The following is a 51,931-nucleotide window of genomic DNA, read 5'->3' on the forward strand; positions in this document are numbered from 1 at the left end:
GAAGCTAAAAAAACTGTAAAAACAGAAGAAGGTGCCTTTTTAGACACCTTCTTTAAAGCCACCCCGCAAAGCAGGGAGACAATACGTTACAGAATCACCGGTAGGTGTTCATCGTAGTAAGTTTGAAGAACTACGCTTCGCCTTTAGGGCCACCAAAATTAAGTGGCAAAGTAGCATCATTCGTATTTATCGTCCCGTTACTCGCTTCAAAGCGGGTCACATTATCCTGCAAAGCACCTAACAATCTTTTTGCATGCTCTGGTGTCAACACGATACGTGATTTGACCTTTGCTTTCGGAATACCGGGCATGATGCGAATAAAATCCAGAACGAATTCTGAGTTGGAATGGGTAATGATGGCTAAATTGCTATATATCCCCTCTGCGATTTCCTCACTAAGCTCTATGCTTAATTCATTATTATCCGCTTCTTCTTTTGTATTATTTTTTAAATCCATAAAATTAACATCCATTGCGATTATCTATTTACTCTTCTTAATTATTAAATATATCAAAATTTGAACCTGCGAACGATTTTAGATTGTAAAACTTCTAAAATCTTGTCCCGCTTCGATTTTTAGAACGGTTTCGTAGATCAAGCGGATTACATTATCGACATCTTCCTTATGTATCATTTCTACCGTGGTATGCATATAGCGCAGTGGTAGGGATATCAACGCAGAAGGGACACCACCATTGGAGTAGGCAAAAGCGTCGGTATCTGTGCCTGTCCAGCGCGACGAAGCCTGGCGTTGGAATGGGATATCTTTTTCTCTCGCTACATCGATTAACAACCTGTTTAGATTAATTTGTACTGCCGGCGCATAGGATAAAACAGGACCTTTTCCACAGGCCAAATCGCCCTGCGTAATTTTGTTGATCATTGGTGTTTGCGTGTCGTGCGTTACATCGGTCACGATGGCCACATTCGGCTTGATGTAGTGTGCAATCATTTCCGCACCCCGTAGGCCGATCTCTTCCTGCACTGAATTTACAATATAAAGTCCGAAAGGAAGTTTCTTTTTGTTTTCTTTTAGCAAGCGGGCCACTTCCGCAATCATAAAGCCTCCAGCTCGGTTGTCTAACGCACGCCCCACGTAATAACGATCATTCAAAACCATAAATTCATCCTCGTAGGTAACCACGCATCCAACGTGAATTCCCATCTCTTCCACTTCTTCTTTAGAGGTCGCTCCACAATCTAGAAAGATGTTTTTAAGATTAGGTGTTTCTTCTTTCTCGCCAGAGCGTGTGTGTATAGCTGGCCATCCAAACACGGCCTTGACGAGGCCATTATCCGTATGGATGTTTACTCGTTTGGATGGGGCGATTTGATGGTCAGATCCACCGTTCCTAATCACATAAATTAGTCCATCTTTCGTGATGTAGTTGACAAACCAAGATATCTCATCAGCATGTGCTTCTATAACGACTTTGTAGGGAGCATCAGGATTTATGATCCCCATTGCTGTGCCATAGTTATCGATGTATGTTTTGTCGACAAAGGGTTTTAAATAATCGAGCCACATCCGCTGTCCCTCCCATTCAAAGCCCGTCGGGGAAGGGTTGTTTATATATTTTTCAAAAAAACTTAACGATTCCTTAGTCACAATAGGTGTATGGGTACCTGCTTCCTTCTCTTTTTTTTCTGCCATAATTCATTTTATTGTTTCGCACATAGTTCATTGTGCCGCTTTGTCAAATTTAAAAATTTCCAGCACCTTTTGGTAAGAAATTCGTTGTACTATGGATTTTATCTAGGATAACCTTATATTTACCGACACAATTTATGACTATGCACGCAATATTAAATGTTATCCATTGGAATATCGACCCAGTGATTTTTGAGGTGGGCTCGTTCGGTCTGCGCTATTATGCATTATGCTTTCTTGCTGCATTTGTTGTGTCCTACGTGCTCATGCTTAAGATTTTTACACGGGAAGGAAAATCACAGGAATTGCTGGATCAACTTAGTATCTATATTTTCTTAGGCACACTTATCGGCGCGCGCTTGGGACATTGTCTTTTTTACGAGTTTGATTATTATATTCAACATCCGCTGGAAATGATTCTACCATTCCGTATGAATAATGGAAGTTTCGAACTGACGGGATTTCAAGGTTTAGCCAGTCATGGAGGTGCTATCGGGATCTTAACAGCACTGTTCTTGTTTTCTAGAAAAACCAAGACAAATTTTATATGGATAGCAGATCGTTTAGTTCTGGTTGTACCGCTTGCAGGCGCTTTCGTACGTATTGGAAATTTCTTCAATTCGGAAATTGTAGGGTTGCCATCTACCTTGCCGTGGGCGGTGGTCTTTGAGAAAAATGATCTTGTTCCGCGTCACCCAGCTCAATTGTATGAGGCAATCGCTTATATCATCATCTTTTTGATCTTATGGTCGATGTATCAGAAAAATGCGAAACCAAAGCCTGGCTATCTATTTGGCATCTTCCTCGTGCTACTCTTTGGAGCACGTTTCTTCCTGGAATTTTTTAAAGAAAACCAAGAGGCATTTGAAGAAGGGATGAAATTCAACATGGGACAACTTTTAAGTATACCCTTCATGATCGGCGGGTTATATCTTATCTTCCGAAAACCCAAAGACAGTAGTAAATAAAAAGTCTTTTATCTGGCCCATCTAAAAAGATGGGCTCTTTTTTTAAGTTATGCAACGTCAACACACTTCCAATAGAACGGTCATCTTACTCATCTTGGGTCTTTTATCTGCAGTAGGCCCGTTCTCCATAGACATGTATCTTCCTGCTTTTCAAACGATAGCAAATGATTTCAATATTCCAGTAGATAAGGTACAACTATCTCTAACAAGCTTTTTTATCGGCATCGCCTTTGGGCAGTTGATCTACGGTCCTCTCCTCGACAAATATGGACGAAAAAAGCCGTTGCTGGTAGGCTTACTTATTTATATCGTCGCTACACTTCTATGTATCATGACGCGTGATATAGAACACCTGATTGCGCTCAGGTTCTTACAAGCGCTGGGCAGCTGCGCGGGCATGGTTGCATCTCGCGCGATGATTCAAGACTACTACGAGCCTCGCGAAGCTGCGCGCGTCTTTAGCCTGCTCATGCTGGTTATCGCCATATCGCCCATTTTGGCTCCTAGTGCTGGCGCTTTGTTGTTAAATCATTTGGATTGGCATTATATCTTTGTTTCGCTACTTGCGATCGGCATCATCATCCTTGTAGCTACATACTTCTACCTTCCAGAGTCCTACAAGGGTTCGGCAGATTTTTCGCTTCGCCCGAAAGCGATTGTAGGAAAATTTTGGGAGGTGTTGACAAACAAAACATTCCTGATTTATTGCTTGGTCGGCTCCATTGCGTCGTCGGGTCTGTATGCCTATCTCGCGGGCTCATCATTTGTGATGCAGCAACATTACGGTTTGTCGCAAACGCAATACGGACTAGCTTTTGCATTTGTTGCATCGGCCATGATTTTTGCCACACAGGTAAACCGTGCGCTTCTGAAAAAGTGCAGTAGCCCGCAAATAAGCAAAATAGCAAACATTTGGCAGTCGCTCATCGCGCTACTTATGTTTGCCGGTTTACTAACAGACACATTGAATTTTCCGATCTTGCTGGGTTTGATTTTTTGCTACTTATTAGGCCATGGTTTTATTTTTCCAAACACCTCAGCTATGGCTTTATCACCATTTAAAGCCTTGGCAGGTAGCGCCTCAGCCTTGCTGGGTTGTGTCCAAATGGCTATCGGGGCTTTAACATCAGGCTTGGTAAGCTTTTTCCATAATGGAACGATCTTTCCTATGGTCATCGTAATGGGCGTGGCAGCGCTATTATCGCTTTTTATACATTTTTTTGGAGGCAAATCAGCCGATACGGCGGCATTTTGATGCGAAAAGCTGGATTGAGCGGCAATCGCTCGGAATTCGCTAAACGAAACTGTGAATAGCCAACTTGTAGCTATTCAACCCAAAGCCGCATATCACGCCTACGCAATTTTTAGCTAAATAAGAATGGTGTCTAAAGGTTTCCCGTTGGTGTACATTGGAAATATGCACTTCAACGACTGGTGTTTTTATTCCGGCAATAGCGTCTCCTATCGCAACAGAGGTATGTGTAAATGCACCAGCATTTAAGATCACCCCATCATACGAAAAGCCTACCTCATGCAGCTTATCAATGATAGCCCCCTCGTGGTTACTTTGATAATAGTGAAGTTCGAGCTCCTGGAAATCGCCTTTCAACCCTTCGAAATACGAAATAAAATCCTGGTTACCATAAATACTAGTTTCGCGGACACCAAGCAGATTGAGGTTTGGTCCATTTATGATTATGATTTTTTTCATCCTCTTGAATTGTTCTTTATTTTATGGGTGGAAAGCTGATGTAGCTTTAAACATCTTGCCCGATAAAGATAGTAATATCCGCTATATATCGCCATAGAAATTACGGAAAGATGAGCGCAGTCCGAGGCTAATCACGCCTGATTTTTGTGTGCTCGCATCTTTTACGTAGTTGTAACGTTGCGTATAACCTAATTCAAAACGAAGATTATATTTTGGATTCAATACATAGGCCGCCCTCGCATCTACAAAGTAAAGATCGTTTCGTACCCCCTGCCCGATGGAATTGCCAAAAAAGTCAGGTATATTATTGTAAGACTGAAAAATATCCCCGCCCATGTTGATTCCACTTTCTGGATCCGTGCCGTAACGACTGTAAACGCCTTGCAGCGAGAAGTCAAAGCGATTCCAAGAATAGTTCACTATACCCACTATCTCTTTGAAATTCGCACCACGCGGGTGCGCTAGTGGTTCACCGTGGTTACTATAGTTTGATATAGATGTAAAGTGTTGATAGGTGTATGGCCTGACTACATTATATTCTAATAAATAATTCAGGTTTTTAACTTTAAAAGCATCATAGCCGCGAATACCTATCTGCGTACCCCATTTATTGTGTGCATATCCCCTGCCGCCAAAAAACTCGCTCGCGGTAAATTCACCTAGCAAAAACTGTCCATAAGCAGTCAGCGTATTAAATACTTTGTATTTCGCATTTAATCCCAAAAACATTTTATCGGGTGACGTGCTATTGTTGGACTCGATAGGGCGGATAAACATAATCGGATTGATGTAGTTAAAATCGAATCCGCGGTAGCCCGCCTGGTTTCTGTTTGCCCAAACGACAGCTTGAAAAAAGCCGATGGAAAGGCGGTTTGTAGCGTTGTAATCCAAATACTGGAATGCTGCCCATTTTTTTCCATCGCCAAATTGGTTTCCCGTGTTTAGCGAATCTAACCGTGGGTTGCTAGGATCATTCATATATGCCCAAATCGACGTATATTGCACATTCCCGATCTTACCCGTAAACCTAACCTGGGCATAGTTCGAAGAGAAATCTGATAAAAGCAACGAGCGGTAGCCATCTCCAATATGGTTTTTATCGTATGCTACCGTTGCCTCGAAATAATCGTTGAAGGCGTAGGTCAGATTCACGGTACCGTAAAGCCATTCTTTTTGGTTACCGCTTCGATGATGCACCGTACCCTGCCCTGGAACGACTTGGTTCACATCCATGTATTCCGATAGATAGTTTGGGAATACGCCGCGGTTTGCAAATATATTGGCAAACAAGGTCAACTTATCCTTGTGCTGCCAGCCCAATTGCAGACCCAATGTGCTTAACGAGGTTGTGCGCCTGTCATCTGCAATCAAATCCTTTCCAATAACAAAATCAGGCAAAAAGTCCATAAATAATTGGTCATCCCCCTTGTCAATATCAACGAGATGCTCGTTAAAGATTTTGCGTAACAGAAGATTCTCAGACTGGACTGGATAGAGCGACTGCAAGGAATCAAATTTTAATAGCAACTCATCTTTAAATAATAAAGGTTTCGATGCTGTATGCAATCTGGTATTTGGGGAGTATAGTAGTTCGTTATATTTCTGATAATGTTGATAGGAGTAGGTTTGGTTCTTCACCTGTCCTTTCACTGGCTGGAATGTAAAAAGACCGAGTCCAACGAAAAGAACTAAAATGTAGATTTGATTCATATAAGTCTTGCGTAAATTGCGATTGTATATAACAATTATTATTCCTAAAATACCGGAAGACAAAAGTAGGCATATTTTTCGACCAGAAGGCGAGCCAAATGAGCAAACGCATGACGGTGCTAAAACGTTTATGTTGTCTTACTTTTCCATTTTATTTGCTATATTGGGCACTGATAACCAAAAAACAAGAATCGCTATAACATGAAACGTAGAACCTTTCTAAAAACTGCGGGAGCCCTAGGTGCCGGTGCAATGGCTAGCAAATTTTCATTTGCAGCTCCCTATAATACTTTTCCAACCGTTAGGGTTACCGCTGACAAACGTCATTTTTCCAGTAAAATTATAGAAGCCACCATTGCGGAGTTCCAAAAGAAAGTAAAAAATCCTGAACTTGGATGGCTTTTTAATAACTGCTTTCCGAATACGCTAGATACCACAGTATACGACGAGTCTACAGCAAACAAAAAATTGACTTATGTCATCACGGGCGATATTGACGCGATGTGGTTAAGAGATAGTAGCGCACAGGTTTGGCCATATCTCCAATTTATGAAAAAGGACCGCAAGCTGCAGGATCTTATATTGGGTTTGATCAATAAGCAGGCACAATGCGTCAATATCGATCCTTATGCCAATGCTTTTTATAACGACCCAGCAAAGAAAGGCGAATGGTTTAGCGACCATACCGATATGAAACCGGGTATACATGAGCGCAAATGGGAAATTGATTCTTTATGCTACCCTATACGACTGGCCTACCACTATTGGAAGGAAACAAATGATGCTACACCTTTTGATGCAGAATGGGTGAAGGCACAAGAGAATACGTATAAGACGTTTGTCGAACAACAGCGTAAAGAAAGCGTAGGGCCTTATGTATTTGGCCGTACCACATCACGAGGATCTGACACCCTGCAGGTTGACGGTTTGGGATATCCGGTTAATCCTGTAGGCTTAATATGCTCTGCATTTAGGCCGTCTGATGATTCCTCCATCTTTATGTTTCTGATTCCTTCAAACCTTTTTGCCGTGACAAGCCTACGCCAATCCGCGGAAATTTTGCGAAAGGTAAAAAACAATACCGATCTGGCTGGAAAAATGGAAGCTTTAGCACAGGAAGTTGAAACCGCAGTGAATCGCTACGGTATTGTCGATCATCCGGAGCATGGACGTATCTACGCATTTGAGGTAGATGGCTACGGTAGTTACCTGATGATGGATGACGCGAACGTACCTTCGCTTTTAGCGCTTCCTTACCTTGGTGCGGTCGACGTTAATGACGAAGTTTACCAACGTACACGAAACTTTGTACTGTCAGAAAAAAATCCATTCTTCTTCAAAGGTACCGCAGCAGAAGGAATTGGCGGTCCGCATATTGGTCGTGACATGATCTGGCCGATGGCTATTATTATGCGTGCATTTACCTCTACAGACGACAAGGAGGTTAAAAACTGCATTGAGACGCTTCGAAAAACACACGGTGACACCGGTTTTATGCATGAGTCATTTCATAAAGATGATCCAAAAAAATATACACGGCACTGGTTCGCCTGGACAAATACGCTATTCGGCGAACTGCTTTGGAAGACTTACAAAGAAAAACCACAGTTGTTGGTTTAGCAATTTGCAATAAGCTTGCAATTTAAACGAATAAAAAATGCGGAGATCAACTTCGCATTTTTTTGTTTACCACAAAAACTAGCAGCTCAATTTCGCATAAAAACCAAAAAGCTGTTTTTCTTGTCGAAAAACAGCTTTTCTTTTTTTGGCTCCTGAAGCTGGGCTCGAACCAGCGACCCTCTGATTAACAGTCAGATGCTCTAACCTGCTGAGCTATTCAGGAATTTTTTGAAGCGGTCAACTCCGTTTCAGTGATGCAATTATCGGAAGTTTTACTGAACCCTGCAAATATTTTAAAGCTTAAAAATACAACTCGCTCACATACAAGGACATTTTTTTTAACTAAATTAATATCCCTCCCAAAATCATTGTGGCAATGGTAAAATAAATAATCAAACCTGTCACATCCACCAACGTGGAAACGAAAGGCGCGGACGAGCTGGCTGGATCGGCACCCATTTTGCGTAGCACAAATGGCAGCATAGAGCCCACGACAGACCCCCACAAGACCACGCCCACCAGTGAAAATGCAATAGCCAAGCCATACATCACCCAAGCATCGCCGTAGCCTCCTGTAAACGCCTCTTCAACCGAGATACGAAAAAAGCCCATTGTACCTAAGATCAAACCCAAGAAAAATCCAGAAAGTATTTCCCTGCGCATCACGAGCCACCAATCGCGTAAGGTCACTTCGCCCATTGCCATCGCCTGGATAATCAGGGTGGACGCTTGGGAACCGCTATTACCGCCACTGGACATAATAAGCGGCATCAATAAGACTAAAATAGTGGTTAAACGGTCTTCGTAAAATTTAAGCACGTTAAACGTGAGCAGTTGCCCTAGGAAAAGCACAATAAGCCATCCTCCGCGCTTTTTCACTAAGTGAAAGATAGAGACATCCAGATAGGGCTCATCAAGGGCCTCAGTACCCCCTATTCGTTGCATATCCTCCGTATACTCTTCATTAGCCACCCAGAGTATATCATCGATAGTCACCATCCCTAGCATAATACCCTGTTCATCCACAACAGGAAGAGCGACCCGATTGTTCATCCTAAAGACATTCACCGCCTCCTCCTGTGGATCGTTCGCACGGAGTGAAATCAATCTGTTATCGATCAAGTCCTCAACCTTCGTTCCTGGATCGGAAACCAATATGTCTCGAATCTTAATATCGTCCATCAACCGCCCCTCTTTATCGATGACATACAATACATCGATCGTCTCCGAAGCATCACCATATCTGCGGATATGTTCGAGAATTCGCGGGATGTCCCAATGCGGTTTTACAGTGATGTAATCAGGAGTCATTAAACGTCCTACACTATCTTCCGGATAGCCGAGTAAGGAGAGCGCTTCCTTCCGTTCTTCCGGCGATAGCATAATGATCAAATGCTTTACTACATCACCTTTTAATTCACTAAAAAAAGAAGTACGATCATCCGGAGGCATCTCGTTAATTAGCTCCCGAGCCTTGCTTGCCGACAGCTTTTTGAAAATACGTTCTTGAGTGGGGAAATCTAGGATACTGAATACATGAACGGCCCGATTGATGTTGAGGGTTTCGATAAAAAGGGCGGCATGTTCTGGAAGCTCATCAATGAGCTCTTCCACATCGGAAATATTCTGCTCATTAAGGAAATCTTGAAGCTCCGAGATTTGATCAGACGCTATCCATTTCTCAACAAGCTCCACTTGCATTTCTAGTTCTTCCATAACACACTATAAAATTTAATCCTACATGGGTATTGTTCGTTTGCAGCAAAAGTCGACTTTTTAGTTGGAAATTACTAATTCTTTTTTGTGCCGATAGTGGCCAATTATAGATAACAATTCCATCGAAAAACAGTTTGACTTTGGGAGACCAACCACTTCTTCAAAGCGCCATTATGTCACCCATACAGCATAGCTCTTAGAAATACCCAAACTTCCCAATTTATGAATTTTGGACCGGTGTCGTTTTGGGCGCTACACGAATGGTGAAAACTTAAATGGAAGACATCGGCTAATATTTGATCTTGTAAAATTGCGTACTGATGCCTAACATCAAAACTGAGCGTTTTCAATAATAGCTATACGATCAAAAACAATTTATTTTAGCTATCTTGTTTTCCGATTTAAATATGGTAGAACAGACCCTAATAAAATGGAATGCGATCGATTTACAAAATGCAATGGTAAGAAAAATAACAGGAAAACACATTCAAATATAAGGATTTTAAAACAAACATATTCGTAACATAATCAGATATTTAAAAACTATTATTTAAACATTAAATTTATAATAATTGACAGATTCATACTAAAATAATTAGCAAACCAATTAACACCTATATTTATAAATGAATAAAACACTCATTACCAGGATATTAATATCTATAGCAATCTGTATTAGTTCAGATAAGCTGATGGGTCAAATTATCGATAACGAACAAGCGCATTCCTCCATAAAATGGAGGCAAATAAAAACCGAAAACTATCGTCTCATTTTCCCTAATACGTTTGATAGCGCTGCAATAAAACTTGCTTCCCAACTCCCCTCTCTCCGTATAAAAAGCAGTGGTGATTTACGTAAAAACCCAAGAACTATCACGCTAATTCTTCAGGGAAACCACTTAAGTCAAAATGGATATGTACAGCTTGCACCACGGAAATCCGAATTTTTCCCGGTCCCTTCGTCCACCGCTGACAACCAGGAATGGCTACCAAACTTAGCTTTACACGAACTTCGACATGTCGCCCAGTTTGACAAATTGACAGGACGAATAAGGGGGCCATTTTTTGAACAACTTGCGTTGGCTTTATATGCTTTGAATCTGCCAGCCTGGTATTTTGAGGGTGATGCTGTACAGATTGAAACTATACACAGCGCTGGCGGTCGAGGGAGGCTCCCCTCTTGGGAAATGCCAATCCGTGCAAACGTACTGTCAGGAGAAAAGTATGATTTCAATAAATACGTGCTTGGATCTTTCAAGGATAATGTGCCTTCACACTATAGCATAGGGATGTTTATAAACACCTATCTCACCAATCAACATGGAATCGAAAGCCACGAAAAAATAATGGAAGAGATGCGTACGAAATTACTTCGGCCATTTAATTTCCAGCGCGCCTTTAAGCATGCATCCGGACTAACACCAAGCAAAATGTTTAAGGAGATGATGAACGAAAGGGAAGGCTTTTGGAAGACAAACGATGATGTAAATTCAATACATAATGAAATAAAAACTAAAAAAAGTAGATATCCTAGTGACTATATCTTACCTCAGCTGGGTAACAACAACAGCTTATATGTGTTAAAATCTAGCCCCCAATCAATCAATGAAATTATCAGGATTGACAACGACGGGCACGAATACGCGGTAGCAAAAACTGGGATTCAGATAACACCCTATTTTCATATAAGAGATAAGCAAATTGCTTGGGACGAATACAGAAAAGACGCCCGCTTTGGCAAGCAGACCTACAATGTAATTAATATCCTGGACCTACCGACCGGGAAATTGAGAACTATCACACATAAATCCAGATACTATTCACCGGCCCTGCATCCCACAAAAGACGTTGCCGCTGTGGTAGAAGTTGATGAGGCAAATCGAAGTTATTTAGTTTTGTTGGATACAGAAAACGGCAAGGCTATAGCTCGTAAAACTGTACCGAAAGGTATGCATATACAGCAACCAAAGTTTAATAGCACGGGCGATAAGGTTATTGTGCTTGCGGTCGCGGCGGAAGGAACGAACTTATTAGAAATTGAGCTGGAAGGCAATAGACAACGACTTCGGCTAGCATGGGGTAATCAACAGTTGGAACGACCGTTTTACGTAGGCGATGACGTGTTTTTCAAGGCACATTTCGATGGAATAGATAACATCTATCGTCTCGATCAAAGTGGAACTACCTATAAAGTGACAGATGCACGCTTCGGCGCCTTTAACGCGTCTCACGGAGCTGATAGCATGCTACTATTTAATGATTACCGCTACAATGGTTATAAGCTCGCCAGCCAAAAATTAACAACGGGCACAAGCGACTTTACACAGCAGGTACAGCTTTATGCGCAACCAACTATTGATCAAATCAATGATGAACAAACACTGGCGACTACTGACAGTCTATTTCAGGTGACTCGATACAGTCCTACGGCAAACTTAGTCAACTTTCATAGTCTATCGATAAGCAGCACAAACTTTGAAAGCTTTGATAATTATATCCCGGGCGTTTTCTGGCTATCCAATGATGTTTTAAATACCAGTCAGATTAAATTGGGTTATGAGTATGATCCAAACATATCAAAAAGTATATATTCCGCTGAAGTATCTTACAGAAGATATTTACCTGTATTTACCGCCCGATACGCTAACCGTGGCTTAGTAGGCAATGCGGTCAGCAGTAATCAGCCTGGGCAAGTTATTATGTACGACTACAGAGATCATCATGCGACATTCGATATCGCCATACCACTGTCCGTATATCGGCAAAACACGGTCTACAGCTATGGGGTGAATTTCGGAACCTCCTATACGAAGCGTTACGATATGAGTATAGCCTTACGAAATTTCAATGAAACCATCGCGTTTCCATTAAACTACCAAGCCTACTTCAATCGAAATAGTATGCGGAGCAGAATGGACCTCGCGCCGCGCTGGGGACAAAATATCAGTTTGACGTATAGGCACCTCCCCTTCGAAAAGCAGATCAGCGGGCAGGTTCTGTCGGTGCGGACAAACTTTTACTTGCCTGGTATTTCAAGTAACCATAGCCTGCAATTGCGCGTAGCAGCACAAAGAAGCAGTGGACGATACGAAGGCGTATACGATATCCCGATGGTATCTGGCTGGGGAAACTTCTCTTCACCGATAGTGACCAATACGGTTTTGGTAAACTACAGACTTCCGCTCTTCTACCCAGATTGGAGCATCGGATCAGTAGCCTACATTAAACGTTTTCAGGGTCTGTTATTTTCCGACTTCCAAAATATCCATGAATCCTCATCTCCAAAGAGCTTTGGCATTGGTATATCGGCAGACTTTAACGTATTCCGGTATGTTTTGCCTGATGTGAATGTCGCAGCACGACTTGCCTATATAAATGACGCAAGCGCTACACGTAAAATTATGCCGACGTTTGGACTGAGCTACACCTATTGATGCGAACTGGAAATAATTAAGAAAGCCGTAACAACTACTTGCTACGGCTCTCGTTTTATTATGTATCGTAAGAAAAATTAGTCGTTCAATGCCTGAACGCCTGGCAAAGCTTTGCCTTCCATATACTCTAGCAACGCACCGCCGCCCGTGCTTACGTAGCTCACATGCTCAGTCATTCCAAACTTTGAAACGGCTGCCGCAGAATCACCACCGCCTATTAAGGAAAACGCGCCACGCTCTGTAGCGGCAACTACTGCATCAGCAACAGCCTTTGTTCCTTTTGCAAAGGTATCGAATTCGAATACGCCCATGGGTCCGTTCCAAAGCAGCGTATTTGATGCACCTATTACTTCCGCGAAATGCGCGGAAGATTCTGGGCCAATATCAAGTCCTTCCTTATCTGCCGGGATAGCGTCATTCGGCCCGTCATAGGTAGGCGAATCTTCGGCAAACTTATCCGCAATTTGTGCATCTGTAGGCAGTACCAAGTTTACACCTTTTTCATCCGCTTTTTTAACCAACTCATTCGCAAGGTCCAATTTATCATTCTCGACCAACGATTTACCAATTTCACCCCCACGGGCTTTAATAAACGTGTAAGCCATACCCCCGCCAATAATGAGATTGTCAACCTTATCCAGCAAGGCCTCGATTAATTGGATTTTATCAGACACCTTTGCACCGCCCATAATCGCCGTAAACGGACGATTAGGCTTATTCAACACTTTCTCCGCATTATTGATTTCGGCAGCGAGCAACTGTCCAGCAAATTTATTCCCAGGGAAAAACTCTGCTACAATAGCGGTAGAAGCATGCGCGCGGTGTGCCGTGCCGAAAGCATCGTTCACATACACGTCACCAAGTTTTGCTAATTTCTCAGCAAAGTCCTTATCTCCTTTTTCCTCTTCTTTATAAAAGCGAAGGTTTTCTAACAAAAGCACCTCACCCGCCTTCAAATTAGCGCTTTTCTCAGCTGCTTCCTCCCCTATGCAATCATTCGCGAATTGAACATCAACACCTAGCACAGATGAAAGATGCGATACGATATGCTTTAGCGAATACTTGTCGGTAGGACCGTCTTTTGGGCGTCCTAAGTGTGACATCAATACCACAGAACCACCGTCAGACAAAATTTTCTTGATTGTCGGAGCCGCCCCTTGGATCCGATTATCATCGGTTATATTAAAATTCTCATCTAAAGGGACATTAAAATCCACCCGAATTAATGCCTTTTTACCTGAGAAGTTTACATCATCAATAGTTTTCATATGTACTTTAAAATTTAAGTTGAACGTTACATTTCAAGCTATAAATATAAAAAAAAGGCGGGAATTGGAAAATCCCCGCCTTCAATTTATCTGATTTCAATGGTGTAGGGCATTCGCGCCTGTATACCTGATGAACGTGTAATTGTTTGCAGCTGTTCAATATACTGACGATACTCGCCAAGCTCATCTCCCAACATCCACGCCCTAATTTTTTCTTTTGACGTACCCAAAAGTGATGAAAATGGATCTTTTACGTTCGGATAGTAAACAAGCCTGTAATTCTTCAGCTTCGCTTTTGCTGCTGCCGATTTGACGGCACGCTGTATGTCGCCAACCCCATCCACTAATCCATTTTGCAGTGCTTGGCTTCCGGTCCAAACGCGGCCCTGCCCGATGCTGTCTACCGCGGAAACAGTCATACTCCGCCCTTTTGCCACTTTACCCGTAAAGGTGCCATAAATCCTATTTACTTCCGCTTGGATAATGGCCTTTTCTTCTTCACTCAATGGCTTATCCGGGGACGACATCAAACCGGCATATTTACCCGTCTTCACCTCATCAAAACGGACACCCAGTTTATTATTTAGTAAACCTTGTAAATTTGGTATTAATCCAAAAACGCCGATAGATCCGGTCAGTGTTTCTCTTTCTGCGAAGATAGAATCCGCGAGTGCTGAAATGTAATAGCCGCCGGAGGCCGCGTAATCGCCCATAGAAACAACAACAGGCTTCACGGCTTTAATAAGCTCTACTTCCCGGGCAATGATATCAGAAGCCAAGGCGGAACCACCTGGCGAATTTACACGTAAGACGACAGCCTTCACCCGATCATCTGTACGAAGTTTGCGAAGCTCCCGCGAAAAACGGTCGCCACCTATATTGTTATCAGAACCTTCACCATCGACAATATCTCCATACGCATAAACCACCGCTACCCGATCACCACTTTGCTCTTTGTTTGACGAACCTACGTAATCCAATATCGAAATAGATGGTACATCCTTCTTTTTCTCAACTTTCAAACGCTTCTTAAGCTCAGTCAATAATTCATCTTTATATAACTTTCCGTCCACAAATTTTAAACGAACCGCGTCGTCTGCGTTACGAACTAAATAATTGTCCGCAATATAACGCAAAGAATCAACCGATATCTTTCTGCCCTCCGAAACATTAGATAGAAACGATCCATACATACTTTCCAAATATGCCGTTACCTGCAACCTATTTGCTGCGCTCATCTCGTTTAATATAAAAGGCTCTACGGCCGACTTATACGTACCCACTTTGACAACCTGCATTTCTACACCCAATTTTTGCAGGGCATCTTTCACAAAAGCGATCGAGCTCGACAACCCGTTAAATTCAAGTCCGCCTTCCGGGTTTAGGTAAATTTTATCGGCTACCGAAGCTAAATAGTAGGCCTTTTGCGTATAAGAATCGCTGTACGCAACGACAAACTTTCCAGACTTCTTGAAATCCGTTAGTGCGTCGCGGATTTCCTTTAAGCTTGCCATACCGGTATTTACATAAGTTGGGTTAAGATAAATTCCCTTTATACGACTGTCGTCTTTAGCAGCCGCAATCCGCCCGATAATATCGTTTAGACCTAGTGATTTCACATCACCATAACCAGGAACATTAAGCCCATCCCACGGATTTTCACTCGTGCGCTCTGTGATTGCGTGATTTAGCGATACGTAAAGCACAGCATCAGAAGGAACATCAATTTCCTTACCGCTACCCATCTGACTAACTGTACTCATGATAAGCCCGATGATCACGGCGAAGAAAAGAACCACAACAATGCTGATTCCAGTCACAGTGGCTAATACATATTTAAAAAAAGATCTCATAATATAAATTACGTTTTAAAGACCTAATTTAAACCTTTCTTCGAAGAATTCGAAAATTATATAGATAAGGCTTATCTTTAAGCCATGAATAAGGTGTTTCTACTTTTAGGCGCTAATCTAGGGGAGCCACTTGCCCAGCTTAAAAGCGCGGTGGACGCAATAGAATATCAAATTGGCGCAGTCGAACAGAACTCCCGTATTTATGCTTCCGAGGCCTGGGGCCTGCTGGATCAACCAGCATTTCTCAACCAAGTTTTGGTAGTAAACACCGAATTTTCAGCTTTAGCCGTTTTGGACTCCATTCAGAAAATAGAAAACCAACTTGGACGGCGCAGGCTTGAAAAATGGGGCGCACGGGTAATTGATATCGATATATTATATTTTAACGAAGAAATTATCGATCATCCAAGGCTTACCATACCCCACTCTTATCTTGCACAGCGAAAATTCACGCTTATACCACTTGTAGAAGTAGCTCCAAATTTTGTACATCCTGTATTAAGACTGACCAATGAGGCCCTGCTTGCTAACTGTCAAGATCTCCTAAACGTACAACTACTAAACCTAAACCAATGAATGAAGAATATACGGTGATCGACCCTCTTACAATACAGCAAAACATGATGCAGAATACGGAGCTAATAAGGCAATTTTTAGAGCTCTATCTTGTACAGATACCAGTTGATTTTGCGGCTTTGACAGAAGCGATGGGCAATGGCCAGCAGACGGAGATATCAAGTAAGGCCCACCATATCAAACCCACTATGGAATATATTGGAGCCAGCCATCTTCGCGAACAACTTCAAGAATTGGAAACCGCTGCGAAAAATGATGCAGACATGGCTACTTTACAAAAGCTATATGCGCCCCTAAAAAAGCAATTTTCAAGCCTCCTTTCCGAAATCTCAAGATACTTGCAGAACCTTTAAATTCAAGCGGTTCAAATCTATGCTTTCTTTTGAGCGAAATGTAGAGACGAAAAGGCAATATAAGTGAGTAGAATAAACGGAAAAGCGCTAAACTTTAGGACAATAAGCAAGGCAACGGCGACTAAGAGAAAACTATATTTAAATTTATTGTCTTGCCATGCCAGCGAAGAGAGCTTCATACTGAAAAGACGAATCTCGGAGACTAATAGGTAGCTGAGTAGCGCAATAAGAGGAAGCAGAATAATCAGTGAGAAGGAAAAGGATGTATCCGCAGCGATAAAAGGCAAGGACACAACAACGAATGTATTCATGGGCGTATTAAGGCCTATAAAATCGGTAGTTTGCCGCTCATCGACATTGAATTTGGCAAGACGAAGGGCAGAAAAAACAGTCACAACAAAACCTAGGTAGGGAATGTAGGGAGAAGTTGTGGCTGATTGTAGCAACATAAATAATACGGCGCCTGGCAGGAAGCCGAAACTAACCATGTCTGCCAGCGAGTCCAGCTCCTTGCCAATAGAAGATTTCACGTGAAGCGCCCGCGCAAGCATACCATCAAAAAAGTCGAACAGCCCAGATGCAATGACACAGTAAAACATATACAGATAGGCCTCATCGAGTGCGAATAAAACAGCAAGACAGCCGGAAAAGAGATTTAGACAGGTTATTGTATTCGGAATGTGTTTTTTCATGCAATAAAAAAAGTTAAGCCACCTTTCTCACGAAAGATGGCTTAAAAATATCAAATGTTGATTGAATTAGCTATTCATACTGATCAAAAACTCTTCGTTCGATTTCGTACCACGCATCTGTGCCAGTAAAAATTCCATCGCTTCTGATGAATTCATATCGGCAAGGTGGTTACGCAATACCCACATACGTTGCAGGGTATCTCTGTCGACCAAAAGATCATCCCTACGCGTACTAGAAGCGGTCAGGTCAATTGCAGGGAAGATACGTTTGTTTGCTAACTTACGATCTAACTGAAGTTCCATGTTACCTGTTCCTTTGAACTCCTCAAAGATAACGTCGTCCATTTTCGATCCAGTATCGGTTAATGCTGTCGCTAATATCGTCAGTGAACCACCGTTTTCGATATTCCTCGCCGCTCCGAAGAAGCGTTTAGGTTTGTGCAACGCATTCGCATCAACACCACCCGATAAAATTTTACCCGATGCTGGAGCAACAGTGTTATAAGCACGCGCCAAACGTGTAATAGAGTCAAGAAGAATAACTACGTCATGGCCACATTCCACCATTCTCTTAGCTTTTTCGAGGACGATGTTTGCAATTTTCACGTGGCGATCAGCTGGCTCGTCAAATGTTGAAGAGATAACCTCCGCGCGCACATTGCGAGCCATGTCAGTAACCTCTTCCGGGCGCTCGTCGATAAGCAAGATGATCAAATACACCTCGGGATGGTTTTTTGCAATTGCATTAGCCACTTCCTTCAGCAAGTTGGTCTTACCTGTTTTCGGCTGTGCCACAATTAAACCACGTTGGCCTTTACCTATTGGTGTAAACAAATCCATAATCCGTGTAGATTGATTGCCTACGCCAAGATCCAGATTAAGTTTTTCATCTGGGAATAAAGGCGTCAGATAATCAAACGGCACGCGGTCACGAATTTCGGCTGGGTTTTGGCCATTGATCGCTTCTACACGCACCAACGGAAAATATTTCTCGCCTTCTTTCGGTGGGCGGATACATCCGCGAACATTATCACCAGTTTTCAATCCAAATAACTTGATCTGCGACTGGGAAACATAGATATCATCTGGTGACGTCAGATAATTATAATCTGAAGAACGAAGAAATCCATAGCCATCAGGCATAATTTCAAGAACACCTTCGTTTACAATAACATTATCAAAATCTGTTGGAAGCACAGGAGATGAGGGCTCGGCTTTAGGGGCGTTTTCAGTCGTCGCAACGGGTCTTGCTGACAAATCTTCTGTGGAGGAACTTTCTAGTCTTAACTCTTCGCCTGCAGGTCTTTTCGTTACTGCTACAGGTTCTGTCTTTAAGGTACGAACACGTTTTCTGGGCTTGTCAGTTTCCTCTGCTACCGGAGCCTCTACGTGTTCTTCTTGAATTGATTGCTTGGCAATAGCAGAAATGCGATCAATCAACTCTTGTTTGCGTAGTTTATCGACATCAGCGATGCCCAATACTTTTGCAATCTCGCGTAACTCCGACACGAGTTTGGTATTTAGTTCATTAATATCCATTAACTTGTTATTATGAGATATAGGATTTTTATTGCAATTTGATTTTATCCGATCTATTCTAGCATATGCTACCTAAATGCTAAGGTGAGCTAAAACTTATTTAACGATTCACTTATTGAAAGTATATAAGAGCATCTCAAACGGATAAATCTGAGAATTGGCACAAAAATAACATAAGATTTGTATATTCAAAGAAATTATATATATTTTTTTAACTCTGGAACAGATATTAGTATAAACGAACATCGTGCAAAAATGTTTTGTGTCTCTTCATATTTTTTTATTTTTTTAAACCGTATACCTATTGTTTCCGGAAAATAAAAACGCATGTGATACAGCAAACTAAAGCGTGCTACAAGCGTTCAGAAAGAATACCAAAATAATTTAGCAAATATCAACTAGTTGAAAACAGCAGTTATTGTACTAAATACACTAAGACAGGGAAAAATGTTTTGTGTATAAAAAGCGGCTTTAAAGCGATTCAAACTCACTTTTTGTATAAAAAAAAAGGTAAAGCGGTTTGGAAATACTGATTTTTCACTTTAGACATTCGTATTTCTAAACATAAAAATGTATTTTCGAGGAGATATTAGCGTTAAAAGTCAGTAAGAAAACAAACAAAATAACACAATAAAACCAAATCTATAATGATTATCATTGCGGACGGAGGGTCTACGAAAACAAACTGGTGTTTGTTAGACGACTCAAATAAAAAAATATACTTCAACACAGAGGGATACAATCCTTACTTTGTAGATAGTGAATATATTGTTAATTCATTAAAGAAGGGACTACCGGGAGATTTGCCTTTAGACAAAATTAATGAAGTAAATTATTATGGCGCAGGCGTTCACAATGCTGAAAAAGCAAAAATCGTGGAAACTGCGATGCAGAAAGTTTTCCCGAACGCAAAAGTGGAAATTGGCCACGATCTATTAGCCGCTGCACGTGCCCTGCTTGGCAATCAGGCTGGTTTTGCAGCGATATTGGGAACAGGAACAAATACATGTATCTATGATGGGCATGATATAACGCACAATATCGATTCTGCAGCTTATATATTAGGAGACGAAGGAAGCGGTAGCTTCATAGGTAAAAAATTATTGACGGACTTCATTCGTGGTTTGATGCCAGAAGATGTTGCGAAATTATTCTTTGAGACCTATAAACTTACCCCTGATGAGATTATGGACAATGTATACACCAAACCGCTTGCAAACAGATTCTGTGCTAGCTTTAGCAAATTTGTATACGATAACAATGTAAACATACAGTACACGCGTAAAATTGTTGAAGATGCCTTCGAAGCGTTTTTTAACAATTTAGTAAGTAAGTACCCCGATTATCAAAACTATACCTTCAACTGTATCGGTTCCGTGGGATATAATTTCAGAAATGTATTGGAGGAAAAAGCATCGCAATACAACATGAAGATAGGAAAGATCCTTCGTTCACCAATTGATGATCTCGTTGTATTTCATATCAATAGAGCGACAAGCAACGGCTAGTCATCAGCTAGACGATTTTAATAAAAATAATACAAAGTCCCGGATTCTTATCGAATCCGGGACTTTGTATTTGGGAACGTCTTCACGTTTGGGTTAAATAAGAAATCTCAGCGCTTAGCTCATTCATCCTTACTAAATTGACCCTCTGCCCTTGTATAACAAATGAATATGTTGCTCCGTTAAAACGCTGATGTGGTGCGGGCGAGCTGCTTCATTAAAGGATGATATCTGCCCCTATCGCAGGCAGATGCAACGCCAGGCCCTGTTCATCAAACTTTTGCTTTGCTTCTACACGATCTATACGGATGGGGGGAAACGTATCATAGTGAATACCTATTATATTCTTGCAATTAATAAAATGCGCCGCTTTGATTGCATCTTCAACATCCATGGTGTAGTGGCCGCCTATTGGCAAAAAAGCCCAATCGAGTTCCAAGTCTTCCAACAGTTTCATTTCGAGTGTCAGACCTGTATCGCCTGCAAAATATATCTTTTTTTTCCCTACAAAGAAGACGTAGCCCACGGGTACACCTGCGTAGTCTCCTTCTGGCGTGCTATTAGTATGTAAAGCATACACCATCTTTACACGTCCAAAGGGCAAATCCAACGTTCCACCAAAGTTATAATCAATTACCTTGTCTTCCGCTATGCCTTGAGCTTTAACCCAGGCCGCGGTTTCGACAATCGCAGCAACTGTAGCACCACTATTTTTTTGTATAGGAACAAGGTCTGCCACGTGATCTTGGTGGCAATGGCTTAAAAAAATATAGTCAGGCTGTATAGCCGTCACATCTATATCTTTCGCCAGCTCATTGTAGGTAATAAATGGATCTAACAGTACCTTCGTACCATTAAAATCAAATTCTACGCAAGACTGTCCATAATAGGTGACTTTCATATTTTCCTCGTTTATTTGTTGAATAGATTTCCTAAACCGCCGAGGCCACCAAGCAAGTCTTGCGACATAGCCTGCATCTCCGACTGACTAACGTTTTCTGCCTGTTGCAGCGTTTTATTTAACGCGACGATAAGCAGCTCTTCCAATTCTTCCTTATCTGCCTGCGCTAAAAATTCTGGATCAATGATCACCTCTTTAATTTCCTTGTTCGCCGAAGCAATTACACGGATTTTCCCACCCTCTGCTTCTCCAGAAACTGAAATTCCATCCAATCTTTTTTTAACTTCTTCAGCCTTTTGCTGAGCCTGCATTAATTTGTCGAACATAATTATACACTTAATTTGATCATGCAATTTACAAATTATGTGCCAGTAGTACACATTAAACCTCGCAGATTAGGTTCTTCAACATCGCTTATGTAACTTTGCGATGTCAAATATATATGCATGGAAGAGTTTAATTTCTACACAAATCTATACAAAGAAAAATTGCAAAACGCCCCTCACGAAGCGGAGTATCTCGACGAGGAGATCAATATCCTGATCCATAAGTTGAAATTTATCCCGCAAGAACAGCGCCCCACGGTGTTGATTGTGGAACAGCGGTCTGGTTTTGAGCCTATTTATAATGACCAATTGCTCGATAGTGTGCAGATCGCTGGGGGAAGTCTTCTACAGGAAAAGTTTGACAATCCTTCAACGTTGTTGATTGTGCAAGACAATGAGCGTTTATATGGAGAACTTAGTGTATTGCTGGAAGATGATCTCCTTGCCCGAACGAATGCGGTGTTGGCTAACCAGGTCTACATAATCCAAAAGAACGACCTAGGTTTGAATAAAGAAGATTTTTTGGAAGATGTGGAAATATGTGCCGAAATATTACAACCCAAATATTTCATTTATGGGCATCAAGGAAAGGATTGGGTAAAGTTTGATCTCGCCTAAGAAAAAGGCTTTCTCACCTATTGGTCGAAAGCCTTCTTCGCTGCGTTACATAAATTTCTTCCGCAATACGGCATACAGTTTCTCGACTGTCTGTGGCTTATCAGCCCAATTATTTTTAAGCGCGTAATTCGTCTGCAGAAACACATCGGCTTCTGCAAAAGAGTTATACCGATTTAAAAGCTCTATTGCCTCACTATAGGCTAACGAATACCCGTTAAATAAATCTTTGATAAATAGAAGTTTATCGTTTAGATTGATAACTGTTTTAAGGTCTACAACTTTGCTTTCAGCGGATTTTACACCTGCTGTTGGTATTGGGTTGTTATGCACTTGGCCAAGTCCTGACTGTGCTTGACGTTGCTGTTGAAGCATCTCATTAAGTGTTAATGGTCTGCTAGGCTTCACCTCTTCTTGGACTGGCTTGCTTTCAATTACAATTTCCTTAGGTGCTTGGATCACTTCATTCACTACAGCTTCTACAGCTTCGTTTTCAGTAACCTTTTCAAATGGTTGGTCAGCGCTATCTTTTTGTGTGCTTTCTTCTACTGACACTGGCGAGTCCACTTCATCATGCGCAGCAACCTCAGGCGTGGAAAATAAGTTTTTCGAAGAATTATCATTCTCACTGCTTGGTTCCGTTGCGGACGAAGATTCCGTTTCGTTGGGCGCATCAACAGGCGCTGGTGATGAATCTTCCACCGAAGAAGCTTGCTCTTCTTCAATCTCTTCTTCTACGGGCTGTTTATCGGCTGCCTCATTTAAGACCACAGGCGGTGTAAATACGATCTCTTTCTCGGTATCGTTTTCCGATGCGTCATGGCCAACTTTTGTCGCTGCTGCTGTATTCTGTTCCACAGGAGATTCCAACTGCCTTAACACCTCAAGGTGTGTTGTCAGAAATTTTGCTTTCGCTTCCAGCAATAATATATCAATTGCTTTAATCCCTTCGCCGGACTCCGACAGTTCAGTATAGCCGTCATTAAGCTCCAACAACAACTCGCCAATTTTCGAAAAAATAGATTCTTTTGTATACGCCATATTTTGTCTTTATTTAATTTTTAAGGTCCACATGCTGTTTATTACGTTCGTGGATAGTGGAAAATAAAATGAACTGATAGCTACCATATTCCAGCTCTGACCTCATTTCCTTCGTTCAAATTTAAGATATAATTCTGATATTAGCACAGATTCAAGTAGAAGTTTTAAGATACCTTAAGCCTCTCTTTTTCAACTTTCATAAAACCACAACATGCTGTTTTCCGAACATACGTTTATTCAGAAAAATGCCCAAGTAGGAAGTATCGAGGTGATTTGCGGCTCGATGTTTTCCGGAAAAACGGAAGAACTTATCCGCAGGATGAAACGTGCACAATTTGCAAAATTGCCCGTTGAGATTTTTAAGCCCGCTATTGATATCCGCTATGATGAGCGCGCCGTCGTATCGCATAATAGCAACAGCATCCCTTCTACTCCGATCTCGCACTCGTCCGCTATCCTGTTGCTTAGGGCGGATACCAAAGTGGTGGGAATTGATGAAGCCCAGTTTTTTGATGAAGAACTTCCAAACGTCTGTGTGCAACTTGCAAATGCTGGCGTTCGCGTCATTGTTGCAGGTCTTGATATGGACTTCAAAGGCATGCCCTTCGGCCCTATACCCGCCTTAATGGCAATTGCGGAGCATGTCACCAAAGTGCATGCGGTATGTATGCAATGTGGTGCGCCCGCTAATTACTCTTTCCGTATATCGGGACAGGAAGAACGTGTCATCCTGGGCGAGAAAGACATTTACGAGCCGCGTTGTCGCTCTTGCTATTACAAGCTTTAAGAAGCATCCTTAAATCTTAACAAAAGCTTAATATACTATGCTCGTTGTGTTTATTTAAGGTGCGTACCTTTATCGTTAACAAAATTAGTTTATAAATGATCCCGCCATTGCTAAAAAAGACTCCCAAGGGAGTCTTTTTTAGCAATATAAGATTGCATTACTTCAACTGCGAGGTAATGCTGCTGTCTAATGGATTCACTTTAGATCGGTAGCGATGTACCAATTTGCCGTCTTTCCCAATTAAGAACTTTTCAAAGTTCCAATTAATGTCACCAGTGAAGTCGGCATTTTCGGCACTCGTTAGAAACTTAAATAGTGGATCTATGTCCTTTCCTTTGACATCGACTTTCTCCGACAATAAAAAGGTTACACCATAATTTTTCTCGCAAAAATCCTGAATCTCTTCATTTGTTCCAGGCTCTTGCCCACCAAAGTTATCTGCAGGAAATCCAATAATTACTAGATCTTTACCATACTGCTCATGCAAAGCTTGTAAATCTTTATACTGCTTTGTAAACCCACATTTGGATGCCGTATTGACGATGAGAATATTTTTTCCTTTGAAATTGGCCATGTTTACTTCATCCCCATCAATCGATGTGAATTTAAAATCATAAATAGATGTCGCTGGTGCAAACATGGAAACCAGCAACATAATTGTGCTCATTACTGTCATATGTTATTATTCTTGTATCAACTTCGTTTCTCTATCAACAATAAAATGGAACAAATGTTCCATCGGACTCTTCAAAATCGCTCCCATCTTCACGCCTAGCACTTCGCATACCTCCCGCAATTGCAAATCGAAATGGTAAGCGATGCGTCCGACAAAGTGTACCTTATGTTCCCAATAGTCCGGGTATGTCATCACGTTTGTCCGTAAAAACTCGTCAAAACCATTGCGAAGAAGTGTATCAATATAGGGATGCAATCGATTATCGCTCATAAACTCGGCAAAAGACGCTAGGTAAGCGTTTGGACGATCACGCTGATACACATTCTTGATAACGATGTCTTTATTGAGGCGGTATTTTTCGGAAAATTTTTTCATCAGGTCTTTCGGCATTTTGTCGTAAAGAAAGGCGGTGATCAGCTGTTTGCCAAACCACGCTCCAGACCCCTCATCGCCCAGCACGTAGCCTATACCATGAACGCCCGTCGTCAAATGTTCACCATCAAAAAAACCGATATCCGATCCTGTACCGATGGTAGATACATAGCCTTTTTTATCGCCACAGGTCGCGTAAGCACAGCCCAAAAGATCACTTTCCACGGAGATAAAGGCTGTTGGAAATATCTCCGTAAGGGCATTGGAAACAATTTCCCTACGATCTGGCGTAACACAGCCTGCTCCAAAAAAGTAAACCTCATGAATTTCATTTGCATAAGGCAAAATCTCGGGCACTTCCTTCATCACTTTTGCAATCTCTTTCTCATTGACGAAAAAGGGATTCAGACCTTTGGTACGAAAAGATAAGGGCTTACTATCGGGTAGGTTAAGCATCCAGTCTGAATTCGAGGATCCGCTATCGGCAACTAAAATCATAAATACTATTAAAATAATCTATAGCCAAAGATAATGATTAAAATACACAAAATTCGTCCCATTTCCATTATCCGTTGGATGTCCCGAAGAATAAGATTAGTTTTGTGGGGATTATTTGATAAAAGCACTGTACATGTCTGAATTGTCTATAAACTTTTCCATTTCTTTTAAAGAACCGCAAGCCCACTACGTCGAAATAGAAATGGTCATCCCACAATTGGATGGCGAATATATCGACCTGAAAATGCCGGTTTGGACGCCTGGCTCCTATTTGGTGCGGGAGTATTCTCGAAACATCGAAAATCTATACGCTACCTCTGCCGGCCAAGCATTGCAATGCAATAAAGTATCAAAAAACACCTGGCGTGTAGCCAAAGGCAACCCTACTGAAGCTGTAAAGGTTTCCTACCGCATCTACGGCTTTGAAGCATCGGTACGTACAAATTTCATTGACGCAGACCATGCTTTCCTCAGCCCAGCTGCAACATTTTTGTACGTGGACGGCTTGCTCCATTACCCAAGCCAGGTCACCGTACATTTGCCAGAGCAATGGAAAAACATATCCACAGGGCTACCCAAGCTTGATACAACCAGCAATACGTTTTACGCAGACAATTTCGACATACTTTTTGACTCGCCTCTTGAAATAGGCAACCAAGACATATGGTATTTCGAAGCGGCAAATGTGAAACATGAATTTGCCATGGTAGGCGGGGGTTCTTATAATAAACAGCAACTGACGAGCGATCTCACAAAGATAATCGAGCAGGAAACCGCACTGTGGGGTGAAAATCCCAATAGCAATTATGTATTCATAACGCATAACTATAATGCAGGTAGCGGCGGTCTTGAACATTTAAATTCTACCGTACTAGCAACGAGTAGAAACTCTTATAAAATAGAAGCTTCCTACAAAAATTTTCTGAGCCTGGCGGCGCATGAGTATTTCCATTTATGGAACGTAAAGCGCCTTCGACCGAAAGCACTCGGACCGTTTAATTACGCGGAAGAGAATTATACGGTGGGCCTTTGGATAATGGAAGGTTTCACCGCATATTATGATAATCTTATTATTCGCCGTTGTGGATTCTTTTCTGTTAAAGAATACCTCAACGCCTTAGCGAATGAATTTAATTTAGTCTACAATAGAGCAGGCCATCGCATACAGTCCGCTGCCCAGGCCAGTTTCGATACCTGGATTAAACAATACCGGCCGGATGAAAATTCTATAAACAGCAGCATATCCTATTATAATAAGGGGGCGATGCTAGCTGCTGCCTTAGATACGCAAATCATAGCGAGTACGCATGGAAAGAAACGACTTGACGATGTATTACGTGAGGCATACAACACTTTCTATAAGAAGGAAAGCCGAGGATTTGAAGAAGACGAATTTCGCCAATTAGCAGAAGCAATAACCGGCGTTGAACTCGGCGAAATTTTTGATGCCGCACATACCACTGTCGAACTGGATTACAACAGTTTCTTCAACAAGGTAGGCTACGAGCTGGTAGATCTAAATAGCGAAAACAGAGAACTTTCGTTGGGTATTCGTCTTGTTGAACAAGATGGTAGGCTGTTTGTCAAAAATGTAGAGCGGTCTTCCGGAGCTTGGGATGCCGGCTTAAATGTCAACGACGAACTTATTGCTATTAACGGAAACCGTTTGGACAGCAGCGGTAAGGAATTAGATTTCGCACTGGTGCAAGGACAATATGAAGAGATAGTTGACTTGCTTATTGCACGCGACGGGCGTACGCGCGTAATTTATGCACCGCTGCGTTACTGCGGGAAACAGCTTTGGAATATACAACCTAAACTGGACGCGACAGAAGAGGAAAAAGTGCTGGGGAAAATATGGCTTTCCGTCGTCGAATCTTAACAAGCTTCTTAGCCATCGCAACAGCCTAAAGCTGTAAAAAGCCTTCGCTATACAAGAATTTTGTATAGCGAAGGCTTTCTTATATTCGCATGATTTTTTTTAAAATTTATAACGAATGGTCAATCCAAATGGATCAATCAAACGAATAGAGCTTTCTTGTAGAAAATCAAAATAGGGTTTTAAATCTACGGACACCGATAAAGGGGTTGTTGGTATCGCATACTCTACACCGATAATCCCATCAATACTTAATGCAAGCTCCGATTTGTTATCCGTTCTTTCAGTCACTGTTTGTCCTGCTTCATTAACCCAAGTTCTCACCACATCCTTATCGCGCGAGCTTCCTACACTACCACCGAAACCATAGAACCAGGAAAAATTCTCTGCCAATGGTTTATGAAATTCATACAACCCGACCAGCCTAAAACGCCTAGATTTCGAATTACTCTGTAAGCTCATAATTCCTTGCACTGCTCTATCTTCTGCTAGGGTATAGCGATAGGAAAATCCGGTGGCACTTCCAAAGCGTCCGCCTACCGCGTGCTGCGTATCTAATTGCGCCGAAACCTTCCCGAAAGAAAGCAGAACGATCCCGAATGTTAATAACGGCCAACTTGCTTTATTCATGTATGTATTATATTTAATGTAGCTCAAAAATAGTACTTTTTTTTACATGCGAAAAGTTAAAATCTGTTATCATTTACTTACATTTTTTTCGAACAATTCGCTTGTTCATCTGTAAAACATTATATTAGTAGTACGATAACATACTATTATAGACCATTAATTTTTGATGAATATGAACAAACTTATTAGGTTATTCGATATTATTGAGCGCTACAAATCGCAGTATGCACAGTCGACTATGCTCGCCGGAAAACGAGATGGCAAATGGGTGAAATATGGGACAGATGATTTTGTAAAGAGCGTTGACAACTTAAGCAAAGCATTGATAGATAAGGGGCTGCAAAAAGGTGACAAGGTAGCGTTGATGTCAGGAAATAGGCCTGAATGGAATATTACTGACTTCGCTTGTAATCAATTGGGCGTGGCTATCGTCCCCTTATACCCTACCCTATCAGCACAAGACCTTTCTTATATCATAAATGATGCTGGGGCAAAATTGGTATTTGTTAGCAACGCCGATCTCACAAAGAAAATAGACCAGGCCATGGATGAGCACCAGCTCGATATTGAGGTATATACTTTTGATGATGTAGCTGGTAAAACATGTTATCAAGAGCTGCTAGATAAAGGTGAAACTCTCGAGATCGATCTAGCACCTATACGTGCAGGGGTAGATAGCGAAGATTTGCTGACTTTAATATATACTTCCGGAACAACAGGTAAACCAAAAGGTGTTTTTTTGACGCACGGCAACATCTTAAGCAATGTGGAAGCCTGTGGGCATCTGGTGCCCGATCACGCTGAGACGGCGCTAAGCTTCCTCCCCCTATGCCATATTTTCGAACGCATGGTGGTGTACCTCTACCTTTCCAAGGGTATTCAGATTTATTATGCCGAAAACCTCGACAACATTGTCGTTGATATCAATGATGTGAAACCACAAATATTTACTACTGTTCCGAGGGTATTGGAAAAAGTTTATGACAAGATTGTTGACAAGGGCAAAGCACTTACCGGCATAAAAAAGAAGCTGTTTTTTTGGGCATTGGATTTAGGCCATAGCTATCAGGAGCCGCCAAAAAATGGGGCTATTTATAATTTGAAGCTTGGCATAGCGCGGAAATTAATTTTCTCTAAATGGAAGGAGGCGCTGGGCGGTAACATCGAGTTAATCATATCCGGCGGAGCAGCCCTTCAAGAGCGGTTGGGCAGAGTATTTTGGGCGGCAGGCATAAAAGTGCTGGAAGGCTACGGACTGACAGAAACCTCACCGGTTATCGCGGTAAATTCACATGTGGAAACCGATGTTAAATTTGGAACTGTAGGGCGCGTATTGAAAAACCTCGAGGTGAAGATAGCCACTGATGGCGAGATACTGGTAAAAGGGCCAAGCATTACATCTGGATATTTTAAGAACGAAGAAGCCACGAAAGAAGCAATTGATGAGCAAGGCTTTTTCCATACAGGAGATATCGGCGAACTTACTAAGGATGGCTTTTTGAAAATCACCGATAGAAAAAAAGAAATGTTTAAGACCGCCGGTGGGAAGTACGTAGCACCGCAAGCGCTCGAGAATAAGTTTATGGAATCTACGCTTATCGCGCAGGTAATGGTGGTCGGAGAAAATCAACGTTTTCCAGCGGCGCTGATCGTGCCCGCGTTCGAAGAGCTAGAAAAATGGGCAAAGCACAAAGGAATAGCATTCAATTCGAAAGACGAACTCATTGAAAATGCCGATGTCGTTGACAAATATCAGAAAGAGATTGAACGCTTGAATAACGATTTCGGACAATGGGAAAAAGTCAAAAAATTTAAACTATTGCCAAAAGAGTGGACGATTGACGGCGGCGAGCTTACTCCAAAATTAAGTTTGAAACGGAAAGTGATCCTTAAAAACACAGAGTCGATCATTAACAAAATATACGAAGAACATTAATCATATGGAAAAAGAGACAATTGGCCAAAAATTAAAAGGTTTTGGCCTTCTGTTATTTGATACTGTAAACGATTTTTTAGATGACAAATGTTTAAAAAAAAGTGCGTCCTTAGCCTATTACACCGTATTCTCGATAGGCCCACTTGTGCTTATATTGATCTGGGCACTTGGTTTTTTTTACGGCAGCCAGTTGGATAGCCCTACTGGTGCCCGCGATGAGATCATGGGGGAGCTGAACCAATTGTTCGGAAATGATATTGCCAACATGTTAGATTCCGCTATCAAACGCATATCTTTCGAGAGCAGAAACAGCATCGGGGTCTATGTGGGTATTGGCGCATTGATATTTTCGTCGACGACGATCTTCGTCGATATCCAAAACTCCATAAACGAGATTTGGCGAGTGAAAGCTAAGCCAAAAAAGGGCTGGCTGAAAATTATCTTCGACCGGTTGATCTCTTTTTCCATGATCATCGGCCTTGGCTTTTTATTGATGACATCCCTGATCCTTAGCAGTATTATCGGCGTGCTGATGAATTACACGGTGAGATACCTACCAGACCTTGACATACAGTTGATTGGTATGGTTAATTCCGCCGTTTCTTTCTTAGTTATCACGACGCTGTTCGGTTCTATTTTCGCCCTTTTGCCAGATGCAAAAGTCCGCTTTCGCGATATTCTTTGGGGTGCCATCTTCACCACATTGCTCTTCTTATTAGGGAAATCTCTTATATCCTATTACCTGACTAATAATGCTACGGCCAGTTCATACGGCGCTGCCGGCTCTGTCATCATCCTACTTGCTTTCGTCTACTATGCTGCTGCCATACTCTACTTCGGCGCCGAGTTTACCAAAAATTACGCGAAGCGATACGGTAAGGGAATCGTGCCAAGTTCGTATGCGGTGCTAGTAAAGCAGACGGAGTTAGAGATCGATGATAAATAATGGATAAAGTAGATGTAGCTTATCTGGTGCGCTGATACTTATAAACCTCACAGGCTCCGCACCAAATACTCAGCGAGACTTTTAGATATAACTTCTACAAAACAAGAGAAGGTGCTTATAGCGTAGGGCTTCAGCGAAATTGCGCGAAGCCAAGCTAATAAGCACCTTCTTTGATCTATTTTGCTCGTAATAGCTATTGGGCTATACTATTTAACGTTGTAATAGTAAACCTTTCGACCTATAGTTCCCGCTTGATCTTGCCCTTCCACAACTACTTTATACTTACCGTTACCATCAGCATTAAAGAAATTGAATGTAGCGTTTCCTTCACTGTCCAGCCGAACATCTGGATTCCAGTAAATTGTCGTTCTGTAGTCGTTTGTATTCTTGCTTTCTGCAGTCGTATACTTCGGCATATAAAACTCCCTTTCTTTCACATACCCCAGCGGTACCATATCAATGATATTTGTTTTCGGAAGCATGCTTTCAATCTCGGCAAGTGACATGCGCGGTTGCTTCTTTTGCTCGGTTTTCTTGGTCAAAATGGATACTACGCCATCATTCTGATACGTTCTACTCACCGTACCTAAATCATCCCGAAGGAAAATCTCTATTGCTTCAATTTCGCTAGGTTGAATAGAGTTTAATGAAGGCTCGTCAATAGGCATACCGTTTAAGAAAAATTGTACCGGAACACGCCCCCCTTGATTGTAATTACGAGAGATGTAATATTTGAGGGTTTGATTGTCATAAGTAATCCCTGTTAACAAGGTTGATAGACACATGGTCAATACATTACACCCTGTTATGCGGTTGGCCTCAATTCGATGTTCCGGCATGGAAAGCCCCGAAAGCGCTGAAAACTCTTTACTTGTCACCGTTTTCCGTTGCACGGCTGTTACCTCTACCTCATCGATTAATATGGATGTGCGGTACTCATTTTTACTATTTGTGAGGTAAGCTTTCATAGCGTTGTCGATATTCGGTAAATTGTTTCCGGTATACGGATTTCCCTGATCAATTCCCGGAAACTCCGTTGGATCCATGTTAATTACCAAACTTCTAAAATTGTCATTCCCCCTGGCGCTGATCGTTACTTTCGACGAATCAGGAAAGACCAAATTTTCGAAAACGAAACGTCCGTTATTATCCGTGTAGGTATCCTTCCTTAAATTACGCGCCGGAACGGAAAGGAGTAGGCCGCCATTGGGGAAAGTGCGCCCTGTGTTTAAACGCAATGTTCCAGTCAGGGAAATACCTTGCTCTGGTAAGAACCGTGCCTGTGGCAGCTTCTCTGCAATAAGATCATCGTATGAGAAGCGTCTGAATCCTTGCGTCATCAGTAAATTATTAAGTGCCTCCATCCTATTCTCATGTTTCTCATTGAAGTAATAGTTCGGTTGCTCCACATAACCCTTCAAATCAGAAGTCAAAAGGTAGTTGCTCAAAATCCCCAAATCCTGATCGTCCTCGTAGGGAACTTTAGATTCGTCGATAACAGCAATGGAGTAATTTCCTTGCAATGAATCTTTAGGCGCAACATGCACCGATAGCTTCACTGCTTCTTTCTGCGTATAACTTGTTTTATCTGTTTTTACAGCAATGTCCAATAAGGGTTGTGATTCGTTAAATACGAGCCGTTCACTAATCAATTTACCGTCCGGTTGCAAAATGCTTAATTGTACTATTCCATTTGGCAGTTTATCTTTTGGAATATTTACCAATACAGACGAATTTTTCAAGGTTGCTTGTGCAGCATACACCAAATGTCCGTTAGATTGCCCAAGTATGTAGAAAGGCTGATTGGTTGCTTTTTCATAAAACGCATCATTAGCCAGCAGTCCAACTTGCAAGTTTGTGCCATCGTCCTTCAATAACACTACGTTTATACCTTCAGCTTTCACTTCCGGTAAATCCACCGTCCGTTGCACGCCATTTTCAAAAGAAATATTAGCCTTATATTTTTCACCCAACACCGGCACAAATTCAAATGATCCCATTCCGAAGGCCAAATCAGTAAATGACGCAACTTCTTTTTTCTTGCTATCGACAATCTTTCCGGAAACCTTTAACCCCTTACCCACGGCGTTGCTCGCCTTGAAAGCCACCTTTTTTGACAATCCGGCGAGCAGATCTCCACCTTCTGGGAAGAACTGCACATCAGCATCCCACAGCGCATGCTGTAAGGAATAATTACCGACAAGTGCCGGCTCGAGTTTATCGCCGTCTACTTTCACGATCAAACGTCCTTTTTTTAGGTATTCACGTTCTTTGATCGTCAAATTGATGTTCACGCGGCCCATGTCATCGGTTTCACCTTTCCCTTTGTCAAAAGGATCCCAGCCATCAATAGCCTCCCAAGTTATCTTACGCCTGCCTAACAGATTTCCTGATCGATCTCTAAACTGAATACTTGCCTTCGTTTTATTTGTTCCCTCAGGATTGAACGTAATCTCTGCACCTAATTTCTTATTGATAGCATCCCCCACAGGCACGATCTTATTATAAAAATAGTCAGGGTCAAAGTTTGCCATCCATTTCGTGTAGGCACGAAACCTATAATTATCTTGCGCTACAAACTGCGGATCAAGAACCAACTGACCCTTTCCACCATTTTCTTTCAATGGAACGCGAAAGGTCTGAATAAGCGAATCCTTGCTGGAAAGCATTTCCACATATATTATTTTGCTAGGCGCATACTCATAAAGGTTATGGTGTAAATAGGTTTTAAACCAAAGCGTATCGCCCACGGCATAGTAGGGTTTATCAAAGTGCACATGCACCTTTTCCACAGGGTAAACACCAAAATATTTTTGTACTTTTTCTACTACGGTATTAATAGGAATTGTCGGTAACTGCTGGCCAAGAACTTGCTTTGAAGAACAAAGAAAGAACAGGGCAAACAGCCAAATAGAGAATCTTTTCATCAATATACACATTTTTCGCGGAGCTAAATATATTGATTTTTATTGCAAAAATGAAGAATTTAACAGCTTATAACAGTGGCGCCAAAAGCCGGCATACCGAATCAAGGCCTCTTTTCCATGCTTTTCGTTTCTTCCATTCGCGCAATGTCATACGTTCAGAATCCAGCTTATCAAGGTCAAATTGGTTTTCTAATTGCGAACAAAGTTCCGGGTCAGAAATGACGGCGGCAACCTCATAATTAATGTAGAAGCTTCGCGTATCGAGGTTTACCGTTCCTATGAAAGATAGCTTCCCATCGATGTTAATCGTCTTTGCATGGATAAAGCCTTTTTTATAAAAATACACCTGCACGCCCCGTTCCAATAGCGGCTTAATAAAGGATAGACTGGCGTGCTGCACGATATAGCTATCTGATTTTTCGGGCAACATCAGTTCGACCTGTAAACCAGCCGCCGCGGCTACCTGTAAGGCCGTGGCAAGTTCATCGCTCGGAATATAATAAGGTGTAACCAACTGGATTTTTTTATCGGCCTCGCCAATTGCGGTTAAAATAGCTTCCATGTTGTAGGGAGCGGCAGAAGCCGGATCACTGGAAACAAACGAAGTTGCCGCTTCACCGCGTTTCTCGTCAGACGGGATGCTTCGCAGGTAGCCGTCGCTCAACAGGAATGGACGACCATCAGCCAAGTTCCAAGAGTTCCAGAAGCCAATTTGCAACATGTTAATCGCAGGACCTTCTATTTTCACTGCGGTGTCTCGCCAATACGCATCGTTATTGCCTTCTTCGCTATTTATGTAACGATCTGATATATTTATTCCGCCCACGTAGCCAACCGCAGCATCAATCACCGCAATTTTTCGATGATTTCGGTAATTGCTATTGGCAAGTGAGGTAAACGTGACAGGCATGAAAGGTTTGAATAATATCTTCGACTGCGCTTGTTTAGCCATATACTTTATCAGATCGGGCGACCCAAAACTGTCGACCAAAAGACGCACCTGCACACCTTCCCCCGCTTTAGCTTCCAATGCATTCAATACTTGCAGACCAATGCCATCCAACTCAAAAATGTAGTACTCCAAGTGAATGGAATGCTTTGCTGCACGTATACTACCCAAAAGTGCGGGGAATTTTGCTTCCCCATTGATAAGCAAAGCAACCTTATTGCCAACCGTAGGCGAGGATAGCCGCTCGTTTTTCAAAAATGTGAAAACACGAGAAAGACTTCCTATTTTTGTGGCGATATGCAAAATGTCCTCCTCCATGTAAGGCTCCAAATGCTGCCATTCCTTTTTCAGGCGAATAGCTTGCGCCTGATTGATACGTTTTATGCGCTTTACCTTGTTAAACTTCTGTCCGAAAAGGTAGTAAAGAAGCAAACCCATAATCGGCAAAAAGACGATAACCAATACCCAAGAAATTGTTTTTGTGGGATTCCTATTTTCAATGAGAATAGTGCTTATTACTCCGAAGTAAAACAGCAGCAATGGTATCCAATACCAGTGTTGAATAAACTCTAGAATCGGTTGTAAGTGCTCCATAACATGCATATTGCTCATTAATATAAAGAATATAATATTGAATTATGTAACATGATTTTAACGTTAAGAATTGTTAAAGGGTCAACATATTTCCAGGAAAAAATGTTATACTTGCAAACATCATGTAACTAAACCGTTACAATTTTATTACAGGTCGTACAAGATAAAGAGAAGAGATGAATTTAAAAAGTTCTAATTTTAAACAAATAGCTTTTGCATTAACACTTATAGCCAGTACAATGGGCTTAACAAATTGTAGCACGGGTAAGTCTGAAGAGAAAGAAAACGCAACTAAGGCCCTAGCACTTCCTGTACATACTGTCGAAATCAGTGATGCTGTGACAGTAAAGGATTACTTGGGAACTATCGAGGGAAAGGTGAACGTGGAAGTTCGGCCCCAGGTTGAAGGAATTTTAAAGGAAATTTACGTAGATGAAGGAGCTTTCGTTCAGAAAGGCCAGAAACTATTTAAGATCGATGCTTCTGCATATCAAGAAGTTTTGAACAATATGGTAGCAACACAAAACGTTGCAAAAGCAAAGCTGGAAAATGCGAAGCTGGAAGTAGAGCGCCTGCGCCCTTTGGTAGAGAATGATGTGATTTCAGACGTCCGCTTACAGACGGCGAAATCGGAGTACGATGTAGCAATGGCCTCGTTAGACCAAGCCACGGCTGCCGTTCGCAGCGCGCAAATCAATAAAGAGTTCACGATATTGACAGCACCGGTAAACGGGTACATAGGCCGCATTCCAAAACGCATAGGGAATCTTGTGGGCAAAGGCGATAGCGAACCGTTGACGGTACTTTCCGATGTGCAGGAAGTATTCGTATACTTCTCCATGAATGAATCCGACTTTCTCTATTTCACGAAACTAAAGGCAAAACAAGATAGTGCTGCGGGTATAAAACTGGGTAACAACCAATTGAATTTTCCCGAAGCCACATTAATTCTTGCAGATGGCGAAGAATATGTGAAGAAAGGAAGAGTAGATGCTGTTAATGGACAGGTAGATCGCACAACAGGTGCAATCTCGCTGCGCGCATCCTTCCCTAATACCAAAAACATACTTCGTAGCGGGAGCACCGGGACGCTGAAAATTTCTGAGGTCAAAAAAAATGTGATCCAAATCCCCCAGATTGCAACAAGTGAGCTGCAAGACCGTACCTTTGTATACGTGTTAAATAATAATAACAAGGTGGAACGACGTTCCATCACAATCAAAGGATCGAGTAAAGATAATTACATTGTATCATCAGGCCTAAACCGGGGCGATCGTGTTCTGCTATCAGGACTCGACAAAATTACCGATGGTTCCAGTGTAATTCCGATCCAACAAAAGTAGTTGTTAGTTTTTCATGTCAGTCATTCGCATTCCATTGTACCGCACGGTACGGTTGCGCCGATATGTGTCTTTTAAAAAACGTATATGTTAAAAACCTTCGTAAATAGACCTGTCTTAGCTACGGTTGTCTCTTTGATTCTTGTTATCTTAGGCTTGGTCGGTTTAAAAACGCTACCTATCAGTAGGTTTCCCGAAATAGCGCCGCCTAGTGTAGTAGTCTCCCTAAGTTATCCAGGAGCCAATTCGGAAACAGTTGCAGAGAGTGTATTACTTCCCGTTGAAGAGGCCATTAATGGTGTCGAAGATATGACGTACATACGCTCATCCGCGAGTAACTCTGGCGCAGGCAGCGTACAGGTATTTTTCAAAACGGGAACAAATCCGGATATCGCTTCTGTAAACGTTCAAACCCGGATATCGAAGGCCATAAGCACCATCCCTGCTGAAGTAAATGAAAACGGGATTACCGTGCAACCGCGGCAAAGTGGTGCTATCATGACGATCAATCTTTATTCTGATCATAAAGATTCCGTCTACGATGAAACGTTTTTGCAAGCGTTCGCACAGATTAACATGATCCGTCCCCTACTACGGGTAGATGGCGTTGCACAGGTTTCTCGTATCGGGGCGCGTGATTATTCGATGCGTGTATGGCTAAATCCAGAAAAGCTGGCGGTATATAACTTAGTCCCGCAAGATGTTACGAAGGCATTGAGCGATCAGAACTTTGAAATCGCGCCCGGAAAATTCGGTGAAACGTCCGATGAAGTATTTGAAACTGTTATCAAGCATAAGGGGCGATTTTCCAAGCCTGAGGAGTTTGAGAATATGGTTATCAAAACGAATAAGGATGGATCCGTCTTGTATTTAAAAGATATCGCTCGAATCGAATTTGGGGCTACCAATCTTGGTAGTGACAATAAAGTGAATGGACATCCAGGTTTAACGCTGAATATCACACAGACTAGTGGATCTAATGCCCATGCTATTGATATCGAAGTGCGCAAAGTCTTGGAGGAGATGTCTAAGACCTTTCCAAAAGGCATACATTACGAAATATCCTACAGTGTACGCGATCAGATCGACGAATCGATCAGCCAAGTAAAACATACGTTATTCGAAGCCTTTATATTGGTATTCATCATTGTATTTATTTTCTTGCAGGATTTTCGATCAACCTTAATCCCCGCGATAGCCATTCCTGTATCATTAGTCGGAACGTTCTTCTTCTTGAGCATGTTTGGATTTTCCTTGAATGTGCTTACGATGTTTGCCCTCGTGCTGGCCATCGGTATCGTTGTCGATGATGCGATCGTCGTGGTGGAAGCAATACACCAGAAAATGCACGATACCGGTATGAAGCCCAAGGCCGCGACGCTGGAAACCATGTCTGAAATTACCGGTGCTATCCTGTCAATCACGATGGTCATGGCGGCCGTGTTTCTTCCCGTTGGATTTATGGAAGGGCCCGCCGGAATCTTTTACCGACAATTTGCTTATACCCTAGCCACGGCTATTTTAATCTCTGCCCTCAATGCCTTAACCTTAAGCCCTGCGCTCTGTGCGCTATTGCTTAAACCCGTGAAACATGGGGAAGCAGCCGCGGAAGAGGGAAAGAAAGAAAATAAGTTTAACAGGTACAAGAATAGGTTCTTTCATGCATTCAACGCTTCTTTCGACCGGCTGACAACGAAGTATGTAACCGCTGTTAAGTTTCTTATTGCCAAGAAAAAAGTTGCATGGTTAGGTTTGGTGCTGATTACGGTTGCCGGCGCTATCTTCTTGGTAAAAACTCCAAAAAGTTTTATTCCTACGGAAGATGACGGTTTTGTTACCTATGCGCTTATTATGCCTCCAGGAGCTTCATTGTCGCGTACAACGGCCGTTCTACGCCAAGCAGACAGCATTATGCAAAAGTACAATGATGTGGCTGGGATGACAACCGTGTCAGGGTTCAACGCGTTGGATGGTAGTACAAGCCCTGCCTTCGCCGCAGGTTATATTAATCTAAAACCACATAGCGAAAGGCGAGACATCCCAAATATCGAATCGTTTATGGACAGTGTACGTGCCGACCTTTCGCAAATTAACGAAGCGTCTTTCAAAGTGTTCCCCCGGCCTACCGTACAGGGATTTGGAGATTTCGCCGGGATTGAATTGGTACTGCAAGATCGACTGGGTGGAGATATCCGTGACTTCGATATGGTAGCGGATACCTTTATTAACCAGATCAACGATCTTCCAGAAATCGCTAATGCATATACATCATTTGCATCAAACTTTCCACAATACGAAGCTGATATTGACGTGGTCAAAGCGAAAAGTCTAGGTGTCGATATCAAGGAGATGATGAATACCATTCGGATGTATTTCGCGCGCGTGAATGCGGGCGATTTTAACCGCTTCGGCCGAACATACCGTGTATATATGCAATCTGACTTTGACTTCCGCACAGACCCAGAATCGCTAAATTCTATCTTCGTTCGAAACAAAGACGGTGCGATGGTTCCTGTTGGAACGTTAATGACATTAAAGAAGGTGATCGGGCCGGAGACCATTTCTCGTTACAACCTGTACAATTCCATTACCGTTAACGCCACCCCTGCCGCTGGATTTAGTACCGGAGATGCCATGGATGCTATCGAGAGATTAGCTACCGAACAGCTTCCCGGCAACTACGGCTACGAATGGACGGGAATGTCCTTTGAGGAGCGCCAATCAGGCTCGCAAACGATCTTAATATTCGGCCTAAGCCTTCTGTTCGTCTATTTCTTGCTATCTGCACAATACGAAAGTTATATACTGCCCTGGGCAGTCCTCCTTTCTGTGCCAGTGGGACTAGTCGGCGTATTTACCACTGTCTTGCTAGTGGGACTTCAGAATAATATTTATGTGCAGGTTGGCCTTATTATGTTGATAGGCTTGCTGGCCAAGAATGCTATCCTAATTGTGGAGTTTGCTGTTCAAGAACGCGAAAAAGGGATGAGTGTTTACAACGCGGCAATAATGGGAGCCAAGTTAAGATTAAGACCTATCTTGATGACATCGTTGGCATTTGTAGCGGGTTTAGTACCGTTAATGTGGAGTGTAGGACCTTCCGCTATAGGGAACCACTCCATTAGTTTCAGTGCCGCCGGTGGCATGCTCGCTGGAGTTATCTTCGGCATATTTATTATCCCGATGCTGTTTGTGGTATTCAAGACTTTAGATGAAAAAGTCAAAAAAAGATTTAAAACGGAGGAATAAAGCATGAAACATTTAAGATTTGTTCATCTATTATATTGCATAGCCTTAATTTTTGCTGCATCTGCCTGTAAGGTGGGCAAGCCCTATCAACCACCCGAATTGGGACTACCAAAAGAGTTTCGCGGTGATACGATCACCTATAGCGCAGATACGATAATCTTCGGTCATATTTCTTGGCGCGACTTCTTCAAGGATCCGCAATTGCTATCACTAATCGACAGTGGCTTAGCAAATAATTACGATATGCGCACCGCATTAAAAAATATTGAAATTGCCAATCGCAACCTTCGTCAAAATAGGCTAGAGTATCTTCCATCTTTCGATGCAAATATAGCTACCGTAAACCGGCAATACCGCTCCAAGGACTTTTATGCAGGTCCATCGTCGAAATGGTATGCACAAGATGGTCCCGAGGCGCCAGATAAGCTATTTAACTATCAATCACAATTTGCCAGCGGCGTAGAATTTAGCTGGGAGCTCGATATCTGGGGACGTATTGCGAATCAAAAAGATCAGTTAAAAGCAGAATTTTTGGATTCCTATGAGGCGAAAAATGCAATCCAAACGGTGTTGGTGGCAGATATTGCCAAAGGCTATTTCAACCTCATCATGCTGGATGCGCAAATTGAAGTTGCAAAGCGAAATTTAACATTGAATGATAGCACATTACGCATGATACAGCTGCAGTTTGAAGCAGGTGAAATAACGGCATTAGCCATACAGCAAACAGAGTCGCAGCGCCTATTGGCAGCCTCACTCATTCCAGAGATTGAGAAGGAAATAGCCATTCAGGAAAACTCGCTCCGTGTACTGATTGGGCAGATGCCTGAAGCTGTGGGCCGTAACAACAAAATAGACAGCCTCATGAATACCGAGATAGGTATTACACTCGGGGCGCCCCTCGAGATCGTACGGAACAGACCGGATATCAAGCGCGCCGAATACGCACTGATATCCGCCAATGCCCAAATGAATGTACAGCAAATTATGCGCTATCCGCAGCTCTCATTAAACGGTGTTTTTGGTGTCAACTCCATGCTTCCGAAAAATTGGTTCAATATACCTGGAGCACTCCTAGGCGGCATTGTTGGAAACCTAACCGGGCCGGTCTTTAGAAACGGAAGATTGAAAAATCAATACGAAGTAGCGAGATTAGAACGAGACAAGGCCGAACTGGAACTACAGCGCTCGGTTATGGAAGCGGTAAGTGAGGTGTCTAATGCGGTCGTAACCGTGGAAAAACAAGTGGAGCAGCTTAAGCTCGGGCGCAAGCGTGTAGAGAATTCGCAACTTGCCGTAAGAAATGCTTCGCTGTTATTTAAAGGAGGCTACGCTACCTACTTAGAAGTCATTACAGCGCAGAGCAATGCGCTGGATAGTGAGCTTTCACTTGTAGATATTGGTGCTCGCCAACTTCAAGCTTACGTTGATCTATACCGATCCCTTGGCGGCGGTTGGCAGTAAATTTGTCCAATATTTTTTCAAATAAACGCGATTAAAAGCGGTACCGTTAATTACCATACGGTATCGCTAAACAATGTTACATACAATGTATCGCTCCTTCGACATGCAGCAATGGGCTTAAATAGGGAATATCTAGATTTGCTCCCCGTAAAATAAACCAAACACCCATAAGGAGATATAAAAAGGGAATCAATCGATTAAATCCACTCTTAAATGCCGACCGTGATACTCCCCCTATTATCGAAAAAACGAAGAGCAAAGGCAATGTTCCCAAACCAAAACACAGCATAAAAAAGAAACTCCCCGAAACGGAATCTGCGCTCATCGCCGATGCCAAAGCCATGTACACCATTCCACAGGGTAATATCCCATTCAATATACCCACGAAAAACGCAGCACCGCGCATATTGAGCCATGAGCCCATCATTTTGGTCAACGGCTTTAATGCACGCACTTGCCAAGCAGCAAGGCCGCTGTGACGTTTACCAAACATGAATACAATCGCTAATGCGACTAAAATTACACCCATCACGATACTAAAGCCCTGCTGCCAGCCCCGCATAAAAGCGAGATTGCCAACTACTCCCAACAGCAGACCCAGAAAGCCATACATCATAATACGCCCCAGTTGGTAAAGCAGGCGCTGCTGCAGCACTCGCCAACTGAAGCCCAGCTGCCTGTCTATAGCTAAAATCAATGGACCGCACATGGCAACACAATGTATGCTTCCAAACAGTCCGATAAAAAAAGCAAGATGATAGTAAGTCATAACCTAAAAATATAAGCGGTGCTCAGAAATATAGGTTTTACCCTCGCTTTCCCATGATATTTCCATCTGCCAGTTGCCTTTTTGGAAAGAGGCAATCGCTACCCTGTAGCCACTTGCTGTCGTCGCAAAAGGTAAAGTAGTGTCCATAGTATCATCTGCGGGTCGCTTGAATTTTAAATAGCCTTGGTTGTGCGCTTCCTTAAAGTCTATGCAGAGCGTATCACCGATGACGCGAACAGCTGGCCCTGCATCATCCCTTAGTAAATTTTGCTTCCCTAGGTATACTTCGTCGTAATGCAGACTCTTTTCATAGTAGTCTACTTCCTCTAGACTATCTGTATTTTTTACGACCATGTATATGCCTGTACAAACTATGCATAGCATACATACGCCTAATCCTATGAATATTTTTGTTCCCCAGTTCATAATGTTCTTAATTTGATGGCAACGGAGCGATAAAGGTGGTTTTCATCACGTAAACGGACTTACCTTTCGATACCAATTTCACCTTGATGTTTTGCTTATACTGTGTAACATCATTTCTATCGATGTAGAGAAAGAAACTCAAGGTTGCTGTACCATCTTTTTTCAATAAATGAATTGGATTGACTTGTTGCACACTATAGCGCGGATCCGCGGCTTGTAGTTCAAATTCCATTTCATTACCGGATTTATTTAAAAGTTCTAGCGTATAGAGGTTGCCCACCGTACCATCTGCTTTTAAGTGATAGCTACTGCCATTTGCCCTTAGCAGACTTCCACCTATTACAGACCGGTTAAATAAAAGCACAGCAAATACAATGACGAGAAACGCCAGTACCGAAGAATAAGCGAGGGCGCGCATATTTTTCTTTTTAAAAGACGGTTTGTCGAGCGCTTCCGCTGTGGCATAAAACCCGATCAAACCTTTTGGTTTTCCTACTTTGTCCATGACGGCATCGCAAGCATCTATACAAGCTGTACAACTCACACATTCCATTTGAAGCCCGTTTCGTATATCAATCCCTGTAGGGCAAACGTTCACGCAAAGTTTACAATCCACACAATCGCCCTGCGCTGATTGATTTTTCTGTATTTTACCTCGCGGTTCACCGCGATGCAAATCATAGGCCACGGTCAAGCTTTGATCGTCAAGCAGTACACTTTGCAATCGACCATAAGGACATATCGTGGTACACACGATCTCCCTAACATGTGCAAACACAGCATAAAATATCAATGCGAATAGTAGAATTGCAGTAAAGCCAGCAAGATGCTTCGAAACAGGGTCGACGATAATCTGAGCTAAAGGGCCAATACCGATGATATAGGCCAAAAAGGTGTTCGCAATCAAGAATGATAACGCAAAGAAGATGCTATGTTTCAAAAACTTCTTCCACGCTCGGGCATCGGAGTCCGGCCCCTCATTTAGTTTCTTTTGCTGCTGCCAATCGCCCTCTATCCAATACTCAATACGGCGGAAAACAAGTTCCATAAAAATCGTTTGTGGGCATGTCCATCCACACCATACCCGGCCGTAAACTACTGTGAATAGCAGTATACCAATCATCACAATAAGCATCCCAAACACAAAAATGTAGAGATCCTGTGGATAGAAAAGATGACCTACAATAGAAAACTTACGTTCAATGATATTGAACATCAAAAACGGGTTTCCATTAATCTTGATAAATGGCGCTGCAAAAAAGAACAGTAGCAACGGATAGCCCACCCACTGTCGGTAGAGATAAAACCGGCCTTTAGGTTTTTTCGCATAAATCCACTTCCTCTTTCCCTGCAGTCCTTGAACCTGTTTCCCGTTCTCCGCTGGCACTGTTCTCATTTTATTTATATATTATCTATCTTCCTACTCCACTATCGCAACTGCATCTATGGTAGCAGCTGCCTCAGAAATTTTCTCCCCTTGCGGCTCTTTAGCATTTGGCGGATTGCTGCCGTGCAACGAAAGGATATAGTTACTTACCTCGGCAATCTGTCCGGGAGTAAGCGTCTGTTCCCATGGTACCATACCTTTCGCCGCTACACCATATTTCACCACTTTAAAAATATCTTTGATGTCTGCCCCGTGTAGCCAGTAGTCGTCGGTTAGGTTTGGCCCAATACCTCCCTCTCCGGCGTTACCGTGACAGGCGACACAATTCGCCATAAAAATCGCTTTACCCGAAGCAGCCATGCTGCCTGTTTCATCCACTGTGATCGAGGTCTCATCAATCAGATTGGCTGCCTGCGCCAAGTATTCTTGCTTCGCTTTTTCTGCTACCGCGACTTCATGATGATATTCCTGCTCTTGACTCAGTCCCCAGCTGAATACATGGTAAACAAGCAGGTACACGATACCAAAAGCTAATGTGGAATAAAATAGCGCATTGAACCAGGCGGGAATTGGATTGTCCAATTCTTTAATCCCATCATACTCATGGTCGATTTCAATATCCTTTTCTTCCTCCAACGGACGAAGGCTCAGCAGCTTGTTCCAACGTCCCTGCCAATCGATTTTTTTCTTACGCTTTGCGTCCTCTTCTGCCGCTAGATCGGGCATGGTGAGCTTGATTATAGCGTTTACGGCGCGCTGTACCACAATGGAAGAGCAAAGGAGTACCAGCATTACTACGATAAGCGCAATAATTAGCACATCATTATACACCTTTCCTGATCCCATATACCATTCGGTAGTTTTGGCCGTGGTATCTACAGCTAATAATATAGTATTCATCATGTTAGTCTTTATTCAATGGTTCTCCATCCTTTTCTTCCGCCTCATCAAACGGAATATCTTTCATGTAGTTGATGTGTTCCTTCTTCATCCACACCAGCATAAGCGCCACGAGAAGAAAAAAGACGAGAAAAATCCATAGGGAGGTGATGAGGTAAATCTCGTCACCGTGTAGGTTTGTTATTTGCTTAAACATAGTCGTTCCTTTCTGTTATTGATCTGTTTTCGCTGCTGCATCTTCGGGCACCACAGCTTTTATATCGGTCCCTAAGCGTTGGAGGTAAGCAATCATGGCTACAATCTCTCGATCTGAGCGAATCTCCACTTGGTTAGACGCCAGATCCTTTGTGATTCCCGTAGCTTGCTTTTGTAAATCGATGAGTGCCCGATCAATCTCGTTGCTGCTATAGGGCACGCCAAGGGAGCGCATAGCGCGCATCTTTGCTTGCAATGTACTGTTATCTAAGGTTTGATCGATCAGCCACGGATAAGCGGGCATAATGCTCCCTGGCGAGGTAATCGTTGGGTCTAGCAAATGGTCAAAATGCCACTTGTGCGGATACTTACCGCCTACGCGATGCAGATCGGGCCCGGTCCTTTTGGACCCCCAAAGGAATGGCCTGTCGTACACGAATTCGCCGGCTTTGCTATACTCACCGTAACGGGAAGTTTCGGAACGAAAAGGACGTACCGTTTGTGAATGGCAGTTGACACATCCTTCGCGGATATACAAGTCACGCCCCTGGAGCTCAAGCGCTGTGTAAGGCTTTACGGCAGCGATCGTCGGAATATTGCTGCTTACGGTAAATGTTGGGATCATTTCCACAATCCCACCGATCAAGATGGCAATAAGTGCCAACACCATAAAGAGGATAGGTTTACGCTCTAAGCGTCTGTGCTGATCGCGTTCAACGGATTTCAAAGGCAGTAAGGCGGGTGCCTCGGCAGGCTCATTAGCCAGCAGGTTTCCTTTTTTAATTGTCTTCACGAGGTTGTAGGTCATGATAATTGCGCCCGTTAGATACAATGCCCCGCCAACGGCACGCATCATGTGCATTGGGATAATCTCTAAGGTCGTCGCTAAAAAGTTCGGATATTTCAATACCCCTTCTGGTGTAAACTCCTTCCACATCAGCCCCTGTACCACAGCCGCCCAGTACATAGGTATTGCGTAGAACAAGATTCCCAATGTCCCGATCCAGAAGTGAACATTCGCTAATTTTTTTGAGTGTAGCGTAGTTTTATAGACGCGCGGGATAAGATAGTATAAGATCGCGAAGGTCATAAATCCATTCCAACCCAATGCACCTACGTGCACATGTGCAACAATCCAGTCGGTAAAGTGGGCAATCGCATTAACCTGTTTTAAGGACAGCATAGGCCCTTCAAACGTAGCCATACCGTAGCTTGTTAGCGCGACCACCATAAACTTGAGCATTGGCTCAGTACGCACCTTGTCCCATGCGCCACGCAGTGTTAGCAAGCCGTTGATCATACCGCCCCAGCTCGGCGCGATCAGCATAATTGAAAATACGACACCAAGAGACTGAACCCAGGACGGAAGAGAGGTATACAATAGGTGGTGTGGGCCAGCCCATATGTAAATAAATATGAGCGACCAAAAATGAAGGATACTTAACTTGTATGAGTAGACTGGACGGTTAGCCATTTTCGGCAGAAAGTAGTACATCATGCCTAAATAGGGAGTCGTTAGGAAGAAAGCCACAGCATTGTGACCATACCACCACTGCACCAACGCATCTTGAACACCAGCATATACGTAGAAGCTTTTCCACATGCTTACAGGTAGCTGCATGGAATTCACAATATGAAGGACGGCAACAGTTACAAACGTGGCGATGTAAAACCAAACTGCAACATACATGTGGCGTTCTCGACGCTTGATAATCGTACCAAACATATTGATTCCAAATACCACCCAAATCAATGTGATCGCAATATCAATCGGCCACTCCATTTCGGCATATTCATGTGATGTAGTAAATCCTAAGGGCAACGTGATAGCCGAAGCCACAATAATGAATTGCCAGCCCCAAAAATGGATCTTGCTTAGCACATCACTAAACATCCTCGCTTTTAGCACGCGCTGCAAGGAGTAATACACCCCCATAAAAATTCCATTGCCCACAAAGGCGAAAATGACAGCATTTGTATGTACCGGGCGAACCCTTCCAAACGTACTGTACTGTGTAAGGAAATTCATCTCGGGCCATATCAGCTGACAGGCTACCAACAAGCCAATGGACATGCCTACCAGACCCCAAATAATTGTGGCAACTGCGAAATCGCGCACAATCCTGTTGTCATAATTAAACTGCTCTAAATGCATACTTTTGTTATTATTTTCTGCGGTAAAAGTAGAGCGATTTCAATGACATTCTAATGATCGAAACCCGAGAAAAAAGTGACGTTGATCACTATCGAAAAAAGCGGTTACAATAGCTGCTAGTTCGTTATATCGCACAAAAAAAGCCCGCTAAACGGGCTTTCTTATACGTATATGTTCACCTCTTATAGGAGGTTTTGTTCATTCACACTTTGATATTTATCGTCTAATTTAGCATAGCGCTTATAGCCATGCTTATTAGGATTTTCAATAACCTGTTTTACGGACGCCAACTTATAAATATAAGAGCCAGTTTCCTGATTAAGGCGGAGTTTGTAATAGTCGGTAGTTCCCTGCCTCCGGATCGCTGCCTTTAAGCTACCACCGCCGACATTATACGCCGCGGCAACTAACGTCCAGTCTTCAAACTCTTTGTAAAGGCTTTTTAGATACTTCGCGGCTGCGTGCGTAGATTTGATGAGGTCTTTGCGTTCATCATATTTACCACCCACCTTAAGGCCGTAGAGACGAGCTGTAGCGGGCATAAACTGCCAGTAGCCCCCAGCTCCACGGTGCGAGGTTATCTGCGGGTTCATATCACTTTCAATAAGTGGTACATATTTAAAATCTTCGGGAATGCCATAAGATTTCAAGATAGATGCTATTTTGGGAAGGTGTTTTGCTGCTTTGGCATGCATCTCATAGGATTGCTGTTTACGGTATGAAAAGGTTGCGAGATACCTTTCAAATTTCGTCTCTACCGTGTGCTTGTGCAGCGGAAGCTGCTTATTTGCAAATCGAATCGAATTGTAATAAGCCTTTTTCTGTTTCTCCGGCGTCATCGCGGCCGCCTTTTTCTTTTTCTCTACTTGCTCCAAAAGAGCCTTTCGAATAGGGTCCTTCTTAGAGGAGGAGTTTGCGCTTGTATATAGCTTCGACAGCAACATGACTGATAAAACTATAGATGAACATAGTACCTTTTTTTTAATCATTCAATCCCTTACTGCTACCTATCCACGAATCAAGTTGACGGTTAAGAAAACCTAACATCGATCAAAAATAGCTTGGTTTATTTTTCAGCCGACAAATATACAAAGCATTTCCTAAGGTTCCAAACCAACGCGGCGCCCCCTTAGCGTGACTTTTCTCAAAATCTTTACTTCCGGATGTTTAAACGGTGATTACAGAACTCAACTTTTTTTCGATCATTCAAATAAAAACACTAACTTTGTAACCTAATTCCAGAAAAATATGCCATTCAATAGCAAAAGGAACAGTCGTGATGACAACTCCAAAAAAGGTAGAAGTGACGAAAGAAGCTTCGGATCTAAGAGTGGTCGCAATCAACAATCTTCATCAAAAAGCGGATCAGGTAAAACTGGTTTCGATCGGACAGAAAGAAAACCGTCGGATAAGCCATTCAACAAATTTGATAAAAGAGAAAAGCGCGACGACGAACGTCCTTACAATAAATTTGATAAGGGAGAACGGAAAAGCGCTGATCGCCCTTTTAACAAGTTTGACAAGGGTGAAAGACGAGACAACGATCGTCCTTTCAATAAGTATGAAAAGAAGGACGCTGGTCGCCCCTTTAACAAATTTGATAAAGGAGAAAGACGAGACGGTGATCGTCCTTTCAACAAGTTTGAAAAGAAGGACACAGACCGTGGGTTCAATAAATTTGATAAAGGAGAAAGACGAGACAATGACCGTCCTTTCAACAAGTTTGAGAAAAAAGACAGACGAAACGACGGCGATAAAGGTGAACGTTATCCAGAGCGCGAAAAACGCGATCGGAAATTTAGCAACGATACGCGAGGCTTCGACAGATCGAAACGTCCGTTTAAAAGATTTGACGATAACGAAGAGAATAGCGAAATAAAGACATTTCATCCTCGAAAAAAAATCGCGACAGCTGAACCTAAGGATGATGGCTTAATCCGTTTAAATCGCTACATCTCTAACGCAGGTATCTGTTCACGGCGGAAGGCTGATGAACTGATCACTTCAGGAGTGGTATCCGTAAACGGAGAAGTGGTGACCGAGTTAGGCACTAAGGTTGATCCAGCAATTGACGAGATAAGATATAATAACGAGCGTTTAAAACGTGAGAAAATGGTTTACGTGCTTTTAAATAAGCCTAAGGATTACATCACGACTACGGACGATCCACAAGAACGCCGCACGGTGATGCATCTGGTCGCAAAAGCAACGAAAGAACGAATCTACCCCGTAGGACGTTTGGATCGAAATACGACTGGTTTACTCCTATTGACAAATGATGGTAATTTAGCTGAGAAGTTATCGCACCCGCGCAATAATGTGAGTAAGATTTATAACGTCGAACTAAACAAAAACCTTACGCAAGGTGACTTTAATAAGATCCAGTTCGGCATCGAATTAGAAGATGGTCTTATAAAACCAGACGACTTAAGCTACGTGCAGGGAGGCAGCAAACGTGAAATCGGTATTCAGATACATTCTGGTAAAAACCGTGTCGTACGTCGTATCTTCGAATCGTTAGGCTATGATGTAGTTAAGCTTGACCGAGTGGTTTATGCCAACTTAACGAAAAAAGATTTACCTCGTGGAAGATGGAGATATTTGGAAGAACGAGAGCTCGTCCAACTAAAACATTTAATTAAGTAATATACAAGGCGCTGCAATAGCGCCTTTTTTTCTAACCTGAAGTTTTTGTATTTTAGCAAAAATTGCAAAAAATGACAGATCCAAAAACACTGACTTCCGTAGCTGAGTTTCATAAAACATTTCAACATCCCATTTTGGAGGAACCTACCATTCCTGATGAAGGACGTTGCCAGCTGCGCGTTGCATTAATCGCTGAAGAGCTAAAGGAATTACAAGAGGCCATCGAAAACAAAGACATCGTGGAGATTGCTGATGCCTTATGCGATATCCAATACGTGCTATCTGGGGCGGTACTCGAATTTGGTCTAAAAGACAAATTCAGCACCTTATTTGAAGAGGTGCAACGCTCCAACATGAGTAAGGCATGTAAAAATGAAGAGGAAGCTATCGCCACCCAAGCTCACTACCAAAAAAAAGGTGTAAATTCCTTTTACAAGGAAGTAGACGGGTTATTTTTAGTGTTTAGGGAAGGTGATAACAAGACATTAAAATCTGTAAACTATTCCCCTGCTGATTTAAAATCCATTCTAAAATAAAAAGCGAGAGGAGTTTGTCTCCTCTCGCTTTTTTATACTATGCTACATATAGGCTTCCTTGCTTCACTCCTCGTGCCTCCAGACCCTTGTCGATATGTGTCTGAATTTTCGATTTAGGATAACCCCAATTCGGTGCTATCAAAAGTTCTTTATCCGCAATACCAAAAACGCGTTGAATGACGATATCCGGCCTCAGCAATGGGATAAACCTCGCCAAGAAATCGGTATACTCATCAATCGTAAATAGCTTAAACGGTTCCCGTTTATACTTTACACCCATGATCGATCCTTCTACAATATGTAAATGGTGTAATTTCACAAATTTTATTTCTGGATGTTTATTGATCTCGTGGGCATACTCCAACATCATTTCTTCAGATTCCCAAGGAAAGCCGAAGATGGTATGTACACAAAGTTCCAGTTTCGTATTCTTCAGCATGTTCATCGCTGAAAGAAATTCATCATGGGAACAACCTCTATTAATTCGCTCCAAGGTATCGTTGTAGATTGATTCCATACCCATCTCAAGATCGACATCAAGCCGATCGGTGTACGATTCCAACAAAGCAATTTTCTCAAAATCAAGGCAGTCAGGACGTGTGCCCACAGAAAGGCCTAATGTATTTTCCGGGTCTATGCTTAACGCTTCATCATACATCATTTTTAGCAAATGCGTAGGAGCGTATGTATTGGTGTTGGGCTGAAAATAAATAATAAATTTTTCCGCTCCATAGGAGTTTCTTGCACGTTCTATCCCATTTTCAACTTGCTCCCGAATGGAGGGAATCTTTCTTGCCGTATCCGGCGTAAAAGAATCTACATTGCAATACGTACAACCACCATAGCCCTTGCTACCATCGCGATTCGGACATGTAAAATTTCCATCTACTATAACTTTAAATACGCGCTGCCCATCATACTTTTCTTTCAAATAAGCGCCGTAATGGTTGTATGGCTTTACGCCACTATCTAATAATGTACCCATTGCATTGCAAAGATACCTAATTAAATGGGAATGCGTAATGAGATTAGATTTTAGTAGTTAGTACTTAGTATATAGAATTGCGTAATGCGTATAGCGTAGTGAGATGTTAAACCTTTCTTTGCTTTATTGCTTCCTACCAATTTTAACCGAAATGTCGCCTCGAAAGCTTTGCAATATGTAGACATTTGCCATTGCACAAACCTCCT

At 42.4% G+C, this 51,931-nt stretch carries 42 protein-coding genes and 1 tRNA gene; 17 read left to right on the top strand and 26 right to left on the bottom strand.

Annotated elements, in window-relative coordinates:
* Positions 1-130: 130 nt before the first annotated feature.
* A complete protein-coding gene (locus tag DI53_RS02040; RefSeq protein WP_241462347.1) occupies positions 131-472 on the bottom strand; it encodes a DUF3467 domain-containing protein in 342 nt (113 codons plus the stop codon).
* A gap of 63 nt (positions 473-535) precedes the next feature.
* Positions 536-1,654, bottom strand: coding sequence for a M42 family metallopeptidase (locus DI53_RS02045; protein WP_037494804.1), 1,119 nt, complete (start codon positions 1,652-1,654; stop codon positions 536-538).
* Between the two features lie 140 nt (positions 1,655-1,794).
* Here DI53_RS02045 and lgt point away from each other — a divergent pair, with 140 nt between their 5' ends.
* Both lgt and DI53_RS02055 read left to right on the top strand, forming a co-directional pair.
* Complete coding sequence (gene lgt / locus DI53_RS02050) at positions 1,795-2,619, top strand: prolipoprotein diacylglyceryl transferase (RefSeq protein WP_037494806.1); 825 nt, start codon at positions 1,795-1,797, stop codon at positions 2,617-2,619.
* Between the two features lie 49 nt (positions 2,620-2,668).
* Complete coding sequence (locus DI53_RS02055; RefSeq protein WP_037494808.1) at positions 2,669-3,874, top strand: multidrug effflux MFS transporter; 1,206 nt, start codon at positions 2,669-2,671, stop codon at positions 3,872-3,874.
* A gap of 39 nt (positions 3,875-3,913) precedes the next feature.
* Here the strand turns inward: DI53_RS02055 and aroQ are convergent, their stop codons facing one another.
* Together aroQ and DI53_RS02065 are read right to left on the bottom strand one after the other, a co-directional pair.
* Positions 3,914-4,330 (bottom strand): type II 3-dehydroquinate dehydratase, encoded by a 417-nt coding sequence (aroQ, locus tag DI53_RS02060; RefSeq protein ID WP_037494810.1) that lies wholly within the window; start codon positions 4,328-4,330, stop codon positions 3,914-3,916.
* A gap of 81 nt (positions 4,331-4,411) precedes the next feature.
* Complete coding sequence (locus DI53_RS02065; RefSeq protein WP_037494812.1) at positions 4,412-6,040, bottom strand: hypothetical protein; 1,629 nt, start codon at positions 6,038-6,040, stop codon at positions 4,412-4,414.
* A gap of 201 nt (positions 6,041-6,241) precedes the next feature.
* Here DI53_RS02065 and DI53_RS02075 point away from each other — a divergent pair, with 201 nt between their 5' ends.
* Positions 6,242-7,660: a glycoside hydrolase family 125 protein gene (locus DI53_RS02075; protein ID WP_037494816.1), complete on the top strand. Its 1,419-nt coding sequence runs from the start codon at positions 6,242-6,244 to the stop codon at positions 7,658-7,660.
* A gap of 146 nt (positions 7,661-7,806) precedes the next feature.
* Here the strand turns inward: DI53_RS02075 and DI53_RS02080 are convergent.
* A tRNA-Asn gene (locus DI53_RS02080) sits at positions 7,807-7,883 on the bottom strand.
* Positions 7,884-8,002: 119 nt separating this feature from the next.
* On the bottom strand, positions 8,003-9,376 hold the full coding sequence (gene mgtE, locus DI53_RS02085) for a magnesium transporter (protein ID WP_037494818.1): 1,374 nt from the start codon (positions 9,374-9,376) through the stop codon (positions 8,003-8,005).
* A 626-nt stretch (positions 9,377-10,002) separates the two neighbouring features.
* Here mgtE and DI53_RS02090 point away from each other — a divergent pair.
* Entirely contained in the window at positions 10,003-12,810 is a 2,808-nt protein-coding gene (locus DI53_RS02090; RefSeq protein WP_052071968.1) for a hypothetical protein, read from the top strand.
* Between the two features lie 77 nt (positions 12,811-12,887).
* Here DI53_RS02090 and DI53_RS02095 read toward each other — a convergent pair whose 3' ends face one another.
* Together DI53_RS02095 and sppA are read right to left on the bottom strand one after the other, a co-directional pair.
* Positions 12,888-14,078 (bottom strand): phosphoglycerate kinase, encoded by a 1,191-nt coding sequence (locus DI53_RS02095; RefSeq protein ID WP_037494820.1) that lies wholly within the window; start codon positions 14,076-14,078, stop codon positions 12,888-12,890.
* Between the two features lie 86 nt (positions 14,079-14,164).
* Positions 14,165-15,931: a signal peptide peptidase SppA gene (gene sppA / locus DI53_RS02100; protein ID WP_037494822.1), complete on the bottom strand. Its 1,767-nt coding sequence runs from the start codon at positions 15,929-15,931 to the stop codon at positions 14,165-14,167.
* A gap of 84 nt (positions 15,932-16,015) precedes the next feature.
* Here sppA and folK point away from each other — a divergent pair, with 84 nt between their 5' ends.
* Positions 16,016-16,507, top strand: coding sequence for a 2-amino-4-hydroxy-6-hydroxymethyldihydropteridine diphosphokinase (folK, locus tag DI53_RS02105; protein ID WP_037494824.1), 492 nt, complete (start codon positions 16,016-16,018; stop codon positions 16,505-16,507).
* Entirely contained in the window at positions 16,504-16,860 is a 357-nt protein-coding gene (locus DI53_RS02110; protein WP_052071970.1) for an Hpt domain-containing protein, read from the top strand. Before folK ends, DI53_RS02110 begins: the two co-directional genes overlap by 4 nt.
* Before the next feature lie 17 nt (positions 16,861-16,877).
* Here the strand turns inward: DI53_RS02110 and DI53_RS02115 are convergent, their stop codons facing one another.
* Both DI53_RS02115 and rho read right to left on the bottom strand, forming a co-directional pair.
* On the bottom strand, positions 16,878-17,552 hold the full coding sequence (locus tag DI53_RS02115; RefSeq protein WP_037494826.1) for a CDP-alcohol phosphatidyltransferase family protein: 675 nt from the start codon (positions 17,550-17,552) through the stop codon (positions 16,878-16,880).
* Between the two features lie 66 nt (positions 17,553-17,618).
* Positions 17,619-19,091, bottom strand: a complete 1,473-nt coding sequence (rho, locus tag DI53_RS02120) for a transcription termination factor Rho (RefSeq protein WP_037494827.1) — start codon at positions 19,089-19,091, stop codon at positions 17,619-17,621.
* Between the two features lie 647 nt (positions 19,092-19,738).
* On the opposite strand from rho, the gene DI53_RS02125 reads away from it, so the two are divergent.
* Complete coding sequence (locus tag DI53_RS02125; RefSeq protein WP_037494828.1) at positions 19,739-20,599, top strand: N-acetylglucosamine kinase; 861 nt, start codon at positions 19,739-19,741, stop codon at positions 20,597-20,599.
* 214 nt (positions 20,600-20,813) lie between these two features.
* On the opposite strand, the gene DI53_RS02130 is transcribed toward DI53_RS02125, so the two are convergent.
* Complete coding sequence (locus DI53_RS02130) at positions 20,814-21,497, bottom strand: metal-dependent hydrolase (protein ID WP_037494829.1); 684 nt, start codon at positions 21,495-21,497, stop codon at positions 20,814-20,816.
* Positions 21,498-21,508: 11 nt separating this feature from the next.
* On the bottom strand, positions 21,509-21,823 hold the full coding sequence (locus tag DI53_RS02135) for a YbaB/EbfC family nucleoid-associated protein (protein WP_037494830.1): 315 nt from the start codon (positions 21,821-21,823) through the stop codon (positions 21,509-21,511).
* A gap of 120 nt (positions 21,824-21,943) precedes the next feature.
* Between DI53_RS02135 and DI53_RS02140 the strand changes: the two genes are divergently transcribed.
* Positions 21,944-22,441, top strand: a complete 498-nt coding sequence (locus DI53_RS02140) for a hypothetical protein (RefSeq protein WP_037494831.1) — start codon at positions 21,944-21,946, stop codon at positions 22,439-22,441.
* A 45-nt stretch (positions 22,442-22,486) separates the two neighbouring features.
* On the opposite strand, the gene DI53_RS02145 is transcribed toward DI53_RS02140, so the two are convergent.
* A complete protein-coding gene (locus tag DI53_RS02145) occupies positions 22,487-23,479 on the bottom strand; it encodes a hypothetical protein (protein ID WP_037494833.1) in 993 nt (330 codons plus the stop codon).
* Positions 23,480-23,690: 211 nt separating this feature from the next.
* On the opposite strand from DI53_RS02145, the gene DI53_RS02150 reads away from it, so the two are divergent.
* The gene (locus DI53_RS02150) at positions 23,691-24,266 is read left to right on the top strand and encodes a thymidine kinase (protein ID WP_037494835.1); all 576 of its coding nucleotides are present in this window, start codon (positions 23,691-23,693) and stop codon (positions 24,264-24,266) included.
* A gap of 157 nt (positions 24,267-24,423) precedes the next feature.
* Here DI53_RS02150 and DI53_RS02155 read toward each other — a convergent pair whose 3' ends face one another.
* Both DI53_RS02155 and DI53_RS02160 read right to left on the bottom strand, forming a co-directional pair.
* Positions 24,424-24,933, bottom strand: a complete 510-nt coding sequence (locus tag DI53_RS02155) for a glutathione peroxidase (protein ID WP_037494836.1) — start codon at positions 24,931-24,933, stop codon at positions 24,424-24,426.
* Positions 24,934-24,948: 15 nt separating this feature from the next.
* On the bottom strand, positions 24,949-25,812 hold the full coding sequence (locus tag DI53_RS02160; RefSeq protein ID WP_037494838.1) for an N-acetylglucosamine kinase: 864 nt from the start codon (positions 25,810-25,812) through the stop codon (positions 24,949-24,951).
* Between the two features lie 133 nt (positions 25,813-25,945).
* On the opposite strand from DI53_RS02160, the gene DI53_RS02165 reads away from it, so the two are divergent.
* Entirely contained in the window at positions 25,946-27,694 is a 1,749-nt protein-coding gene (locus DI53_RS02165) for a M61 family metallopeptidase (RefSeq protein ID WP_037494840.1), read from the top strand.
* Between the two features lie 99 nt (positions 27,695-27,793).
* Here DI53_RS02165 and DI53_RS02170 read toward each other — a convergent pair whose 3' ends face one another.
* Positions 27,794-28,321 (bottom strand): hypothetical protein, encoded by a 528-nt coding sequence (locus DI53_RS02170; protein WP_037494842.1) that lies wholly within the window; start codon positions 28,319-28,321, stop codon positions 27,794-27,796.
* A 172-nt stretch (positions 28,322-28,493) separates the two neighbouring features.
* Between DI53_RS02170 and DI53_RS02175 the strand changes: the two genes are divergently transcribed.
* Together DI53_RS02175 and DI53_RS02180 are read left to right on the top strand one after the other, a co-directional pair.
* A complete protein-coding gene (locus DI53_RS02175; protein WP_037494843.1) occupies positions 28,494-30,257 on the top strand; it encodes an AMP-dependent synthetase/ligase in 1,764 nt (587 codons plus the stop codon).
* Positions 30,258-30,261: 4 nt separating this feature from the next.
* On the top strand, positions 30,262-31,203 hold the full coding sequence (locus tag DI53_RS02180; RefSeq protein ID WP_071790447.1) for a YihY/virulence factor BrkB family protein: 942 nt from the start codon (positions 30,262-30,264) through the stop codon (positions 31,201-31,203).
* Between the two features lie 206 nt (positions 31,204-31,409).
* Here the strand turns inward: DI53_RS02180 and DI53_RS02185 are convergent, their stop codons facing one another.
* Positions 31,410-34,130, bottom strand: coding sequence for a carboxypeptidase-like regulatory domain-containing protein (locus DI53_RS02185; RefSeq protein ID WP_241462349.1), 2,721 nt, complete (start codon positions 34,128-34,130; stop codon positions 31,410-31,412).
* A gap of 67 nt (positions 34,131-34,197) precedes the next feature.
* The gene (cls, locus tag DI53_RS02190; RefSeq protein ID WP_241462350.1) at positions 34,198-35,673 is read right to left on the bottom strand and encodes a cardiolipin synthase; all 1,476 of its coding nucleotides are present in this window, start codon (positions 35,671-35,673) and stop codon (positions 34,198-34,200) included.
* Between the two features lie 176 nt (positions 35,674-35,849).
* On the opposite strand from cls, the gene DI53_RS02195 reads away from it, so the two are divergent.
* From DI53_RS02195 to DI53_RS02205, 3 genes are all read left to right on the top strand, one after another.
* On the top strand, positions 35,850-37,016 hold the full coding sequence (locus DI53_RS02195) for an efflux RND transporter periplasmic adaptor subunit (protein WP_037494845.1): 1,167 nt from the start codon (positions 35,850-35,852) through the stop codon (positions 37,014-37,016).
* Between the two features lie 84 nt (positions 37,017-37,100).
* The gene (locus DI53_RS02200) at positions 37,101-40,262 is read left to right on the top strand and encodes an efflux RND transporter permease subunit (protein WP_037494846.1); all 3,162 of its coding nucleotides are present in this window, start codon (positions 37,101-37,103) and stop codon (positions 40,260-40,262) included.
* Positions 40,263-40,265: 3 nt separating this feature from the next.
* Complete coding sequence (locus DI53_RS02205) at positions 40,266-41,726, top strand: efflux transporter outer membrane subunit (protein ID WP_037494848.1); 1,461 nt, start codon at positions 40,266-40,268, stop codon at positions 41,724-41,726.
* A gap of 76 nt (positions 41,727-41,802) precedes the next feature.
* On the opposite strand, the gene DI53_RS02210 is transcribed toward DI53_RS02205, so the two are convergent.
* The 7 genes from DI53_RS02210 to DI53_RS02240 all read right to left on the bottom strand — a co-directional run bounded on the left by DI53_RS02210 (position 41,803) and on the right by DI53_RS02240 (position 48,547).
* Complete coding sequence (locus DI53_RS02210; RefSeq protein WP_037494849.1) at positions 41,803-42,495, bottom strand: sulfite exporter TauE/SafE family protein; 693 nt, start codon at positions 42,493-42,495, stop codon at positions 41,803-41,805.
* A gap of 3 nt (positions 42,496-42,498) precedes the next feature.
* A complete protein-coding gene (locus DI53_RS02215) occupies positions 42,499-42,921 on the bottom strand; it encodes a FixH family protein (RefSeq protein WP_052071972.1) in 423 nt (140 codons plus the stop codon).
* Between the two features lie 7 nt (positions 42,922-42,928).
* Positions 42,929-44,317, bottom strand: a complete 1,389-nt coding sequence (gene ccoG, locus DI53_RS02220) for a cytochrome c oxidase accessory protein CcoG (RefSeq protein ID WP_052071973.1) — start codon at positions 44,315-44,317, stop codon at positions 42,929-42,931.
* Positions 44,318-44,341: 24 nt separating this feature from the next.
* Positions 44,342-45,211 carry a cbb3-type cytochrome c oxidase N-terminal domain-containing protein gene (locus tag DI53_RS02225; RefSeq protein ID WP_241462351.1) on the bottom strand — a complete coding sequence of 290 codons (870 nt, stop codon included), beginning with the start codon at positions 45,209-45,211 and terminating at the stop codon, positions 44,342-44,344.
* Between the two features lies 1 nt (position 45,212).
* Positions 45,213-45,404: a hypothetical protein gene (locus DI53_RS02230; RefSeq protein ID WP_037494852.1), complete on the bottom strand. Its 192-nt coding sequence runs from the start codon at positions 45,402-45,404 to the stop codon at positions 45,213-45,215.
* 15 nt (positions 45,405-45,419) lie between these two features.
* Entirely contained in the window at positions 45,420-47,558 is a 2,139-nt protein-coding gene (ccoN, locus tag DI53_RS02235) for a cytochrome-c oxidase, cbb3-type subunit I (protein WP_052071974.1), read from the bottom strand.
* Positions 47,559-47,740: 182 nt separating this feature from the next.
* The gene (locus DI53_RS02240; protein WP_037494853.1) at positions 47,741-48,547 is read right to left on the bottom strand and encodes a lytic transglycosylase domain-containing protein; all 807 of its coding nucleotides are present in this window, start codon (positions 48,545-48,547) and stop codon (positions 47,741-47,743) included.
* A 259-nt stretch (positions 48,548-48,806) separates the two neighbouring features.
* Between DI53_RS02240 and DI53_RS02245 the strand changes: the two genes are divergently transcribed.
* Both DI53_RS02245 and DI53_RS02250 read left to right on the top strand, forming a co-directional pair.
* The gene (locus DI53_RS02245; protein ID WP_037494856.1) at positions 48,807-50,204 is read left to right on the top strand and encodes a pseudouridine synthase; all 1,398 of its coding nucleotides are present in this window, start codon (positions 48,807-48,809) and stop codon (positions 50,202-50,204) included.
* A gap of 71 nt (positions 50,205-50,275) precedes the next feature.
* Positions 50,276-50,740 (top strand): pyrophosphohydrolase domain-containing protein, encoded by a 465-nt coding sequence (locus tag DI53_RS02250; protein ID WP_037494859.1) that lies wholly within the window; start codon positions 50,276-50,278, stop codon positions 50,738-50,740.
* 37 nt (positions 50,741-50,777) lie between these two features.
* Here the strand turns inward: DI53_RS02250 and mnmL are convergent, their stop codons facing one another.
* The gene (gene mnmL / locus DI53_RS02255; protein WP_037494862.1) at positions 50,778-51,725 is read right to left on the bottom strand and encodes a tRNA modification radical SAM protein MnmL/YtqA; all 948 of its coding nucleotides are present in this window, start codon (positions 51,723-51,725) and stop codon (positions 50,778-50,780) included.
* Positions 51,726-51,931: the final 206 nt, after the last annotated feature.

This window comes from Sphingobacterium deserti (assembly GCF_000757725.1).
GTDB classification, from domain to species: domain Bacteria; phylum Bacteroidota; class Bacteroidia; order Sphingobacteriales; family Sphingobacteriaceae; genus Sphingobacterium; species Sphingobacterium deserti.

Coding starts and splice junctions, on each gene's coding strand:
- DI53_RS02040 (WP_241462347.1), bottom strand. CDS start 472: ATGGATGTTAATTTTATGGATTTAAAAAATAATACAAAAGAAGAAGCG.
- DI53_RS02045 (WP_037494804.1), bottom strand. CDS start 1,654: ATGGCAGAAAAAAAAGAGAAGGAAGCAGGTACCCATACACCTATTGTG.
- lgt (WP_037494806.1), top strand. CDS start 1,795: ATGCACGCAATATTAAATGTTATCCATTGGAATATCGACCCAGTGATT.
- DI53_RS02055 (WP_037494808.1), top strand. CDS start 2,669: ATGCAACGTCAACACACTTCCAATAGAACGGTCATCTTACTCATCTTG.
- aroQ (WP_037494810.1), bottom strand. CDS start 4,330: ATGAAAAAAATCATAATCATAAATGGACCAAACCTCAATCTGCTTGGT.
- DI53_RS02065 (WP_037494812.1), bottom strand. CDS start 6,040: ATGAATCAAATCTACATTTTAGTTCTTTTCGTTGGACTCGGTCTTTTT.
- DI53_RS02075 (WP_037494816.1), top strand. CDS start 6,242: ATGAAACGTAGAACCTTTCTAAAAACTGCGGGAGCCCTAGGTGCCGGT.
- mgtE (WP_037494818.1), bottom strand. CDS start 9,376: ATGGAAGAACTAGAAATGCAAGTGGAGCTTGTTGAGAAATGGATAGCG.
- DI53_RS02090 (WP_052071968.1), top strand. CDS start 10,003: ATGAATAAAACACTCATTACCAGGATATTAATATCTATAGCAATCTGT.
- DI53_RS02095 (WP_037494820.1), bottom strand. CDS start 14,078: ATGAAAACTATTGATGATGTAAACTTCTCAGGTAAAAAGGCATTAATT.
- sppA (WP_037494822.1), bottom strand. CDS start 15,931: ATGAGATCTTTTTTTAAATATGTATTAGCCACTGTGACTGGAATCAGC.
- folK (WP_037494824.1), top strand. CDS start 16,016: ATGAATAAGGTGTTTCTACTTTTAGGCGCTAATCTAGGGGAGCCACTT.
- DI53_RS02110 (WP_052071970.1), top strand. CDS start 16,504: ATGAATGAAGAATATACGGTGATCGACCCTCTTACAATACAGCAAAAC.
- DI53_RS02115 (WP_037494826.1), bottom strand. CDS start 17,552: ATGAAAAAACACATTCCGAATACAATAACCTGTCTAAATCTCTTTTCC.
- rho (WP_037494827.1), bottom strand. CDS start 19,091: ATGGATATTAATGAACTAAATACCAAACTCGTGTCGGAGTTACGCGAG.
- DI53_RS02125 (WP_037494828.1), top strand. CDS start 19,739: ATGATTATCATTGCGGACGGAGGGTCTACGAAAACAAACTGGTGTTTG.
- DI53_RS02130 (WP_037494829.1), bottom strand. CDS start 21,497: ATGAAAGTCACCTATTATGGACAGTCTTGCGTAGAATTTGATTTTAAT.
- DI53_RS02135 (WP_037494830.1), bottom strand. CDS start 21,823: ATGTTCGACAAATTAATGCAGGCTCAGCAAAAGGCTGAAGAAGTTAAA.
- DI53_RS02140 (WP_037494831.1), top strand. CDS start 21,944: ATGGAAGAGTTTAATTTCTACACAAATCTATACAAAGAAAAATTGCAA.
- DI53_RS02145 (WP_037494833.1), bottom strand. CDS start 23,479: ATGGCGTATACAAAAGAATCTATTTTTTCGAAAATTGGCGAGTTGTTG.
- DI53_RS02150 (WP_037494835.1), top strand. CDS start 23,691: ATGCTGTTTTCCGAACATACGTTTATTCAGAAAAATGCCCAAGTAGGA.
- DI53_RS02155 (WP_037494836.1), bottom strand. CDS start 24,933: ATGAGCACAATTATGTTGCTGGTTTCCATGTTTGCACCAGCGACATCT.
- DI53_RS02160 (WP_037494838.1), bottom strand. CDS start 25,812: ATGATTTTAGTTGCCGATAGCGGATCCTCGAATTCAGACTGGATGCTT.
- DI53_RS02165 (WP_037494840.1), top strand. CDS start 25,946: ATGTCTGAATTGTCTATAAACTTTTCCATTTCTTTTAAAGAACCGCAA.
- DI53_RS02170 (WP_037494842.1), bottom strand. CDS start 28,321: ATGAATAAAGCAAGTTGGCCGTTATTAACATTCGGGATCGTTCTGCTT.
- DI53_RS02175 (WP_037494843.1), top strand. CDS start 28,494: ATGAACAAACTTATTAGGTTATTCGATATTATTGAGCGCTACAAATCG.
- DI53_RS02180 (WP_071790447.1), top strand. CDS start 30,262: ATGGAAAAAGAGACAATTGGCCAAAAATTAAAAGGTTTTGGCCTTCTG.
- DI53_RS02185 (WP_241462349.1), bottom strand. CDS start 34,130: ATGAAAAGATTCTCTATTTGGCTGTTTGCCCTGTTCTTTCTTTGTTCT.
- cls (WP_241462350.1), bottom strand. CDS start 35,673: ATGGAGCACTTACAACCGATTCTAGAGTTTATTCAACACTGGTATTGG.
- DI53_RS02195 (WP_037494845.1), top strand. CDS start 35,850: ATGAATTTAAAAAGTTCTAATTTTAAACAAATAGCTTTTGCATTAACA.
- DI53_RS02200 (WP_037494846.1), top strand. CDS start 37,101: ATGTTAAAAACCTTCGTAAATAGACCTGTCTTAGCTACGGTTGTCTCT.
- DI53_RS02205 (WP_037494848.1), top strand. CDS start 40,266: ATGAAACATTTAAGATTTGTTCATCTATTATATTGCATAGCCTTAATT.
- DI53_RS02210 (WP_037494849.1), bottom strand. CDS start 42,495: ATGACTTACTATCATCTTGCTTTTTTTATCGGACTGTTTGGAAGCATA.
- DI53_RS02215 (WP_052071972.1), bottom strand. CDS start 42,921: ATGAACTGGGGAACAAAAATATTCATAGGATTAGGCGTATGTATGCTA.
- ccoG (WP_052071973.1), bottom strand. CDS start 44,317: ATGAGAACAGTGCCAGCGGAGAACGGGAAACAGGTTCAAGGACTGCAG.
- DI53_RS02225 (WP_241462351.1), bottom strand. CDS start 45,211: ATGATGAATACTATATTATTAGCTGTAGATACCACGGCCAAAACTACC.
- DI53_RS02230 (WP_037494852.1), bottom strand. CDS start 45,404: ATGTTTAAGCAAATAACAAACCTACACGGTGACGAGATTTACCTCATC.
- ccoN (WP_052071974.1), bottom strand. CDS start 47,558: ATGCATTTAGAGCAGTTTAATTATGACAACAGGATTGTGCGCGATTTC.
- DI53_RS02240 (WP_037494853.1), bottom strand. CDS start 48,547: ATGATTAAAAAAAAGGTACTATGTTCATCTATAGTTTTATCAGTCATG.
- DI53_RS02245 (WP_037494856.1), top strand. CDS start 48,807: ATGCCATTCAATAGCAAAAGGAACAGTCGTGATGACAACTCCAAAAAA.
- DI53_RS02250 (WP_037494859.1), top strand. CDS start 50,276: ATGACAGATCCAAAAACACTGACTTCCGTAGCTGAGTTTCATAAAACA.
- mnmL (WP_037494862.1), bottom strand. CDS start 51,725: ATGGGTACATTATTAGATAGTGGCGTAAAGCCATACAACCATTACGGC.